Annotated in this window: 55 protein-coding genes and 1 pseudogene (1 of these 56 only partly in view); 14 read left to right on the plus strand and 42 right to left on the minus strand. The window is 70.5% G+C overall.

All coding sequences use genetic code 11. From position 1 onward, the window contains the following. Positions 1–114: 114 nt before the first annotated feature. Both ACWCRD_RS37060 and ACWCRD_RS37065 read right to left on the minus strand, forming a co-directional pair. On the minus strand, positions 115–1716 hold the full coding sequence (locus ACWCRD_RS37060; RefSeq protein ID WP_450970100.1) for a PucR family transcriptional regulator: 1602 nt from the start codon (positions 1714–1716) through the stop codon (positions 115–117). 129 nt (positions 1717–1845) lie between these two features. After that, the gene (locus ACWCRD_RS37065) at positions 1846–3969 is read right to left on the minus strand and encodes an ATP-binding protein (protein WP_450970101.1); all 2124 of its coding nucleotides are present in this window, start codon (positions 3967–3969) and stop codon (positions 1846–1848) included. A gap of 248 nt (positions 3970–4217) precedes the next feature. On the opposite strand from ACWCRD_RS37065, the gene gabT reads away from it, so the two are divergent. Further along, positions 4218–5552 carry a 4-aminobutyrate--2-oxoglutarate transaminase gene (gabT, locus tag ACWCRD_RS37070; RefSeq protein ID WP_365832027.1) on the plus strand — a complete coding sequence of 445 codons (1335 nt, stop codon included), beginning with the start codon at positions 4218–4220 and terminating at the stop codon, positions 5550–5552. A 221-nt stretch (positions 5553–5773) separates the two neighbouring features. Further along, the gene (locus ACWCRD_RS37075) at positions 5774–6625 is read left to right on the plus strand and encodes a phosphatase PAP2 family protein (protein WP_450970102.1); all 852 of its coding nucleotides are present in this window, start codon (positions 5774–5776) and stop codon (positions 6623–6625) included. Between the two features lie 110 nt (positions 6626–6735). Here the strand turns inward: ACWCRD_RS37075 and ACWCRD_RS37080 are convergent, their stop codons facing one another. From ACWCRD_RS37080 to ACWCRD_RS37110, 7 genes are all read right to left on the minus strand, one after another. Then, positions 6736–7188 carry a hypothetical protein gene (locus ACWCRD_RS37080; RefSeq protein WP_450970103.1) on the minus strand — a complete coding sequence of 151 codons (453 nt, stop codon included), beginning with the start codon at positions 7186–7188 and terminating at the stop codon, positions 6736–6738. A 130-nt stretch (positions 7189–7318) separates the two neighbouring features. Continuing rightward, a complete protein-coding gene (locus tag ACWCRD_RS37085) occupies positions 7319–8746 on the minus strand; it encodes an NAD(P)/FAD-dependent oxidoreductase (RefSeq protein ID WP_450970104.1) in 1428 nt (475 codons plus the stop codon). 29 nt (positions 8747–8775) lie between these two features. Further along, a complete protein-coding gene (locus ACWCRD_RS37090) occupies positions 8776–9576 on the minus strand; it encodes an ABC transporter permease (RefSeq protein ID WP_344404790.1) in 801 nt (266 codons plus the stop codon). Next, positions 9577–10500, minus strand: coding sequence for an ABC transporter permease (locus ACWCRD_RS37095; RefSeq protein WP_450970105.1), 924 nt, complete (start codon positions 10498–10500; stop codon positions 9577–9579). Next, on the minus strand, positions 10500–11651 hold the full coding sequence (locus ACWCRD_RS37100) for an ABC transporter ATP-binding protein (protein WP_450970106.1): 1152 nt from the start codon (positions 11649–11651) through the stop codon (positions 10500–10502). The genes ACWCRD_RS37095 and ACWCRD_RS37100 overlap by 1 nt, the downstream gene beginning before the upstream one ends. Positions 11652–11656: 5 nt before the next feature. Next, positions 11657–12904, minus strand: coding sequence for an ABC transporter substrate-binding protein (locus tag ACWCRD_RS37105; protein ID WP_450970107.1), 1248 nt, complete (start codon positions 12902–12904; stop codon positions 11657–11659). 52 nt (positions 12905–12956) lie between these two features. Next, positions 12957–14492: a gamma-aminobutyraldehyde dehydrogenase gene (locus tag ACWCRD_RS37110; RefSeq protein ID WP_450970108.1), complete on the minus strand. Its 1536-nt coding sequence runs from the start codon at positions 14490–14492 to the stop codon at positions 12957–12959. Positions 14493–14703: 211 nt separating this feature from the next. On the opposite strand from ACWCRD_RS37110, the gene ACWCRD_RS37115 reads away from it, so the two are divergent. Beyond that, a complete protein-coding gene (locus ACWCRD_RS37115) occupies positions 14704–15288 on the plus strand; it encodes an NADAR family protein (protein ID WP_450970109.1) in 585 nt (194 codons plus the stop codon). Positions 15289–15652: 364 nt separating this feature from the next. On the opposite strand, the gene ACWCRD_RS37120 is transcribed toward ACWCRD_RS37115, so the two are convergent. Next, positions 15653–16372, minus strand: coding sequence for a DUF4190 domain-containing protein (locus tag ACWCRD_RS37120; RefSeq protein ID WP_450970110.1), 720 nt, complete (start codon positions 16370–16372; stop codon positions 15653–15655). A gap of 70 nt (positions 16373–16442) precedes the next feature. On the opposite strand from ACWCRD_RS37120, the pseudogene ACWCRD_RS37125 reads away from it, so the two are divergent. Both ACWCRD_RS37125 and ACWCRD_RS37130 read left to right on the plus strand, forming a co-directional pair. Then, positions 16443–17638, plus strand: a pseudogene (locus ACWCRD_RS37125) (adenosine deaminase). A 34-nt stretch (positions 17639–17672) separates the two neighbouring features. Then, positions 17673–18359 carry a glycerophosphodiester phosphodiesterase gene (locus ACWCRD_RS37130; protein ID WP_450970111.1) on the plus strand — a complete coding sequence of 229 codons (687 nt, stop codon included), beginning with the start codon at positions 17673–17675 and terminating at the stop codon, positions 18357–18359. 4 nt (positions 18360–18363) lie between these two features. On the opposite strand, the gene ACWCRD_RS37135 is transcribed toward ACWCRD_RS37130, so the two are convergent. The 6 genes from ACWCRD_RS37135 to ACWCRD_RS37160 form a co-directional block, all read right to left on the minus strand. Beyond that, a complete protein-coding gene (locus ACWCRD_RS37135) occupies positions 18364–20049 on the minus strand; it encodes an RNA polymerase sigma factor (protein ID WP_450970112.1) in 1686 nt (561 codons plus the stop codon). Positions 20050–20308: 259 nt separating this feature from the next. Continuing rightward, positions 20309–20833 carry a hypothetical protein gene (locus ACWCRD_RS37140; protein WP_450970113.1) on the minus strand — a complete coding sequence of 175 codons (525 nt, stop codon included), beginning with the start codon at positions 20831–20833 and terminating at the stop codon, positions 20309–20311. A gap of 47 nt (positions 20834–20880) precedes the next feature. Next, a complete protein-coding gene (locus ACWCRD_RS37145) occupies positions 20881–21348 on the minus strand; it encodes a hypothetical protein (RefSeq protein WP_450970114.1) in 468 nt (155 codons plus the stop codon). Then, positions 21332–21823: an RNA polymerase sigma factor gene (locus ACWCRD_RS37150; protein WP_450970115.1), complete on the minus strand. Its 492-nt coding sequence runs from the start codon at positions 21821–21823 to the stop codon at positions 21332–21334. Before ACWCRD_RS37150 ends, ACWCRD_RS37145 begins: the two co-directional genes overlap by 17 nt. A gap of 99 nt (positions 21824–21922) precedes the next feature. Next, complete coding sequence (locus ACWCRD_RS37155; RefSeq protein ID WP_450970116.1) at positions 21923–22540, minus strand: class F sortase; 618 nt, start codon at positions 22538–22540, stop codon at positions 21923–21925. Then, entirely contained in the window at positions 22537–22914 is a 378-nt protein-coding gene (locus ACWCRD_RS37160) for an LPXTG cell wall anchor domain-containing protein (RefSeq protein WP_450970117.1), read from the minus strand. The genes ACWCRD_RS37155 and ACWCRD_RS37160 overlap by 4 nt, the downstream gene beginning before the upstream one ends. A gap of 219 nt (positions 22915–23133) precedes the next feature. On the opposite strand from ACWCRD_RS37160, the gene ACWCRD_RS37165 reads away from it, so the two are divergent. Next, the gene (locus tag ACWCRD_RS37165; protein ID WP_450970118.1) at positions 23134–23799 is read left to right on the plus strand and encodes a YceI family protein; all 666 of its coding nucleotides are present in this window, start codon (positions 23134–23136) and stop codon (positions 23797–23799) included. A gap of 31 nt (positions 23800–23830) precedes the next feature. Here the strand turns inward: ACWCRD_RS37165 and ACWCRD_RS37170 are convergent, their stop codons facing one another. Together ACWCRD_RS37170 and ACWCRD_RS37175 are read right to left on the minus strand one after the other, a co-directional pair. Continuing rightward, the gene (locus ACWCRD_RS37170) at positions 23831–25021 is read right to left on the minus strand and encodes a polyamine ABC transporter substrate-binding protein (RefSeq protein WP_450970119.1); all 1191 of its coding nucleotides are present in this window, start codon (positions 25019–25021) and stop codon (positions 23831–23833) included. Positions 25022–25161: 140 nt separating this feature from the next. Further along, on the minus strand, positions 25162–26601 hold the full coding sequence (locus ACWCRD_RS37175; RefSeq protein ID WP_450970120.1) for a gamma-aminobutyraldehyde dehydrogenase: 1440 nt from the start codon (positions 26599–26601) through the stop codon (positions 25162–25164). Positions 26602–26778: 177 nt separating this feature from the next. Here ACWCRD_RS37175 and ACWCRD_RS37180 point away from each other — a divergent pair, with 177 nt between their 5' ends. The 7 genes from ACWCRD_RS37180 (at position 26779) to ACWCRD_RS37210 (ending at position 33522) form a co-directional block, all read left to right on the plus strand. Next, a complete protein-coding gene (locus ACWCRD_RS37180) occupies positions 26779–27297 on the plus strand; it encodes an Lrp/AsnC family transcriptional regulator (protein WP_266961142.1) in 519 nt (172 codons plus the stop codon). A gap of 19 nt (positions 27298–27316) precedes the next feature. Continuing rightward, a complete protein-coding gene (locus ACWCRD_RS37185) occupies positions 27317–28681 on the plus strand; it encodes an aspartate aminotransferase family protein (RefSeq protein WP_450970121.1) in 1365 nt (454 codons plus the stop codon). A 198-nt stretch (positions 28682–28879) separates the two neighbouring features. Continuing rightward, positions 28880–29620, plus strand: coding sequence for an ABC transporter ATP-binding protein (locus ACWCRD_RS37190; protein WP_450970122.1), 741 nt, complete (start codon positions 28880–28882; stop codon positions 29618–29620). Beyond that, a complete protein-coding gene (locus ACWCRD_RS37195; RefSeq protein WP_450970123.1) occupies positions 29602–31005 on the plus strand; it encodes a hypothetical protein in 1404 nt (467 codons plus the stop codon). The genes ACWCRD_RS37190 and ACWCRD_RS37195 overlap by 19 nt, the downstream gene beginning before the upstream one ends. A gap of 97 nt (positions 31006–31102) precedes the next feature. After that, a complete protein-coding gene (locus ACWCRD_RS37200) occupies positions 31103–31510 on the plus strand; it encodes a VOC family protein (RefSeq protein WP_450970124.1) in 408 nt (135 codons plus the stop codon). A 38-nt stretch (positions 31511–31548) separates the two neighbouring features. Next, complete coding sequence (locus ACWCRD_RS37205; RefSeq protein ID WP_450970125.1) at positions 31549–32670, plus strand: LOG family protein; 1122 nt, start codon at positions 31549–31551, stop codon at positions 32668–32670. A gap of 162 nt (positions 32671–32832) precedes the next feature. After that, positions 32833–33522, plus strand: coding sequence for an LAETG motif-containing sortase-dependent surface protein (locus ACWCRD_RS37210; RefSeq protein WP_450970126.1), 690 nt, complete (start codon positions 32833–32835; stop codon positions 33520–33522). Between the two features lie 62 nt (positions 33523–33584). On the opposite strand, the gene ACWCRD_RS37215 is transcribed toward ACWCRD_RS37210, so the two are convergent. From ACWCRD_RS37215 to rpsB, 11 genes are all read right to left on the minus strand, one after another. After that, positions 33585–34373, minus strand: coding sequence for a maleylpyruvate isomerase family mycothiol-dependent enzyme (locus ACWCRD_RS37215; RefSeq protein ID WP_450970127.1), 789 nt, complete (start codon positions 34371–34373; stop codon positions 33585–33587). Positions 34374–34398: 25 nt separating this feature from the next. Continuing rightward, a complete protein-coding gene (locus ACWCRD_RS37220) occupies positions 34399–35418 on the minus strand; it encodes an ABC transporter ATP-binding protein (RefSeq protein ID WP_450970128.1) in 1020 nt (339 codons plus the stop codon). After that, positions 35419–37020: an ABC transporter permease gene (locus ACWCRD_RS37225; RefSeq protein WP_450970213.1), complete on the minus strand. Its 1602-nt coding sequence runs from the start codon at positions 37018–37020 to the stop codon at positions 35419–35421. Between the two features lie 44 nt (positions 37021–37064). Continuing rightward, entirely contained in the window at positions 37065–38141 is a 1077-nt protein-coding gene (locus tag ACWCRD_RS37230; RefSeq protein WP_450970129.1) for a thiamine ABC transporter substrate-binding protein, read from the minus strand. Between the two features lie 218 nt (positions 38142–38359). Next, complete coding sequence (gene rlmN / locus ACWCRD_RS37235) at positions 38360–39466, minus strand: 23S rRNA (adenine(2503)-C(2))-methyltransferase RlmN (RefSeq protein WP_450970130.1); 1107 nt, start codon at positions 39464–39466, stop codon at positions 38360–38362. An 87-nt stretch (positions 39467–39553) separates the two neighbouring features. Further along, positions 39554–40003 carry an SRPBCC family protein gene (locus tag ACWCRD_RS37240; protein ID WP_450970131.1) on the minus strand — a complete coding sequence of 150 codons (450 nt, stop codon included), beginning with the start codon at positions 40001–40003 and terminating at the stop codon, positions 39554–39556. Positions 40004–40138: 135 nt separating this feature from the next. Next, positions 40139–41275: a phosphatidate cytidylyltransferase gene (locus tag ACWCRD_RS37245; RefSeq protein ID WP_450970132.1), complete on the minus strand. Its 1137-nt coding sequence runs from the start codon at positions 41273–41275 to the stop codon at positions 40139–40141. Further along, positions 41275–41832 carry a ribosome recycling factor gene (gene frr, locus ACWCRD_RS37250; protein ID WP_030943211.1) on the minus strand — a complete coding sequence of 186 codons (558 nt, stop codon included), beginning with the start codon at positions 41830–41832 and terminating at the stop codon, positions 41275–41277. Before frr ends, ACWCRD_RS37245 begins: the two co-directional genes overlap by 1 nt. Before the next feature lie 147 nt (positions 41833–41979). Then, entirely contained in the window at positions 41980–42741 is a 762-nt protein-coding gene (pyrH, locus tag ACWCRD_RS37255) for a UMP kinase (RefSeq protein WP_030943206.1), read from the minus strand. Between the two features lie 185 nt (positions 42742–42926). Further along, on the minus strand, positions 42927–43763 hold the full coding sequence (gene tsf, locus ACWCRD_RS37260) for a translation elongation factor Ts (RefSeq protein WP_450970133.1): 837 nt from the start codon (positions 43761–43763) through the stop codon (positions 42927–42929). Between the two features lie 156 nt (positions 43764–43919). After that, positions 43920–44828, minus strand: coding sequence for a 30S ribosomal protein S2 (rpsB, locus tag ACWCRD_RS37265; protein WP_450970134.1), 909 nt, complete (start codon positions 44826–44828; stop codon positions 43920–43922). A gap of 273 nt (positions 44829–45101) precedes the next feature. Between rpsB and ACWCRD_RS37270 the strand changes: the two genes are divergently transcribed. After that, positions 45102–45668: a M23 family metallopeptidase gene (locus tag ACWCRD_RS37270; RefSeq protein WP_450970135.1), complete on the plus strand. Its 567-nt coding sequence runs from the start codon at positions 45102–45104 to the stop codon at positions 45666–45668. Positions 45669–45802: 134 nt separating this feature from the next. Here ACWCRD_RS37270 and ACWCRD_RS37275 read toward each other — a convergent pair whose 3' ends face one another. The 13 genes from ACWCRD_RS37275 to trmD all read right to left on the minus strand — a co-directional run. After that, positions 45803–46360 carry a TetR/AcrR family transcriptional regulator gene (locus ACWCRD_RS37275; RefSeq protein ID WP_450970214.1) on the minus strand — a complete coding sequence of 186 codons (558 nt, stop codon included), beginning with the start codon at positions 46358–46360 and terminating at the stop codon, positions 45803–45805. Positions 46361–46434: 74 nt separating this feature from the next. Further along, the gene (gene whiG, locus ACWCRD_RS37280; RefSeq protein WP_450970136.1) at positions 46435–47277 is read right to left on the minus strand and encodes an RNA polymerase sigma factor WhiG; all 843 of its coding nucleotides are present in this window, start codon (positions 47275–47277) and stop codon (positions 46435–46437) included. 271 nt (positions 47278–47548) lie between these two features. After that, a complete protein-coding gene (gene dprA / locus ACWCRD_RS37285; protein ID WP_450970137.1) occupies positions 47549–48709 on the minus strand; it encodes a DNA-processing protein DprA in 1161 nt (386 codons plus the stop codon). After that, complete coding sequence (locus ACWCRD_RS37290) at positions 48706–50331, minus strand: YifB family Mg chelatase-like AAA ATPase (protein WP_450970138.1); 1626 nt, start codon at positions 50329–50331, stop codon at positions 48706–48708. The genes dprA and ACWCRD_RS37290 overlap by 4 nt, the downstream gene beginning before the upstream one ends. Continuing rightward, positions 50331–50735: a YraN family protein gene (locus tag ACWCRD_RS37295; RefSeq protein ID WP_344404833.1), complete on the minus strand. Its 405-nt coding sequence runs from the start codon at positions 50733–50735 to the stop codon at positions 50331–50333. The genes ACWCRD_RS37290 and ACWCRD_RS37295 overlap by 1 nt, the downstream gene beginning before the upstream one ends. An 87-nt stretch (positions 50736–50822) precedes the next feature. Next, on the minus strand, positions 50823–51131 hold the full coding sequence (locus tag ACWCRD_RS37300) for a DUF2469 domain-containing protein (protein ID WP_003965949.1): 309 nt from the start codon (positions 51129–51131) through the stop codon (positions 50823–50825). A 56-nt stretch (positions 51132–51187) separates the two neighbouring features. Then, entirely contained in the window at positions 51188–51721 is a 534-nt protein-coding gene (locus ACWCRD_RS37305; RefSeq protein WP_450970139.1) for an NUDIX hydrolase, read from the minus strand. Beyond that, entirely contained in the window at positions 51711–52487 is a 777-nt protein-coding gene (lepB, locus tag ACWCRD_RS37310) for a signal peptidase I (protein ID WP_450970140.1), read from the minus strand. The genes ACWCRD_RS37305 and lepB (ACWCRD_RS37310) overlap by 11 nt, the downstream gene beginning before the upstream one ends. A gap of 91 nt (positions 52488–52578) precedes the next feature. Further along, a complete protein-coding gene (lepB, locus tag ACWCRD_RS37315; RefSeq protein WP_450970141.1) occupies positions 52579–53586 on the minus strand; it encodes a signal peptidase I in 1008 nt (335 codons plus the stop codon). Beyond that, positions 53474–54586: a signal peptidase I gene (lepB, locus tag ACWCRD_RS37320; protein WP_450970142.1), complete on the minus strand. Its 1113-nt coding sequence runs from the start codon at positions 54584–54586 to the stop codon at positions 53474–53476. Before lepB (ACWCRD_RS37320) ends, lepB (ACWCRD_RS37315) begins: the two co-directional genes overlap by 113 nt. After that, a complete protein-coding gene (gene lepB / locus ACWCRD_RS37325) occupies positions 54579–55307 on the minus strand; it encodes a signal peptidase I (RefSeq protein WP_450970143.1) in 729 nt (242 codons plus the stop codon). Before lepB (ACWCRD_RS37325) ends, lepB (ACWCRD_RS37320) begins: the two co-directional genes overlap by 8 nt. Positions 55308–55352: 45 nt before the next feature. Beyond that, on the minus strand, positions 55353–55703 hold the full coding sequence (rplS, locus tag ACWCRD_RS37330) for a 50S ribosomal protein L19 (RefSeq protein WP_030866123.1): 351 nt from the start codon (positions 55701–55703) through the stop codon (positions 55353–55355). A 133-nt stretch (positions 55704–55836) separates the two neighbouring features. Next, positions 55837–56028, minus strand: the 3' end of a protein-coding gene (gene trmD, locus ACWCRD_RS37335; RefSeq protein WP_450970144.1) for a tRNA (guanosine(37)-N1)-methyltransferase TrmD. It continues 642 nt past the right edge of the window; the window shows 192 of its 834 coding nt (coding positions 643–834); its start codon lies beyond the right edge, outside the window; it ends in the stop codon at positions 55837–55839.

Genomic DNA, 56028 nt, shown 5'->3' on the forward strand with positions numbered 1-56028 from the left:
CAGCCCGTCCGGCGTTTGAGGACGAGGCCGTTCAGGCCGAAAGCGGGGGCTGGGGGCGGCAGCCCCCAGGGTCGGGACGGGAAGGGGCGGCGGGGCGAGGAAACCCGGTGGTGGCTACTCCGCAGACGTCGTCTTCAGTGCCAGCCACAGCTCCATCCGTACATCCGGATCGTCCAGCGACCGCCCCAGAATCTCCTCCACCCGCCGCATCCGATACCGCAACGTATGCCGGTGAACCCCCAGATCCGCAGCCGCCGCATCCCACTGACCGTGCCGCGACAGCCACGCCCGGAGCGAGGCCACCAGATCCCCCCGCCCGGTCGCGTCATGCTCGTACAACGCCCGCAGCAACCCGTCCGCAAACGCCTTCACCGCGTCATCCGCCAGCAACGGCAGCACAGACCCCGCCGCCAGCTGCTCGTGCCCCACGAGCACCCGCCCCCGCCGCCGGGCCACCGACAACGCCTGCTCGGCCTGCTTGTACGCCGCCGCGGCCGCGATCGGCCCCACCGGCGCCGACACCCCGACCACCAGCTCGTCCTCCTCACCGCCGGCGCCGTCCCGCACACCCTCCGCCCCGCCCCGCTCAGCCTCGACCGCCGCCGCGTACTCCCCGCACGCCGTGACCGCCGCACCCCCGTCCGCGGCCAGCACGACCAGCCGGTCCCCCTCGGGCACGACCAGCACGGCCTCCCCCGCCCGCGCGGCCGCCGACTCCACGATCTCGGCGAGCCCGGCCAGCGGATCGCCGCCCGCGTCGGCGGCGGCCCGCGCGGCCGACTCGGCGATGATCAACCGGAAAAGGGCGTCCAGCAGACCCCCGTACAGATGGCCCGCGACTGCCCGAGCGTGGTCCGGCTCCCCCGCGAGCAGCATGCGCAGCACGGCCGCACCGATGCGCTGCTCCGCCGCATGCAGCGACCTCGACCGTTCCGTCGTCAGCGTGAGCAGCGCGATCGCCGAGTGGACGGCGTACCGCTCCGCCGTGCCGAGCGCAGCCGCCGTCCCCACCGCGAGCGCGGCCCGCGGTCGCCGCCCCGTCCCCAGGGAGTGCAGTTCGACGCGGTCCTCGTTGTCCGGGGGGCCCACCACCGAGGACGCCGGCGCGGGCCGCTCCCGCAGCCGCTCCACGTCCGCCGTGAGCCGCGCGGCCCGCCGCCCCGCCCACTCCGGTGCGGTCGCGACGACGGCGCCCGAGGCGTCGTACAGCGCGGCCCATCCGTCGACCTGCGAGGCGAGCGCGGACAGCACGCCCTCGGGTCCGCCGGTCAGCGCCTGCTTGGTCAGTTCCCGCTGGGCGGCGAAGCCCGCCGTCACCGCCCGGTACTGGTCGGCGGCGATCTCCGCGGACACGGCCTTGCTGATGGCGAGGAAGGGCGTCCGCCGCGGCACTTCCAGAAGGGGGAGGCCCTCGCCCTCCGCCGCGTCGACCAGTGCCTTCGGGATCTCCTCGTAGTTGACCCCGACGGCGAAGCCGAGTCCGACGACTCCCGCCTCCACCAGCCGCTTCACATACCGCCGCATCGCCTCCGGATCCTCCGCGTCCAGCTTCAGCGCGGTGATCAGGAGCAGCTCCCCGCCCTCCATGTAGGGCACGGGGTCGGCGAGCTCGCTGACGTGCGCCCAGCGGACCGGCACGTCGAGGCGGTCCTCACCCGCGCGCACGGTGAGTTTGAGCGCGGAATGGTGGACGAGCGAGGCGAGCGTCGGGGGCATGAGGCCTTCAGGTCTACGGAAGAGGCTGCGGGGATCAGGCGAACCTTGTGATCCTTTGGCCGCCACGTATGAACGGCCTGTGCCGATTCTGCCTCACCGTACGGTCACCCGGTCCTGTGAAGTCCAGACCTAACCCCTCAGATCCACCAGCAGGGGCGGCGCATGCTCTCCCTCGACGGTCGTCAGCGACAGCACCGCATGCCCGGGCGGCACCCCGTGCGCGAGTTCGGATGCCGACCACCGCTCGCGTTCGACCTGCCGGACGGTCACGGCCCGTGCGGTGGGCGCCTTGCCGGTGATGACGCGCCGGAGCATGTGGACGGCCTTGCCGGCCGGGGTCTCGGCGATGATCTGCCGGTCGGTGACGTCCCGTGCCTCGGTCCACTCCTTGCCCCAGACCTCGGCGAAGTCCTGCCCGTCCCACGGCGTGAGCCCGGACAGCGCCATACGGCATCCGGTGGAGCCGAGCAGCGGCCCGCGCAGCGGCCTCGGCACGTCGTCCAGGGTCCGCAGGGTCAGTACCACGCCGGCGTTCCCGGACCGCAGCCGCTGGATCCCGCGCACCGCCTCCGGGGTCACCACCCCGGTCGCGTCGTCCAGCACCAGGCAGGCGAACAGCGACCGGTCCTCGCGTACCGCCACGCTCGCGCTGAACTGCGCGAGCACCAGCCGCGCCAGCATCCGCGAAGCGTCCGCGTGTCCGCGCTCGGGCAGGTCGATGCGCACCCGCACCGGGTGGTCGAGCGCCTTGAGGGAGAACGGCTTGGACTGCCCCGAGGTGTCGAAGAACCCCGCGAAGGCGGGCCGGTCGAGCAGCGCCACCCGGTCCGCCAGCACCGCCGCCACATCCCCGGGGTGCCCCGACTGCCGCTGGCGAGCGTCCAGTTCCCGCAGCAGCGACTCCTGCCCGGAACCCTGCAGCGCGGTACGCAGTTCCTCCAGCGGCCCGGGCGATCCGTCCAGCAGCTGCCGCAGCTCCGGCACGGAGGGGAAGCGGCCGTGGACCGCCCGGAAGGGGCCGAGGAGCTGGGCGAGCACGGTCGTGGACCGGCGGCTGTCACTGCCCGGGTGCGGATCGGCGAGGTCCCCGACCAGCGCCTCGGCCAGCACGGCCGCGGCCTCGTCCGGGTCACTCGTCCCGCCGTACAGGTCCAGGTCGTACACCGATTCCGGATTCCCGATCCGTACGACGACGTCGTAGGCGTCGACCGGTCCGAGCCCCGCGCCCGCCGCGCCGACCACGACGACCGCGGCCCGTCCGGCGAGGGCGTGCAGACAGAGCGACTCGGCGAGCGGCCGCACCACGGTGCCGGTCTTGCCGGAGCCTGCCGGGCCCACGGCGAGCAGGGAGGTGCCGAGCAGCTCGGGGCCGAGACCGAGACCGGCGCCGCGGTAGGCGTAGGGGTTGCGGGGGTCGTCGGCGGTCGTGCCGAGCCGTACCTGACCGGTCAGCAGGTCGTGCCGGGCGAGCCGGGCCGGCAGGTCGCGTTCCCCGGAGGGGTGCAGACAGGCGGCGGCGCCGTCCTTGAGCACCGCCCCGGTGAACGCGGCGAGGCTGTGCCGGCCGGTGCGCACGCCCTGCCAGGCGCGCACGATCCGGGCGTGGTCGACGTCCCGCATCAGCCCGGCCCGGGCCTCGGCGGCCAGCCGCTCGGCGGCGTCGGCGGCTCCGGCGGCGCGTAGCTGGGGCCACTCGGCGGGATCCTGTTCGAGGGCGGGTACCACTTCCGGGCGCTCCGGGCGACGAAGAAGGGGGGCGATGAAGCGGCGCCACACCTCGCCCCAGCGACCGAGTTTGCCCACGACGATCATGATGATCAACGCGATGAGCACCTGATAGCCGTCGTAGAGGACGACGGTGCCCGCCGGGCCGAGGTCACCGTTGTCGCCGCGCCAGGAGTCAGGGGTGATCAGAAAGAGCGGGACCCACCACCAGCCGCCGAGGTAGCCGTTCTGGAGCAGCGACCAGACCAGCCAGCCCACCAGAAAGGCGATCAGGGCCCCGCTGATCAACTGCCGCGTCGGAATCTGCTCCGGCTCCTCCTGGGGCCGCGGCCGATGCCCGAACCGCCACACGCCGGGCGGTGTCTCGGGGCGCGGCGCCCGGAGCCACGTCAGGAACGCCGAGCCGTCCGGCCGCGGCGGCACGCCGGGTGCGGCCGTGGGCCGCGGCGGTACCTCCGGCGGACCTGCCGGACGCGGCACAGGATTCGCATGCGTACCCCGTGCGTCCTGCGTCCCGTCGCTGTCCATCGCCCTCGCTCCCTGACCAGCCGTTCCGTCCACCGTCAGCGGTCAATCTAACGCCCCGGCACGGGGAGTTCACCGCTTACGCGGCCGGGCCCCGCACCGGGCGCCATGTCCACCGCGGACAAACCCGACCCCCCGACAGCGCCCACATGGAGCATGCCCACCCCCCTCTCCCGGTCCTAACCTGCGAGAAAAGAAGGCAAGAGCCCGCAGAGCCTGTGTCCAAGGCCGCACACCCCCAGGAGCCCCTCATGAGTGCACTTCCGCAGGAGCGCCGGATCGTCACCGCCATCCCCGGCCCGAAGTCGCAGGAACTGCAGGCCCGCCGCACCGCCGCTGTCGCGCAGGGAGTGGGCTCCGTGCTGCCCGTGTTCACCGCGCGCGCGGGCGGCGGGATCATCGAGGACGTCGACGGCAACCGGCTCATCGACTTCGGCTCCGGCATCGCGGTGACGTCCGTCGGCGCCTCCGCCGAGGCCGTCGTACGCCGGGCGTCCGCGCAGCTCGCGGACTTCACCCACACCTGTTTCATGGTCACCCCGTACGAGGGCTATGTGGAGGTGGCCGAGGCCCTCGCCGAGCTCACCCCGGGTGACCACGCCAAGAAGTCCGCGCTGTTCAACAGCGGTGCCGAGGCCGTCGAGAACGCCGTCAAGATCGCCCGTGCGTACACCAAGCGCCAGGCCGTCGTCGTCTTCGACCACGGCTACCACGGCCGTACCAACCTGACGATGGCGCTGACCTCGAAGAACATGCCGTACAAGCACGGCTTCGGACCGTTCGCGCCCGAGGTGTACCGCGTGCCGGTCGCCTACGGCTACCGCTGGCCGACCGGCCCGGAGAACGCCGGTCCCGAGGCCGCCGCGCAGGCCATCGACCAGATCAGCAAGCAGGTCGGCCCGGACAACGTGGCCGCGATCATCATCGAGCCGGTGCTCGGCGAGGGCGGCTTCATCGAGCCCGCCAAGGGCTTCCTGCCCGCGATCCGGAAGTTCGCCGCCGACAACGGCATCGTCTTCGTCGCCGACGAGATCCAGTCCGGCTTCTGCCGCACCGGTCAGTGGTTCGCCTGCGAGGACGAGGGCATCGTCCCGGACCTCATCACCACCGCGAAGGGCATCGCGGGCGGCCTGCCGCTGGCCGCGGTCACCGGCCGCGCCGAGATCATGGACGCCGCCCACGCGGGCGGCCTGGGCGGCACCTACGGCGGCAACCCGGTCGCCTGCGCCGGTGCGCTCGGCTCGATCGAGACGATGAAGGAGCTGGACCTCAACGCCAGGGCGAAGAACATCGAGGCGGTCATGAAGGCCCGCCTCGGCGCCATGGCCGAGAAGTTCGACGTCATCGGTGACGTCCGCGGCCGCGGCGCGATGATCGCGATCGAGCTGGTCAAGGACCGTACGACCAAGGAGCCGAACCCGGAGGCGACCGCCGCGCTGGCCAAGGCCTGCCACGCCGAGGGCCTGCTGGTCCTGACCTGTGGCACCTACGGCAACGTCCTCCGCTTCCTGCCTCCGCTGGTCATCGGCGAGGACCTCCTGAACGAGGGTCTCGACATCATCGAGCAGGCCTTCGCACGGATCTGAGCCAAGAGGAATCCCCAGCTCACGCACAGGATGCGCGTCCCATGCGCACCACCCGCCCCAGCCCTGGCATCCCTCGCGATTCCGGGGCCGGGGCGGTCGGCGTCAGGCCATGTGAAGAACGTGTGCGAGGTGGATGGCGGGACGCGATTCCGTCTGTCTTCCGCCGATCCCCTGCCGTAGGTTCTACCCAGATGAGAGATACACCCCGCTCACAGGGGACTGTGGGCGATTTCAGGCCGTGGCCTCCCCAGCTACGACCTGGTCGTGCCCTCGCGCACACACACGGAGCTTCCGGCTCCGGATCTCCTCACCGATCGGACAGTCGCCCGCCCCAAACCCCCCGGGGTGGGCGTCGATCCGATCTGATCGGCCGCCTCGGAACCACCCCCCCTGTTCCGGGGCGGCCGACCTCCTTTCTTCTCCTTCTCGGGCTTCCCGCCCTCCTCTTCGTGCTGATCACCTGGCAGGTCGTCTCGGGCGGCCTGCTGCTGGGCGTGGACCGGCGGGTCAGCGGCGCCCTCGCGCACCCCGACCGCTTCTCGGAACTCCTCGCCGACCTGGGCAACATCGGGGTGGCAGTGCCTGTGCTCGCCGTCGTCCTGGGGTACGTGGCCTGGCGGGCCCGTGCGGCGGGGACGTACCGCTGGTGGCTGCCGCCGCTCGTGGCCGCGCTGCTGATGGCGCTGGTCCCGGCCCTGGTCGTACCCCTCAAGGAACTGATCGACCGCCCGGGCACCCCACTCGTACCGCCGGCGACCGGCTACTACCCGTCCGGCCACACCGCGACGGCCGCCGTCGCCTACGGCTCGGCGACCCTGCTCCTGCTCCCCCGGCTCCGCGCGGTGTACGCCCGCCGTGCGCTGCTCGTCGCCTGCGCCGTCGTCAATCTCGCCGTCGGGTTCGGGCTGGTGCGGCGCGGCTATCACTGGCCTCTGGACGTCGTGGCCAGCTGGTGTCTGTGCACGGTGCTGCTCGCGTCCCTGTGGATGTTCCTGGTCCGCGTCGGCCGCACGGGGGCCGACGCGAGTGCGGTGAGTGCGAGCAGACCCTCTTTGCATAAGCCGTCTTCGTAAGCCGTCTGTGCAAGCCGTAAGCCCCGTCCGCGCAAGCCGTAAGCCGTCCGCGCAAGCCGTAAGCCGTCTGCGCAAGCCATCTGTATAGGCCTGTGACCATCAGTGGTGCGTCAGTCGTCCTCCTCGCGCGCCAGGTCCGCCGCCGCCTCGTGCATCGCCAGTTCGAGGAGCGAGGGGTCCGTGAGGGTGCCCGAGCCGTCCGGCGGGACCAGCCAGCGGACGCCGCCGGTCGAGCGTCCCGGGTACGGCACCACGATCCAGGTGCCGGCCCCCGCCGTACGGATGCCGGTGCCCAGCCAGCGGGCCGCGGTGCCCGGCGGCACGAAGAAGCCCATGCGGGCGTCCCCGAAGTCCACGAGCACCGGGCCCGGCCGGTCGAGGAAACGGGTGAGGACGTCGAGCGTGGCATAGCCGAGCCCGGCCGGAAGGATGAGCACGTCCCAGGCCTTGCCCGCGGGCAGCAGCGCGATCCCCAGGGGATTGCGCTCCCACTCCCAGCGGCAGGCCTCGGGATCCGGAGCAACGGACGCCAGCCACTCGACCGCCGTGTTCGCCCCAGCCATGAGAAGACCTCCTGTCTCTCCTGGACGCCGGTCGCGTCACGGGAGAGAGGGAGGTCTGCCGGCAGGCATTACGCGGGTTTTCCCGACACGATTAAGTGATCTGGATCACAATTGCCGCGCATCGCGTACCTCAGCTGTCGAAACCGAGCCCGAGGCGGTCCATCGTCCGCAGCCAGAGGTTGCGGCGGCCGCCCTGTGCGTCCGCGCGGGCCAGCGACCACTTGGTGAGGGCGATGCCGGTCCAGGCGAAGGGCTCGGGCGGGAACGGCAGCGGCTTCTTGCGGACCATCTCCAGCGAGGTCCGCTCCGTGCTCTCCCCCGCCAGCAGGTCCAGCATCACCTCGGCACCGAAGCGGGTGGCGCCCACCCCGAGGCCCGTGTAGCCCGCCGCATAGGCGACGTTGCCCTGGTGCGCGGTGCCGAAGAACGCCGAGAAGCGCGAGCAGGTGTCGATCGCACCGCCCCACGCATGCGTGAAGCGGACGCCCTCCAGCTGCGGGAAGCAGGTGAAGAAGTGCCCGGCGAGCTTGGCGTAGGTCTCCGGGCGGTCGTCGTACTCGCGGCGCACCCGGCCGCCGTAGTGGTGGATCGCGTCGTAACCGCCCCACAGGATGCGGTTGTCGGCGGACAGCCGGAAGTAGTGGAACTGGTTGGCGCTGTCCCCGAGACCCTGGCGGTTCTTCCAGCCGATCGACGCCAGCTGCTCCTCGCTGAGCGGCTCGGTCATCAGCGCGTAGTCGTAGACCGGGACGGTGTAGGCCCGTACGCGCTTGATCAGGTTGGGGAAGATGTTGGTGCCGAGCGCGACCTTGCGGGCGCGGACGGAGCCGTAGGGGGTGCGTACGGCCATGCCGGCGCCGTACGGCTTCAGGGTGAGGGCGGGGGTGTGCTCGTAGATGCGGACGCCGAGGGCGAGGCAGGCGCGCTTGAGGCCCCAGGCCAGCTTCGCCGGGTGAAGCATGGCGACGCCACGGCGGTCCCAGAGGCCGGCCTGGAACGTCGGTGAGTCGACCTGTTCCCGTACCGCTTCCGCGTCCAGGAACTCGACGCCCTCGGCGAGGCCCTCGCGCTCCATCTCCTCGTACCAGTCGCGCAGTTCCCACGCCTGGTACGTCTCGGTCGCGACGTCGATCTCGCCGGTGCGTTCGAAGTCGCAGTCGAGGGAGTGGCGGGCGACCGCCTTCTCGATCTCATCCAGGTTGCGGGCGCCCAGATCCTGCAGCTTGTGGATCTCCTCGGGCCAGCGGGCCAGGCCATTGGGCAGGCCGTGGGTGAGGGAGGCGGCACAGAAGCCGCCGTTGCGGCCCGAGGCGGCCCAGCCCGCCTCGCGGCCTTCCAGCAGGACGACATCCCGTGCGGGGTCGCGCTCCTTGGCGATGAGCGCGGTCCACAGTCCGTTGTAGCCGCCGCCGACGACCAGCAGATCGCAGGTCTCGGCGCCGGTGAGCGCGGGCTCGGGGTGGGGCTTGCCGGGGTCTTCGAGCCAGTACGGGACCGGCTGTGCGTCGGAGAGGGACTTTGTCCAGCGGTTGCCACGGCTCATGGCGCTTGGGGCCATGATTTCAACTCCCTACAGGGTTTCTGCGATTACGCCTTTTGCTTGTTGCGGCGATTTCCGATGAGCATCGAAGAAAGGACCAACAATACGGCGACGAGGAACATCGTCGTACCGATGACATTGATCTGAACGGGCGTTCCGCGCTGTGCCGAGCCCCAGACGAACATGGGGAAGGTGACGGTCGAGCCCGCATTGAAATTGGTGATGATGAAATCGTCGAAGGAGAGCGCGAACGAAAGCAGCGCGCCCGCCGCGATTCCGGGGGCCGCGATGGGCAGGGTGACGCGCAGGAAGGTCTGCGCCGGACCGGCGTAGAGGTCCTGCGCGGCCTGCTCCAGGCGCGGGTCCATGGACATCACGCGCGCCTTGACGGCGACGACGACGAAGCTGAGGCAGAACATGATGTGGGCGATCAGGATCGTCCAGAAGCCGAGCTGAGCACCCAGGTTGAGGAACAGGGTGAGCAGCGAGGCCGCCATGACGACCTCGGGCATCGCCATCGGCAGGAAGATCAGCGAGTTCACCGTGCCCCGCGCGCGGAACCGGTACCGGACCAGCGCGAAGGCGATCATCGTACCGAGGACGGTGGCGCCGATCGTCGCCCAGAGGGCGATCTGGAGGCTGATCGACAGCGAGCCGCACATGTCGGCGACGCCGCACGGATCCTTCCACGCGTCCGTGGAGAACTGCTGCCACTGGTAGTTGAAGCGCCCCTTCGGCTTGTTGAAGGAGAACACCGTGACAATGACGTTCGGGAGCAGCAGATATCCGAGTGTCAGCAGTCCCGCGATGACGACGAGATGGCGCTTGAGCCAGTTGAGGACGGACATTTAAACCAGATCCTCCGTCCCGGACTTGCGAATGTAGAGGGTGACCATGAGGAGAATCGCGGCCATGAGGATGAAGGAGAGGGCCGCCGCCGTCGGATAGTCCAGGATCCGCAGGAACTGGGTCTGGATGACGTTTCCGATCATGCGGGTGTCGGTGGAGCCGAGCAGTTCGGCGTTGACGTAGTCGCCGGCCGCCGGGATGAAGGTCAGCAGCGTGCCGGAGACCACGCCGGGCATCGACAGCGGGAAGGTGACCTTGCGGAAGGTGGTCCAGGGTTTGGCGTACAGGTCGCCGGCGGCCTCGTGCAGCCGCCCGTCGATGCGCTCCAGCGAGGTGTACAGCGGCAGGATCATGAACGGCAGGAAGTTGTACGTCAGTCCGCAGACCACCGCGAGCGGGGTGGCCAGGACGCGGTCGCCGGAGGTCCAGCCGAGCCAGTTGGTGACGTCCAGGACGTGCAGCGTGTGGAGGGTGCTCACCACCGGGCCGCTGTCCGCGAGGATCGTCTTCCAGGCGAGGGTGCGGATCAGGAAGCTGGTGAAGAACGGCGCGATCACCAGCACCATGATCAGGTTCCGCCAGCGGCCGGCGCGGAAGGCGATCAGATACGCCAGCGGGTAGCCCAGCAGCAGGCACAGGACGGTCGCGGCGGCCGCGTACGCGACCGAGCGCAGGAACTGCGGCCAGTACTCGGACAGCGCGTCCCAGTAGGTGGCGAAGTGCCAGGTGACCTTGTAGCCCTCCTCCAGGGAGCCCGTCTGCACCGACGTGGAGGCCTGGTAGATCATCGGCAGCGCGAAGAAGACGATCAGCCACAGGATGCCGGGGAGCAGCAGCCAGTACGGCACCAGGCGGCCCCGTTTGCGCGGGGGCTTGGTCTGGGGGGCGGGCGCCAGGGGTGGCGCCTCGGTGACGGCGGCCATCAGGCGGCGTCCTCCTCGACCTCGGCGACACCCGCGTCGATGTCCTGGGCCGCGTCCAGGCCGAAGGTGTGCGCCGGGTTCCAGTGCAGGACGACCTCGGCGCCGGGCACCAGCCGGGCGTCGCGGTCGATGTTCTGCGCGTACACCTCGAACTCGGGGCAGACGGGGCTGTCGATGACGTACTGCGTGGAGACGCCGATGAAACTCGAGTCGGCGATCCTGCCCGTGATGCGGTTGCGGCCCTCGGCGATCTCGCCCGCGTCGTCGGCGTGGGTGAGGGAGATCTTCTCCGGGCGGACGCCGACCAGGACCTTGCCGCCGGTCGTCGTGGGCGCGGAACATCGTGCCTCGGGCAGCACCAGCTTGCCGCCGCCCGCCTTGAGGACGATGTCGTCGCCGTTCTTGGTGTCGACCTCGGCCTCGATCAGGTTCGAGGTGCCGAGGAAGTTGGCGACGAAGGTGGTGTTCGGGTTCTCGTAGAGGTCGGCGGGAGAGCCGAGCTGTTCGACACGGCCCGCGTTCATCACGGCGACGGTGTCGGCCATCGTCATGGCCTCCTCCTGGTCGTGCGTGACATGGATGAAGGTGATGCCTACCTCGGTCTGGATGCGCTTGAGCTCCAGCTGCATCTGGCGGCGCAGCTTGAGGTCGAGGGCGCCGAGGGGCTCGTCGAGGAGGAGCACCTTGGGGTGGTTGATCAGGGCGCGGGCCACGGCCACGCGCTGCTGCTGGCCGCCGGAGAGCTGGTGCGGCTTCTTGCGCGCCTGCTCGCCGAGCTGGACCAGCTCCAGCATGTCCTCGACCTGCTTCTTCACCGACTTGATGCCGCGGCGGCGCAGACCGAAGGCGACGTTCTCGAAGATGTCGAGGTGCGGGAAGAGGGCGTAGGACTGGAAGACCGTGTTCACCGGCCGCTTGTACGGCGGCAGATGCGTGACCTCCTGCTCACCGAGGTGGACGGTGCCACCGGAGGGCTCCTCCAGGCCGGCGATCATGCGCAGGGTGGTGGTCTTGCCGCAGCCGGAGGCGCCGAGCAGGGCGAAGAAGGAGCCCTGCGGCACGGTCAGGTCGAGCGGGTGTACGGCGGTGAAGGAGCCGTAGGTCTTGCTGATGCCCGAGAGGCGGACGTCGCCGCTGTTGTCTGTCGTCATCTTCGTCACGCCCCTGTGAGCTTCGCGAACTTCTGCTGGTAGGCCGTCTCTTCCTTCGAGCTCAGCGAGCGGAAGGCGTGGGACTTCGCCTGCATGGCCTGGTCGGGAAGGATCAGCGGGTTCTGCGCCGCCGACTTGTCGATCTTGGCAAGGTAGGGCTTCACACCCGCGACCGGGCTCACGTAGTTGATGTACGCGGCGAGTTCGGCGGCCGGCGCCGGCTCGTAGTAGTAGTCGATGAGCCGCTCGGCGTTCGTCTTGTGGCGTGCCTTGTTGGGGATCAGCATGTTGTCGGTCGACGTCATGTAGCCGCTGTCGGGGATGACGTAGCCGACGTCCGGGTTGTCCGACTGCAGCTGGACGATGTCGCCGCCCCAGGCGACACACGCGGCGAAGTCGCCCTTGGTGAGGTCGGACGTGTAGTCGTTGCCCGTGAAGCGGCGGATCTGGCCCTTGTCGACGGCCTTCTGCAGACGGGCGATCACCGCGTCGAAGTCGTCGTCGGTGAACTTCGCCGGGTCCTTGCCCATGTCGAGCATGGTCATGCCGATGCTGTCGCGCATCTCGGTCAGGAAGCCGACGCGGCCCTTGAGCCTGGGGTTGTCGAGCAGGTCGGAGACCGACTTCACCTCGACGCCGTCGAGCGCCTTCTTGTTGTAGGCGATGACGGTCGAGATTCCCTGCCAGGGGTACGAGTAGGCGCGCCCGGGGTCCCAGTCGGGGCTGCGGAACTGGTCCGACAGATTGGCGAAGGCGTGCGGCAGGTTGGACGCGTCCAGTTTCTGGACGTAGCCCAGGCGGATCATGCGGGCGGCCAGCCAGTCGGTGAGTACGAGGAGGTCACGGCCGGTGTCCTGGCCCGCGGCGAGCTGCGGCTGGATCTTGCCGAAGAACTCGTCGTTGTCGTTGATGTCCTCGGTGTACTTGACCGTGATGCCGGTCCGCTTGCTGAACGCGTCCAGCGTCGGGCGGTGCTTGCCGCTGTCGTCCACGTCGATGTACTCGGGCCAGTTGGAGAAGTTGATCACCTTCTCCTTCGCCGAGTGGTCGTCGGCGGACACACCGCCCTGTGACTTGCCCGCTGCGGGGATCCCGCAGCCGGTCAGCGCCGCGAGACCGCCGACGGTGAGCGCGCCGCCCGCGGAGGCGCGCATCAGGGACCGCCGGGTCATCGCCGCCCGGCCGTTGCTCAGGCTGCGCCGCATCGCGGCCGCCACGGCCGGCGTCGGGCGGTCGGGCTCGTACTGCTCCATGCGCGTGGTTGCCCTTTCGGGAGAGTGGCCGCCGGTCGTGCGGCCGGTTCGGCTAGCGGTCCCCGAAGACGGTGCGGTGCCAGTCCTTCCTGGCCGCCGCCGTGTTGTCGAACATGACGTGCTTGATCTGCGTGTACTCCTCGAACGAGTACGCGGACATGTCCTTGCCGAAGCCGGACGCCTTATAGCCGCCGTGCGGCATCTCGCTGATGATCGGGATGTGGTCGTTGATCCACACGCAGCCCGCCTTGATCTCGCGGGTGGCACGGTTCGCCCGGTAGACGTCACGGCTCCAGGCGGAGGCGGCGAGGCCGTACGGGGTGTCGTTGGCGAGCCTGATTCCCTCGTCGTCGCTGTCGAAGGGCAGGACCACCAGAACCGGTCCGAAGATCTCCGACTGGACGATCTCGCTGTCCTGGGCGGCGTCGGCGACCAGGGTGGGCCGGTAGTAGGCGCCGTTCTCGCACTCGCCCTTGGGGGCCTCGCCGCCGGTCACCACGCGCGCGTAGGAGCGCGCCCGGTCGACGAAACCGGCGACGCGGTCGCGCTGGACGTGCGAGATCAGCGGGCCGAGGTCGGTGCCGGCGGCGAAGGGGTCGCCGAGCCGGACGGTCTCCATCAGGGCTGCGGTCCGCTCGACGAACGCCTCGTAGAGCGGGCGCTGCACGTACGCGCGCGTGGCGGCCGTGCAGTCCTGCCCGGTGTTGATGAGCGAGCCCGCGACCGCGCCGTTGACGGCGGCCTCCAGGTCGGCGTCGTCGAAGACCACGAAGGGCGCCTTGCCGCCGAGTTCCAGGTGGAGGCGCTTGACGGTGGCGGTGGCGATCTCGGCCACGCGCTTGCCGACGGCGGTGGAGCCGGTGAAGGAGGTCATGGCCACGTCGGGATGGCCGACGAGACGCTCACCGGCCTCCTTTCCGGTACCGGTGACGATGTTGATGACACCGTCCGGAATGCCGGCGTCGGTGGCCGCCTGCGCGAACAGCAGCGAGGTGAGCGGGGTCAGCTCGGCGGGCTTCAGCACGATCGTGTTGCCCGCGGCGATCGCCGGGAGGATCTTCCAGGCGGCCATCTGGAGGGGGTAGTTCCAGGGCGCGATCGACCCGACGACACCGATGGGTTCCCGGCGTACGTACGAGGTGTGGTCCCCGGAGTACTCACCGGCGGACTGCCCCTGCAGATGCCGGGCGGCGCCCGCGAAGAAGGCGGTGTTGTCGATGGTGCCCGGGACGTCGAACTCGCGGGTCAGCTTCAGCGGCTTGCCGCACTGCAGGCTCTCCGCGCGGGCGAATTCCTCGGCGCGGTCGGCGAGTACGGCGGCGAAGCGGTGCAGCGCGTCGGAACGCTCGCCGGGGGTGGTGGCTGCCCAGCCGGGGAAGGCCTCGCGGGCGGCGGCGACGGCCGCGTCGACGTCGTCGGTGCCGGCCAGTTCGTACGTGTACACCTCCTCGCCCGTCGACGGGTCGACGACCGCGTGCGTACGGCCGGAGGTGCCCTTCGTCAGGCGGCCCGCGATGAACTGCGCGCCGTCCGCGAAGCGGTCCTGTGCGGGGAATCGTTCCGGGGTGGCGGTGCCCGGGTTCTGCATGTCGCTCTCCTCCGCCGTCGCCCCGTGGCTCCAGGGGGCGGGTGGCGTAGCTCCAGCTCGATTTGAGTGCCGATCCTGACAGAGCTATTGCACTCCTACAAGGGATTCCGTTGTTGCCTTTCGGTTACGCGACGGAATCTGTCGACCAGGTGTCGAGTGAGCTCGGAAAAGGGGGGACGGAGTGTCAGTGGTGGCTGCGAGACTCGCATGCATGGAAAAGATCACGGGGGAGTTCACCACGGGGAAGATCGAGTCCCGGGAGGCACTGGTCAGGGCAGTTCGCGCCGGAGTCCGGGTCAAGTACCTGCACTTCTGGGGTCACCGGGCGCGGGCGGACGGCCAGGCGGGGCCGAGCTGTCTGAGCCAGTGGTGGCCGTCGCCGTTCACGGTGGACGGGGTGGCCTACGCGACCGCCGAGCACTGGATGATGGCGGCCAAGGCGCGGCTGTTCGACGACGCGGAGGCGGAGCAGCGGGTGCTGGCCGCAGAGCATCCGTCCCAGGCCAAGAAGGCGGGGCGGCTGGTGCGCGGCTTCGACGAGGCGATATGGGAGCGCGAGCGCTTCGGGATCGTGGTCGAGGGCAGCGTCCACAAGTTCGCCGCACACGCGGATCTGCGGGAGTTCCTGGTGAACACCGGCGATCGGGTCCTGGTCGAGGCAAGCCCCGTGGACCGGGTGTGGGGCATAGGCCTCGCGGCGGACGACGAGGCGGCAACCGATCCGGACCGCTGGCGGGGCCCGAACCTGCTGGGCTTCGCATTGATGGAGGCACGGGAGCGATTGCGGGAGGAGTGAGCGGGCCCGCCCGTCCCGCCCGCGCCGGCAGGCGGAGCGAGCCAAGCCGGGCGAGGCGGGCGACAGGGCACGCCGGGCCAGGCCAGGCGAGGCAGGTGCGCGGCCGCGCGAGACGAGCCAACCAGGCGAGGCAGCGGCGCAGTCGGACCAGGCAGGCGGGACGAGATGGACCAGGCCGGCCGTCGGATGAGGCCGGTGGGACAAGCCAGGTCGGGCCGGACGAGACGAGCAAGCCAAGCCGAGCGAGGCAGGCGAGCGACCGGGCGACACGACCCGAACCAGGCCAGACAGGCGGGACGAGCCCCGGCCAGGGCCGGACGAGACTCGGAGCGGGACGAGACGAGGCGGGCCGGGTCGGGTGGTGTCAGGCGCCCGTCACCAGGGGGGCCGAAAGGCTGGGGGCGGAGTTGTAGGAGGGGCCCTCGTCCACTCTGTTCCTCTCGCCGTGCACGGCGGCGACGATCGCGATGATCATCAGGACCATCGTGGCGATGCCGACGACGATCCCGACGATGCCCGTGATGAAGCCCGCCTGGGCCTGACCGCGGTTGTTGGCCTCGCCGCGGTCCGCCCGCCGCTTCCCCTTGACGCCGAAGACGACCGCCAGGACACCGAGGACGACGGAGACGATGCCGTAGATGCAGAACAGGCAGCAGGACAGGATGCCCAGCACCATCGCCGCGGTACCCATGCCGTTCTGCGGGTACGGCTGCATACCGGGCCAGCCGTAGCCCTGCGGGTAGGCGGGGTAGCCGTATCCGCCGGGTGCCGCCGGGCCCTGCGGGCCGACGCCGGGGCCGGTCGGCGCTATCGGCGGGGGCGGTACGGCGGACTCGGACCAGCCGTCGGGGGCCGGGGGCGCATAGCCGGGGGCGCCGAACCCGGGCGGGGCGAAGCCGTCGCCCGGCAGGGACGTCACCGTGGCCTGGTCGTGCACCTGCTGCGGCGGCTGGTCCTGCGGGAGAGGCTGCTGCCCGGCCGCGGCCGGCTGCCCGCCCTTCTCCAGCGAGGTCTTGCGCTCGGGTGGCGCCCACGGGTCGTGGTCTGCTCCTGCGCCCCCGCGCGGCTGTATCTGGTCCGCCACGTCCCTGTCCCCCTCGGTCGACCGTCACGCCATCGTAAAGCCTCGTCGTGGCGGCTTTGGCGCCCGCCCCATCACCGGCTACTCCTCCGGCGGCACCCCCGTCCCGGACCCGGCCTACGATGATCCCGACCCACCGATCAGCCGATCACCCGCGTCCCGCTCGGGCCAGCCGCCCCGGGGCGCCGTTCCGGGGAGGAACCCTTGACCCAGCACCTGGGCGCTTTCGCCGCCGCGCCGCGCGACCTGCACGCCTTCATCGCCGGACTGCCCAAGGCCGAACTGCATGTGCACCACGTCGGCTCCGCCTCCCCCCGGATCGTCTCGGAGCTGGCCGCCCGGCACCCCGACTCCAAGGTGCCCACCGACCCCGAGGCCCTGGTCGACTACTTCACCTTCACGGACTTCGCCCACTTCATCGAGGTGTACCTGTCCGTCGTGGACCTCATCCGCACCCCGGAGGACGTACGGCTGCTGACGTACGAGGTGGCCCGGGACCTGGCCCGGCAACATGTGCGCTACGCCGAGCTGACCGTCACCCCGTGGTCCTCGACCCGCCGCAACATCGACGAGCGCGCCTTCATGGACGCCATCGAGGACGCACGCAAGGCGGCGGAGGCCGAGTTCGGGACGGTGCTGCGCTGGTGCTTCGACATCCCCGGCGAGGCAGGTCTCGAGGCCGCCGGGGAGACGACGCGGCTCGCCACCGACGACCGGCTGCGGCCGGAGGGCCTGGTGTCGTTCGGGCTCGGCGGGCCCGAGATCGGCGTGGAGCGGCCGCAGTTCAAGCCGTATTTCGACCGGGCGATCGCGGCGGGGCTGCGTTCCGTGCCGCACGCGGGCGAGACCACGGGACCGGAGACGGTGTGGGACGCGCTCACCCATCTGCGGGCCGAGCGCATCGGGCACGGCACGAACTCCTTCCAGGACCCGAAGCTCCTCGCGCACCTCGCCGAGCACCAGATCCCGCTGGAGGTCTGCCCGACCTCCAACATCGCCACGCGCGCCGTCCGCAGCCTCGACGAGCACCCGATCAAGGAGTTCGTGAAGGCCGGGATCGTCGTCACCGTCAACTCCGACGATCCGCCGATGTTCGGCACCGACCTCAACAACGAGTACGCCGTCGCCGCCCGGCTGTTGAACCTCGACGCGGAGGGCATCGCCGCGCTCGCCAAGAACGCCGTCGACGCCTCCTTCCTCGACGAGACCGGCAAGGCCGCGATCCGGGACGAGATCGACTCCTACACCTCGGCCTGGCTCGCCCCCTGACACCCGCTGGCGGGACGACCTCCACAATGGGGCCATGCAGAACGTGACCGCCGTGGCCCATCGCGGCGACCCCTACCGCGTCCGCGAGAACACGATCGACTCGCTGCGTTCCGCGCTCCGACAGGGCGCGGACGCGGTCGAGATCGACGTACGGCTCACCAAGGACGGCGTGCCCGTGCTGCTGCACGACGAGACGCTGAAACGGCTGTGGGAGCACGAGCGGCCGCTCCGCTCGCTGTCCGCAGCCGAGGTGCGCGGTCTCACGGACGGCGGGGTGCCGACGCTCGCTCAGGCGCTGGCCGCCACCGACGGCACCCGGCTGATGCTGGACCTGCCGGGACTGCGGGACGTGCGGGCGGCGCGCCGCATCGTGGACGCCGTACGGGAGGCGGGGGCGGCCGACCGCGTCTACTACACCGCCGACGCCACCGCGATGCTCGCCGTCCGCGCCGCCGACACATCCGCCGAGATCGCCCTGACCTGCACCAGCCTGGCGCCGCCGCGCCCCGCGCTGCTGGCGGCGGTGAAGCCGCGCTGGCTCAACTACCGGTTCTCGCTGGTGGACCGCGACCTGGCCGCCCGGGTCCACCACGACGGGTATCTGCTGTCCGTCTGGACCCCGGACACCCGCCGCTCCATGCGCCGCCTCATCGACCTCGGCGTCGACTCGATCACGACCAACCGCGTCGACGTCCTGTGCGGCCTGCGGGGCGGCGGCTGAGCGGCTACACCCGTGAGCGCTGGGGCACCGTCGCCGGATCGGACGGGGTCGCGCGGGTGACGTACTGCGGGACCGGGGTGTCGTCCTTGCCGGTGTCGCGGACCAGGCCGTAGCGGATCGCGCCCTGGGCGGGGCCGGTGGTGATGTCCTTCTCGACGGCGTCCCAGGTGGTCGGGAAGACGTTCAGGTTGTAGTCGGCGCCGCGCTCGTTCACGGTGAGGGTGACGCGGCCGTCGACGTAGAAGAACTCGTTCTGCCACATCTGCTGGGTGCCCGGCGGCAGGACGTCGAAGCCGGTGGCCTTGCTGCCCATGCCGGTGGCCGTGGGGTCGGTGGTGCTGACGCGGTCGTCCATACGGCGGCCGCCGCCCGAGGCCACATGGAAGAGCCTGCCCTTCAGTCCGGTCCAGGTCGGCGGGACCAGGCCGCCGGGCCGGTACTGCGGTTCGAGCTGCCAGCGGACCAGGACATAGCCCTGGCCGGTGAGCGTCACGCTGTCGCCGCGGTGGGTCATGGTGGCGTGCGCTCCGCCGGTGCTGGTGATGCCGGACGCGGGCCGGTGCGGGAGGGCGGCGGGCGGTCTGTCCGGGGCGGGCGCCTTGTCCACGGCGTCGACGACGCTGCCGTAGAGCTCGGTCTTCTCCTTCTTCGGCTTCTTCGTCACCGAGGGGGACGGGAAGGGCGTGGGCGGGGCGGACGAGGGCGGCGGGCGGTGGGTGCTCGACGTCGTGGGGCTGCTCACCGCGCGTGAGTGCGGGGTGTCCGGGGTCTGTGTGACGACGTAGGCGCCGCCCGCGACGATGGTCGCGCTCGCCGTGACGGCGACGGCGGGCTTGGTCAGGACGCCGAGCACCTTGGCGGACCAGCCGACCGAGCCGGTGGCCACGGTCGTCTTGCCGCCGAGGGCCAGGGAGAGCGTGAAGCCGACCGGGACCGGCACCAGCGCGATGCCGGCCAGGAGCCGCTCCGCCGGTACGACCGACTCGCGGGCGTCGCCGCAGTAGGCGCAGCCCCTGATGTGCCGGGCCAGTCGCTTGCGCCAGACCGAGTCGGGCCGCCCGTCCCAGCGGCCGGTCAGCTCCCGCAGCTGCGGACACGCCCCGTCCAGGGCGCGCACGATCCCGCGGGAGGTCTCCAGGCGCTCCTTCATCCGCTGGACGCGTACGGCGGCGTGCTGCCTGCTGATGCCGACGGCCGCGGCCAGTTCCCGCCGGGTCAGCTCGCCCGCGACCTCCAGCCACCACAGCGACAGCAGTTGCCGGTCCTCGTCGTCCAGCCAGCGCACCGCCTCCGCGACCTCGCGCCGCTGCCCCTCCAACTGCAGCCGCAGTACGGTTAGTTCGGCGAAGTCGGTGGCCTCCCGGGCGGCGCCCTCGTCCAGTTGCCGAGGGGACCTGCGGCGCGCCCGGTCCCGTATCTGCCGCATGGCGATCGCCATCAGCCAGGACCGGAAGCTGTCCGGGTCGCGGAGCGAGCCGAGGTTGTCGACGGCGCGCAGCATGGTGTCCTGGACGACGTCGTCGACGTCGGCATGACCGTTCAGAGCACGCCCGACGACGTTGTAGACCAGCGGCAGCCAGCCCGCGACGAGATCGTCCAGCGCCTGCCGGTCACCGGCCTGTGCGGCCGCGATGGTGGAGCGCCACTGATGCCCGGCCTTCTCGTCCACGTACGTCCTCTCCCGGGTCATATGCCGCTGGACCGCACCTTCTCAGCCGTACCGGGGGTGGTGGCTATGTCGGGGATCACAGTGGATGCCGGGCGCGGGCGGGGCATGTGGGGGCTCCCGGGTGTGAGGGGAATGGGGGACGCGAGAGGAGACGCGGTGGAGGCGGCCGGGATAACACTTTTTCACCGAGCCCGGCCAGCCGTCGGCCCCCGTCTCCGCCCGCGGCCCGTCCGGCCCGCCTCCACAGCCCTGCACGCCGCGACCGCCGGACCCGCGGCACTCAAACAGCGAGCGCCGGGGCGGTGTTCGGGCCGGTGAGGGCCTCCAGCCGCTTGATCTTCTTCCGTACGACGTACAGCGGGATCACCCCGAAGACCCCGAACGACATGTCGATCACCGACCACCAGAACGGGATTCCCCGGAGCGGTCCGCAGATCAGGGCGAGCGGGACGATCCCGGCGCAGGCGATCATCGCGAACTCGACGACCCAGATGTTGCGGACCGGGTCGCGGTAGGGGCCGTAGAAGGCGAGGGCGATGACGAGATGGGCGAAGGCGAGCCAGTCCGTGCCGTAGAGCAGGAAGGGGTAGTCGGCGTCGGCGGTGTCGAGTCCGTGCCGGACGCGCTCGATCCAGTCCATGAGGGCGGGGACGTGATCCGGAACGGACAGCGACCTCAGCAGGTCCTCGGTCCAGCGCAGTTCGTGGACCAGGGGGAAGGCCGTGGCGCCGCTGAGCACCAGGCAGACGACGAAGAAGACCAGCCAGGCGCGGATGCCCTTCAGCAGGGCGGCTCTGTCGCTCATGGCAGCAGCGTACGCCCATCGTTGAACGTGTTCAAAACTGCTGCCGGTCATCTGCTGGAGGGGACGGCACCTCCGATACGGGCCGACTGCGCGACCGTCGGCACGGAGCTTGCGGACGGCTGGGCGGTGCGGGGGGCCGGCGGGCGGCTGGGGAGCATGGAGGGGCTGGGGACCGTGGAGGGGCTGGCGCTGGGAGAGGGCGTGACCGGGGCGGGTGCCTTCGTCGACGGCGGCGGCGTCGAGGGGCTGCTCGCGGGCGGCGGGGCGAGAGGGACCACCGGGGACGCGGGGCCGCCGGAGGCGGTCAGATGCAGGGGCAGCGCTACGAGAGCGGCGACACCGCAGGTCAGGGCCGCTCCGGCGGCCGCGCGCAGAAGGCGGCGGCGGGATGCGCCGCGGCGGATCTCCTCGTAGCGGCCGGGGGGTGCGCCGAGGTACTCGGCGGGGGGCCGCAGGAGGACGGTGAGGGGGTCCTCGGGGTCGAAGTCCGGGCCCTCGTCAGAGTGTGTGATCAAGGCTTCTCCTCAGGTGGGCGCGGAGCAGTTCGCGGGCCGTGTGGAGGTCGGCCTTGACGGTTCCTTCCTTGCGTCCGGTCAGCACGGACACCTCCCGGATCGGCATGTCAGCGTAGTAGTGCAACAGGATCGGGACGCGCAGTCGTTCCGGGAGGGACTGCACGAGCAGCCGTACCGAGGGGTCCGCCTGTTCGAGGTGCGGGGCCACCGCGGCCTCCGTGGTGGCCCGGCGCACGGCTCTGCGTTCGCGCTCCAGCTTGCGCCAGTGGTCCCGGACGAGGTTGGCCGCGGTGACATAGAGGAAGCCGCGCGGCTCCGCCACCGACGTCCAGCGGGCCCAGAGCCGGGTGAACGCCTCCGAGGCGATCTCGTGGGCCGTCTCGTCGTCGTCGACCAGCCGGCGGCACCAGCCGGCGAGACGCGGATAGAGGGCGGCGAACAGCTCGGACGCGGCCTTCTCACGGGACCGTTTCAACGTTCTCCAGGGTCGTGGGGGCAGTCGTAGGGGCGCTTGTGGAGGAAGACCCCGGGCCGACGGCGTACGTTCCGCCGGCCCGGGTTCCGGGTGGCCGGGTCAGGGGCCTGCGGAGCTCAGCGTCGCGAAGACGATCACGTTGTCGAGATAGCCGTCACCGGTCCGCTTGCCGCCGCAGGTGATGAGCCGCAGCTCCGGCCGGTTCACGTCCCCGTAGACCTCGTCCGACGGGAAGCGGGACTTGGACACCGTGCGGACGGCGGTCACGGCGAACACCGCAGCCGTGCCGTTCTCCAGGCGCGTCACGATCTTCTCGCCCCGGTGCAGCTCCCCCAGGCGCCGGAAGACTCCGTCCCCGTAGGCGCCGACCGTGACATGACCGAGGATCACCGACGGTCCGGTCTGGCCCGGAGTCGGGGAGTGCTCGTACCAGCCCGCCCGGTCGTGCGCCGCGATCGGCGGCACCTGCACGCTGCCGTCCGCCGCCAGGCCCAGCCTCATCACAGGGGTGTCGACGCCGATGGCCGGTATCCGGAGCCCGACCGGGATGGATCGCCCCACCGCGGACACCGACTTGGCGGTCTTGGCCGGGGGCGGGGCGGCTGCGGACGGCGTGCTCGTGGGGCTCCCGGTGGTGGTGGCGCCGGGGCCGCCGCAGGCGACGAGCAGTGCGGCCAGCGCCATGGCGGCGAGGGCACGCCCGGAGCGCGGACTCATGCCCCGTTCGCCTGCCGGCGGCGTACGAGGAAGACGGCGCCGCCGCCGAGGACGACGGCCGCGGCGGCGCCACCGCCGACCAGCGCACCCGTGTTCGAGGAGTCCGAAGTCTTCGGCGGCACACCGGTGTTCGGCGCGCCGCTCGGCACGACGGAGACCTGGCCCGAGGACGGCGTCCGGGTCGGGGCCGCGCTAGGCACGGCACTCGGGGCGGTACTGGCGCTGGGACGCGCACTGGGGGCGGAGGTGGGCGCCTGGGAGGCGCTGGGGACGGGGCTCGGGCTCGTCTTCGCCCCGTCGGCGAACGCGGGCACCGCGCCCGCCAGCACGGCGGTGCACGCAAGTGCCATGGCACTGAGGCCGGTTCGGCGCATGAATCGCTCTCTTTCGTCGGTCCGCCCGGTGGTCGACCGGCGGACTGTGTGACTGATCGAGCGGAGAGACGAGACAGCACAGAGGCAGGTTGTAAAGAGATGGCAAAGCCGCTCGGACCGCGGGATCCGGCCCGTCGATCGGGGAATTGGTGACGACCGTGTGCGCGGGTCTTGAAGGTGGCTTGCGGCCGTCCTTGTCATGACGTAGGTACGTGAATCATGAACCTTTTCACCCGTGCTGCGTCTCTGCGCCGCCCGGCTCCCCCCACCGCCACCGCCCCGCAACGCACCCTCGAACGCCCGGCGTTCGCCCCCACAGCGAACCGTCCGGACCCCACTCTCGCGGCCCTGACCGGAGAGTGGGTGATCGACCCGGCGCACAGCCGTATCGGTTTCTCCGTCCGCCATGCCATGGTGACCACCGTGCGCGGGGCATTCACCGAGTACCAGAGCCGGCTCTACTTCGACGGCCGCGACCCCTCCCGCTCACGCGCCGAGATCGTCCTGTCCACGGCCTCCGTCGACACCGGCGTGGAACAGCGCGACGCACACCTGATCGGCCGTGACTTCCTGGACGCGGCGAACCATCCGCGGATGCGCTTCGTCAGTACGACGGTGCAGCTCGCGGAGCCCGACGTCTACCTCATGAACGGCGAGCTCACCATCAAGAACACCACCCGCCCCGTCGACCTGGAGCTCACCTACATCGGGCACGTCGTCGACGCGTTCGGGGACGAGCGGGTGGGCTTCGACGGCACGACCACCATCAACCGCTCCGAATGGGGCCTGACGTACAGTCAGAAGCTGGCGGAGGGCGGCGCCATGGTGAGCGAGAAGGTGCGCCTCCAGTTCGACATCGCCGCCATCCGGACGCTGCCCGCCTGAGCGGGGCGGTGCCGCTGCCCGCCCCCGCGCCTCACAACCCCACGATCTTGTTCCACCTCTTCGCGAACTCCACCCGCTCCGTCGACGTGATGTCCCGGGCGATCACGAGCCGTTTGCGCATCTCGGCGTCCGGGAAGATCAGCGGGTTCTCGGCGAGGGCCGCGGTGTCCTTGTCCTTGGCGGCCGCGAGGACGTCCTGGGCGGCGGGGACGGGGCAGACGTAGTTCACCCAGGCGGCGAGTTCGGCGGCGACCTCGGGTGCGTAGTAGTGGTCGACGAGCCGCTCGGCGTTCCTCTTGTGCGCCGCGCGGTCCGGGATCATCAGGGAGTCGGCCCACAGCTCCGCGCCCTCCTCGGGGACGACGAAGCGGATGTGCGGGTTGTCGGCCTGGAGCTGGATGACGTCGCCGGAGTACGCCTGGCAGGCCAGGACGTCGCCGCTGACCAGGTCCTTGGTGTAGTCGTTGCCGGTGAAGCGGCGGATGTGGCCCTGCGCGACGTACTTCTCGACCTGGTCGCAGACCTGGTGGAAGTCGGCCGCCGTCCACCTGGTGATGTCGACGCCGTTGCCCTGCATCAGCAGCGCGAACGCCTCGTCCAGGCCGGACAGCAGGGTCACCCGCCCCTTGAGGTCGCTCGCCCACAGGTCCGAGACATGGCGGATCTCGCGGCCGAGCCTGCGGCGGTCGTACGCGATGCCGGTGATGCCCGACTGCCACGGCACCGAGTATCTGCGGCCGCGGTCGAAGGCGGGCGAACGCAGCTGCGGGTCGAGGTACTCGGCCACGTTCGGCTGCCCTGCCCGGTCCATCTCCTGGACCCATCCCAGCCGCACGAACCGCGCGCACATCCAGTCGCTCATGACGATCAGATCGCGGCCCGTGGACTGATGGTTCATCAGGGCGGGGCTGATCTTGCCGAAGAACTCGTCGTTGTCGTTGATCTCCTCGGTGTACTCGACGGAGATCCCCGTGCGCTTCTCGAAGGCCTCCAGCGTGGGCCGCCGGTTGGGGTCGTGGTCGTCGGTGTCGATGTACAGCGGCCAGTTCGCCCAGGTCAGCCGCCTGTCACGGGCGGACAGATCGGCGGCGGCGCGCTCGCCCGGCCGTACATACGCGGCGGGCACCCCGCAGCCGGCCAGACCGCCGAGCACCGCACCACCGCCCAGCGCGCGCAGCAGGGACCGACGGGAGGGGGCGGAGGCCTTCGGCGTGAGGGGCATGGGCGCAGCATGCCGTCCCTGCCTGTACGCCGACAATCGACGCGTCGTCGAGTACGCCCGCACCGGCCGGACACCCTGTCGAACGGTGCGGCCCCGGACGGTGGTTGATCCGCCCGGGGCCGCGTGTCACGTCGTGGGGACTAGGCGTCCAGCGACGTCATCACGTGCTTGATCCGGGTGTAGTCCTCGAAGCCGTACCCCGACAGGTCCTTGCCGTAGCCGGACTTCTTGAACCCGCCGTGCGGCATCTCCGCGACCAGCGGGATGTGGGTGTTGATCCACACGCAGCCGAAGTCCAGCTTCTTCGACATCCGCATGGCACGGCCGTGGTCCTTGGTCCACACCGACGAGGCGAGCGCGTACTCGACGCCGTTGGCCCACTCCACGGCCTGGTCCTCGTCCGAGAAGGACTGGACGGTGATGACGGGACCGAAGACCTCCTTCTGGATGATCTCGTCGTCCTGCTTCAGCCCGGAGACCACGGTCGGCGCGTAGAAGTAGCCCTTCTCGCCGACCTGGTGGCCGCCGGCCTCGACCTTGGCGTGCGCGGGCAGCCGCTCGATGAAGCCGGCCACCTGCTTGAGCTGGTTGGGGTTGTTGAGCGGGCCGAACAGCACGTCCTCGTCGTCCGGCTGCCCGGTCTTCGTCTCGGCGGCCGCCTTGGCGAGTGCGGCCACGAACTCGTCGTGGATGCCCTCCTGCACGAGGACGCGGGTCGCCGCCGTACAGTCCTGGCCGGCGTTGAAGAAGCCCGCGACGGAGATGTCCTCCACGGCCTTGGCGATGTCGGTGTCCTCGAAGACGACGACCGGCGCCTTGCCGCCCAGCTCCAGGTGGACCCGCTTGAGGTCCTTGGACGCCGACTCGGCGACCGACATGCCCGCCCGCACCGAGCCGGTGATGGAGGCCATCGCCGGCGTCGGGTGCTCGACCATCAGCCGGCCCGTGTCCCGGTCGCCGGTGATGACGTTGAAGACGCCCTTGGGCAGGATCGACCCGATGATGTCGGCCATCAGGACGGTGGACGCCGGGGTGGTGTCCGACGGCTTCAGCACGACCGTGTTGCCCGCCGCGATCGCCGGGGCGAACTTCCAGACGGCCATCATCATCGGGTAGTTCCACGGCGCGACCTGCGCACAGACGCCGACCGGCTCACGGCGGATGATGGACGTCATCCCGTCCATGTACTCACCGGCCGAGCGGCCCTCCAGCATCCGGGCCGCACCCGCGAAGAAGCGGATCTGGTCGACCATCGGCGGGATCTCCTCGGACCGCGTCAGCCCGATCGGCTTGCCGGTGTTCTCCACCTCGGCCGCGATGAGCTCCTCGGCCCGCTCCTCGAACGCGTCCGCGATCTTCAGCAGGGCCTTCTGGCGCTCGGCGGGGGTGGTGTCGCGCCAGGCAGGGAAGGCCGCGGCGGCGGCCGCCATCGCGGCGTCCACATCCGCCTGGCCGGACAGCGGCGCGGTCGCGTACGCCTCGCCCGTCGCGGGGTTGACCACCTCGGTGGTCCGTCCGTCGACGGCGTCCCGGAACTCACCGTTGATGTAGTTGCGCAGACGACGCAGCTCGGTGCTCACTGCCGGCCCTCCAAGTTCGAGTGGATCCAATGTGTCCATTGAATGAGACACCCCACAGTAATCAGATCGCCCACGTTTTCAACACCCCTGATCGCGCCAAGGCTGCGAAATCCGCAGGTCTCAGTCACGTAAACAACGAATTTCATCGGTCCGCCCTTGCGGAACCGTCGAGACGTCGTGCACAGTGAGGTCGTGGCCAGTCGAAGCGCAGAGCAAAGGGACTCGTCCCGCGAGTCCAGGAACGGCACTCCACATCTGGATGCCGTCTCCCTCGCCATCATCGAGCAGCTCCAGGAGGACGGCCGCCGGCCGTACGCCGCGATCGGCAAGGCCGTGGGCCTGTCCGAGGCGGCCGTGCGCCAGCGCGTCCAGAAGCTGCTCGACCAGGGCGTGATGCAGATCGTCGCCGTCACGGACCCGCTCACCGTGGGCTTCCGCCGGCAGGCGATGGTCGGCGTCAACGTCGAGGGCGACGTGGAGAAGATCGCCGAAGCGCTGACTGACATGTCGGAAGTCGAGTACGTGGTGATGACCGCGGGCTCGTTCGACATCCTCGCCGAGATCGTCTGCGAGGACGACGACCACCTGCTGGACGTCATCAACAAACGCATCCGGGCCCTGCCCGGCGTGCGCTCCACCGAAAGCTTCGTCTATCTGAAGCTGAAGAAGCAGACCTACATGTGGGGAACCCGATAACCGTGAGGACCCGATAACCGTGAGCTCCAAGGACCTCAGCAAGACCGCGTACGACCACCTGTGGATGCACTTCACCCGCATGTCCTCGTACGAGAACTCCCCCGTGCCGACGATCGTGCGCGGCGAGGGCACCTACATCTACGACGACAAGGGCAAGCGCTACCTCGACGGTCTCGCGGGCCTGTTCGTGGTCCAGGCCGGTCACGGCCGCACGGAACTCGCCGAGACCGCCTTCAAGCAGGCGCAGGAGCTGGCGTTCTTCCCGGTGTGGTCCTACGCCCACCCGAAGGCCGTGGAGCTGGCCGAGCGCCTCGCCGACGAGGCCCCGGGCGACCTGAACAAGGTCTTCTTCACCACCGGCGGCGGCGAGGCGGTCGAGACCGCCTGGAAGCTCGCCAAGCAGTACTTCAAGCTGGTCGGCAAGCCCACCAAGTACAAGGTCATCTCCCGCGCGGTCGCCTACCACGGCACCCCGCAGGGCGCCCTGTCGATCACCGGCCTGCCGGGCCTGAAGGCTCCCTTCGAGCCGCTGGTCCCGGGCGCGCACAAGGTCCCGAACACCAACATCTACCGCGCGCCGCTCTTCGGCGACGACCCGGAGGCCTTCGGCCGCTGGGCCGCCGACCAGATCGAGCAGCAGATCCTCTTCGAGGGCCCGGACACGGTCGCCGCGGTCTTCCTGGAGCCGGTGCAGAACGCCGGCGGCTGCTTCCCGCCGCCGCCCGGCTACTTCCAGCGGGTGCGGGAGATCTGCGACCAGTACGACGTGCTGCTGGTCTCCGACGAGGTCATCTGCGCCTTCGGCCGCCTGGGCACCACCTTCGCCTGCGACAAGTTCGGCTACGTCCCGGACATGATCACCTGCGCCAAGGGCATGACCTCGGGCTACTCCCCCATCGGCGCGTGCATCGTCTCGGACCGCCTGGCCGAGCCGTTCTACAAGGAGGACAACGTCTTCCTGCACGGCTACACCTTCGGCGGCCACCCGGTCTCCGCCGCGGTCGGCCTCGCCAACCTCGACCTGTTCGAGCGCGAGGGCCTCAACCAGCACGTGCTCGACAACGAGGGCGCCTTCCTCTCCACCCTGCAGAAGCTGCACGACCTGCCGATCGTCGGCGACGTCCGCGGCAACGGCTTCTTCTACGGCATCGAGCTGGTGAAGGACAAGCACACCAAGGAGTCCTTCAACGACGAGGAGACCGAGCGCGTCCTGTACGGCTTCCTCTCCAAGGCCCTGTTCGACAACGGCCTGTACTGCCGTGCCGACGACCGCGGCGACCCGGTGATCCAGCTCGCCCCGCCGCTGATCTCCAACCAGGAGACCTTCGACGAGATCGAGCAGATCCTGCGCGCCACGCTGGCGGAGGCCTGGACGAAGCTCTGACCTCCCGGCGGTTCAGCCGTTTATACGGCCCGGGGTGCACCCGTTCGAGTGAGAAGGGTGCACCCCGGGCCGCGTGCTGTCCGGCGCCGGCGCCCCCGCTCCTTAGCGTGCCTGGTAACCGATCGGCCCTGTCCTCGTTCCCCCGCACGGGGGAACAAAGATCACGGGAACCACAGATCCGAACCGAGGTGTACGCCCATGGAGGCCCCGCCGGACAATGACGTGCTCTGGGCACGCTCACTGCATTTCCAGCACAGTGACGGCTCGCCCGCGCTCAGCGGCGTCTCGTTCGGCGTCCGGGAGGGCGAGATCCTCGCCGTCAGCGGCCCCCGGGGCAGCGGGAAGACGACCCTGCTGCGCTGTCTGTCCGGCCTGCTGACGGCCCAGCGGGGCGAGGTCTGGTTCAACAGCGTGCCGGTCCACACCATGGCCCAGCCTGCCCGGGAGCGGCTGCGCCGCGACCGCTTCGGCTGGATCGACCCGGCCCCCGTGCTCGTACCCGAACTGAACGCCTGGGAGAACGCCGCCCTCCCGCTGATGCTCCGCGGCACCAGCCGCGAGCGCGCTCGTACGGCCGCCCTGGAGTGGCTCGAACGCCTTGACGTCGGCGACCTGTCCCGTCGGCGCCCGCACGAGATGAAGCAGGCCGAGCGGCAGCGCGTGTCGATCGCCCGGGCCCTCGCCCAGGGCCCCACCGTCCTCTTCGCCGACGAGCCGACGGCCCCCCTGCACCGCGCCGACCGCGCCCATGTGCTGCGCACGCTCACCACGGCGGCCCGTTCGCACGGCATCACGGTCGTCGTGGCCACCCACGACCAGGAGACCGCGGCCATCGCCGACCGCACGCTGTCGCTGCTGGACGGCCGCTGCGTGAACACGGTCCACCTGCCGCCGGTGGCCGAGACGGAAGGCCGGGCCCCGTGCTCGCTCTCCGTCTGACCCGCGGCGCCCACCCGGCCGTACAGCTGCGTCGCCTCCTGGTGGCGGTGGCCTCGGCCGGCACGGGCTTCCTCCTGCTGTGCGCCCTCGGTTACGCGATGAGCCATCCGGACAACCCCGGCGGCTCGGCCCTCCGTCTCGCCTGGTGCCTGACCCCGCTGGCCGCCACCGTGCACTTCGCGGTGGCGGTGGCCCGCACCGACCCGGGCACGAAACCCCGCAGCGGCCTCTCGGCCATCGGCCTGGGCCCGTTCCGTCTGATGGCGGTGTCGGCCACGACGACGGCCCTGTCCTGCACGCTGGGCTCGCTGCTGGCCCTCCTCGTCTTCCTCGACCTCCGCGGCGACCTCACGGGCGCCCCCTTCGACGGCGCGGCCTCGGTGTTCCTGGCCGCCGACCAGCCACTGCCCGTCCCCGCGGCCCTCACCCTGCTGGCGCTGATCCCGGCAACCGCGTCGGCGACGGTGGCGCTCGTCCTCCTCCCCCGGGACGCGCGGCCGGCCGCGGCACGGGCGGTGGCACGGCACTACGGCCGCTTCGGGGCATACGGCCGGACGGTGGCACGGGAGACCTTCGGGACGTACGGCCGCTTCGGCGCCCGCTCCCGCACCCGGCCCACCGGCAGTCGCACCGCCGGCGCGGCTCCGGATCCGAAGACGGGCGGCACTCCGCCGCCGCGGGCGAGCGACCCCGCCCCCACGGCACCACCCCCGGGCGACGACGCGACCGGTGTCCAGCCGGACCCCGGCCACTTGCCGCCCCTGCCTCCCGCGCCCGGCAGCGCCCCCGCGGGCCTCCCCTGGGGCGTCTCGGTCCTCACCGCGGGCCTGGCCGTGCAGGCCTACGCCACCCGCGCGTCGACCACCCCCGCACCCCGCCTCCCCGGCGGCCTTGCCACCGGCGCCCCTGCGGTCCTCCTCGGCTGGGTGCTCACCGCCCTCGGACTCGCCGTCGCCGGCCCGGGCCTCGCCCATCTGTGCGGCCGCCTCCTCCAGGCGGGACGCCCCGGCGCCCTCCGGCTGCTGTCCGGACGCGTCCTCATGGAGGAGGCCACCCGCATCGGCCGCCCCCTCGGCATCGTCTGCGCGGTCGCCTCCGGCACCTACGCCATGGCCGCCCTGTACGACACGAGCACCCCCGTCTTCGGGCCGCTCACCACCCTCGGCACGCTTCTCGTCTCCGGCTGCACCGTCGCCACGCTGCTCACCGCGGCCGTGGAGGCCAAGCACGCCCGGGCCGACACCACGGCAGCCCTGCTGCGCCTCGGCGCCCCCGCCACGATGCTGCGCAGCGCCGCCGCCCTTCGGGTGGGCGCACTGCTGGCCCTGTTCGTCCCGCTGACCCTGATCGTGGCGGAGCTGGCGGCCCTGCCACTGGCGCGCTGAGAACTCGTACGAAAAAAATTCCCGGGAACCGATGAGTTCCGGGCGGGCCCCCCGTCTAACACTGCGAACACCACGCATCCGATGGGAGAGACCTCACATGTACCAGCAGATGATCTTCGTGAACCTGGCCACCGGCGACGTCGAGGCGTCGAAGAAGTTCTTCACGGAGCTCGGCTACACGATCAACCCGCAGTTCAGCGGCGACGACTGCGCCTGTGTCGTGATCAGCGACACCATCATCACGATGCTGCTCAGCAAGCAGCGGTACGCGGACTTCACGAAGAAGGAGATCGCGGACTCGACGAAGACCAGCGAGGTGCTGATCTGTCTGAGCGCCGAGAGCCGCGAGAAGGTCGACGAGCTGGTGAACAAGGCGGTCGCGGCCGGCGGCACCGCCAACGACGACGTCCAGGACCACGGCTACATGTACGGCCGTTCCTTCGACGACCTCGACGGCCACAGCTGGGAGGTCGTGTGGATGGATCCGGCGGCGGTCCAGGGCTGACCGAAAGCTTGGGCGAACGGCGTGCCTAGCATGGGCCCGTGCAGACGAGCCCGGCCCATGCGGCCCACCACGACGAGCGTGAGATCGAGACGCTCGAGGACTTCGACGCGACGGTGTCGGCCCGCGGCACCCTCGCCGGCCACCGCGTACAGGCCGTCGATCTGACGGACCGTACAAGGGAGTTGCTCACCACCGACACCGCCGAGGCGGTCTTCCTCGGCTGTCCGATGCGGGAGGAGGCGGCGACGAAGGTCCGCGCCGACGGGGCGCTGGTCTTCCCGCCGGTCCCGCATCTGCCCTTCGACCCGTACCGCGGGCACCTGTACCGGCCGGACGAGCTGTTCGCCTCGCTGGAGAAGGGGTACGAGCAGACGCCGGACGCCCTCGCCTACGCCTGGTTCCAGCGCACCAAGGCCGACGGCGACATATTCGCCTCGATGCTGCGTGCCGTGCACGACGACTCCATCTCCGACGCCCTCGACGAACTGCTGCGCGGGGCACGGGTGGTGGGCGTGATGGGCGGCCATGCGATGGCGCGCGGGACGGACGCGTACGCCGGGGCGGCGCGTCTCGGCCGGGAGCTGAGCCGCGCCGGGTTCACCGTGGCGACCGGCGGTGGTCCGGGAGCGATGGAGGCGGCGAACCTGGGTGCGTACGCGGCGCCGTACGAGGACGGCATGCTGGAGGAGGCCTGCCAACTCCTCGCGAAGTCACCGTCGTTCATGCCCTCGATCACCGAGTGGGCCCGCGCCGCCTTCGAGATACGGACCCGCTGGCCGAAGGGCAACCACTCCATCGGCATCCCCACCTGGTTCTACGGCCATGAGCCGCCGAACCCCTTCGCCTCGCACATCGCCAAGTACTTCGCCAACGCCACCCGCGAGGACGGACTGCTGGCCCGCTCGAACGCGGGTGTGGTCTTCCTGCCGGGCGCCGCCGGGACCGTACAGGAGATCTTCGACAACGCGACGCCCAACTACTACGAGTCGCGCGGCGAACCGACGCCCATGGTGCTCGTCGACCGCAGGCACTGGACGGAGCACCTGCCGGCCTGGCCCCTCTTGCAGTCACTCGCCCGGGAACGCTCGATGGAGTCCCGTATCGCCCTCGTTGACCGTATCGAGGAGGCTCCGGCGGCGCTGAAACGTCTCGGCGGTTAATGAAAGTGCAAAGCCAACGACCCAGGCAGGCCTGTACATTGACACTACTTATCGAACGCTTATAAACCTTTGAGTCTCCTGGGGAGTGTGAGGCTTCACCTCCACTGTCGCTTCACGTCCCTCGTCACCCCCCCGCAGTTGCACCTCCCGTGAAGGGCAAACGTGTCCATATCTCGCCGTACCGCACGTCGTTCCGTGCAGATCCTGGGCGTCGCCGCCGCGTCCTCCGCGCTCGCACTGAGCGCCGCGGGCTCCGCGCTCGCCTGCAGCATCACTGAGTTCTCCGCCGAAGCCAAGTGCGAAGGCGGCAAGGGCAGCATCGTCGTCACCGACAAGGACGGCTCCGGCACCCCCGCCACGGTCACCGTGTTCCTGGAGAACAACGGTGCCGACGTGAAGACGGTCGGCTCGAAGGACGTCACCGGTTCCCGCGAGGGTGTCACCATCACCTTCGACGAGAACTGGTCGCCGAACGCCGAGTACCGCATCCGCGTGCAGGCCGGGCGCGACAAGGACCACCTGATCGTCGACAAGGACATCACGCCGAACCTGACGACTCCGTCCGAGGGCTGCTCGAAGGGCGCGACCACGCCGCCGGCATCGCCGACGCCGACCCCGTCCGCCTCCACCCCGGCCTCGGAGTCCCCGACCCCGTCCGCCTCGGAGAGCACGCCTCCGGCAAGCACCTCGTCCAACGCCCCCTCCCCGGCGGCCGGTGACTCGAACCTCGCCGAGACCGGTGCGAACTCCAACACCGGCCTGATCGCCGGTATCGCGGGCGCGCTGGTCGTGGTCGGCGGCGGCGCCGTCTTCTTCGGCATGCGCCGTCGTGGGGCGAACAGCGGCCGCTGACGCCTCCCGCAGAACAACACCGTGGCCCGTCCCCGTATCCCCGGGGGACGGGCCACGGTCGTTCACCCGAAGCTCGCCCGCTCCAGCCAGAACTCCAGCAGCTTCCGCTCGCCGAGGACCTCCAGCTGCGGGCTGTCCAGAGGAATTCGACGGTAGAAGGCGAGGAGCAGGGAGGTGAGCGGTCCGCGCAGGGCGACGTCCGCCTTCTCATGGCCGCGGCGCCAGCCGAAGCCCGCCTCGGTGCCCTCGATCAGCCACTCGGCATTCGACTCCGGTGCGGTGTCGGTGGCGTGGAGGTGAATACTTTCTCCGGCGCCGACCGGCGCTTCCTTCCCCTCCCGCTCCCGCACCCATCCCACGATCTGCAGCCACTCGTCGATCGCGTCCGCAGCAATGTCGGGGGCCACCTCGTACGGCAGCCCCGCGGCCAGCGTGGCGTCGGCGCGGTGCACGGTGATCTCGTGGGCCATGCGGCGGGCCCAGAAGCCGGCGGTCTGGGGTCCCGCCCAGCCCCACACCTTCGCGTCGGGCCCGGCCTCGCGCAGTGCGCCCACCACCAGCTCGCCGGCCTCCGCCAGCCAGGCGTCGAGGGCGGCGGCGTCACCCGCGGTCTCGGGGCCGTCGCCGCGCGGTACGTCTTCGTCGGGGATGTTCTCCTGCGCCCGGGTGCGCACCAGCGTCCCGGACCAGCGCAGGGCTCCGCCCATGTGCAGGACGAGCATCTCCAGGGTCCAGTCCGGGCAGGTCGGGACGGTCGCGTTCAGATCGGCGCCGCTCGTCACCACCGCCCTCAACTGTTCCACCTGGTGGGCGATTTCATCGCAGTAGCGATCATGCGTAAGAAGTGTCATCCCGCGCACCCTATGCGGGATGCGGTCAGCCGAGCACCACGATTTCTGCCGCGTCGAACTCCACCCCGACCGCGTCCCCGACCTCCGGTGCCTCACGAAGTGCCACCGCCGCCTCCAGCCGTGGCGCCTCCTCCGGCTGCACCTGTACGGCGACATGGGTGCCCTTGAAGGTGCGTGCGGCAACCGTGCAGCGCAGGCCCTCGTCGGCGGGGACGAGCCGTACACCGGCGGGCCGCACGAGCAGCGTGCGCGTTCCCTGCGGGGCGTCCTGGGCCACCGGCAGCTTGCCCCAGGGGGTGTCCGCGGCCTCCCCGCTCACCATGCCCTCGACCACGTTGTCGAAGCCGAGGAACCGGGCCACGAACTCGTCCGCGGGCCGCTGCCAGACCTCCAGTGGCGTACCGGACTGGGCGATGCGTCCGTCCCGCATCACCACGACCCGGTCGGCGAGCGCGAAGGCCTCGCCCTGGTCGTGGGTCACGGCGAGCACCGTGGTCCCCAACTGCCCGAAGAGTTCCCGGAGTTCGACGACGAGGCGCTCCCGCAGCGAGCGGTCGAGCTGGCCGAGCGGCTCGTCCAGCATCAGCAGCCGCGGGCGAGGCGCGAGTGCGCGGGCCAGCGCGACGCGCTGCTGCTCACCGCCGGAGAGCGAGGCGACGGCCCGGCGCGCGGCGCCCGGCAGCCCGACGAGGTCCAGCAACTCCCGTACGCACTCGTCCTGTTGGGGGCGCGTGGCGCCGTGCATGCGCAGCCCGAAGGCGACGTTGCCGCCCACGTCCCGCTGCGGGAAGAGCTGATGGTCCTGGAACATCAGGCCCACCTCCCGCTTGTGCGCGGGCACCCCCGACTGGTCCCGTCCGTCGAGCAGCACCCGCCCCGAGGACAGCGGCTGGAGCCCGGCAACCGCCCTCAAGAGAGTCGACTTGCCGCTGCCGCTGGGCCCGAGCACGCACACGATCTCGTGTTCGGCGGCATCGAGGCCGACGGCGTCGAGCACGGCCCGCCCGCCGAACCGCACGGTCGCGTCCTCAAGGCTCAGCAGCATCTAGAACTCCCCGCTCCGGTCGGTGCGCAGCCGCTCCAGGATCAGCAGCGCCACCGCGCACACCACCATCAGAATCGTCGAAAGGGCCATCGCCTGCCCGTAGTTGAGATCACCCGGCCGGCCGAGCAGCCGGGCCACGGCGACCGGCAGCGTCGGGTTGTCCGGCCGCGCGATGAACACGGTCGCCCCGAACTCCCCCAGGGACACCGCGAAGGCGAACCCGGCCGCGACCAGCAGCGCCCGCCGCACCATCGGCAGGTCGACCTCCCGCCACACCCGCCAGGGCGATGCCCCGAGCACGGCCGCCGCCTCCCTGAGCCGCGCGTCCACGGCCCGCAGGACCGGCAGCATGGTCCGTACGACGAAGGGGGCGCCCACCAGCGCCTGCGCGAGCGGCACCAGGATCCATGAACTGCGCAGATCCAGCGGCGGCTTGTCCAGCGCGATCAGGAACCCGAAGCCGACCGTCACCGCGGAGACGCCCAGGGGCAGCATCAGCAGCGCGTCGAAGCCACGGACCAGCCGGCCCGCGTCCCGGCGCGCGAGCGCCGCGGCGGCCAGGCCGCCGACCGCCACGGCGATGGCGGTCGCGGCGAGGGCGTACTGGAGCGAGTTGCCGACAGCCTGGATCGGGGGTACGAGGAAGGTGCCGCCGTCGTCGTGAGTCAGCGCCCGGTAGTAGCCGAAGCCGGAGGCGCCGAGGGACCGCTGCACCAGCACGGCCAGCGGCAGCACGAGCAGCACGAGAATGGTGGCGAGGACCCCGGCCAGCAGCGCCCACTGCCCGGTCCCGCGCGGCCGTCGCGCCGTGACGTTCGCGTCCACCAGCCGCAGGGCGCTCTCCCGCCGCCGTACGGTCCAGGCGTGCACGGCGAGGATCGCGCCGACGGCGACGAACTGGATGATCGTGAGCACGGCGGCGGTGGACAGGTCGAAGATCTCCGAGGTCTGGCGGTAGATCTCCACTTCGAGGGTGGAGAAGGTCGGGCCGCCGAGGATCTGCACCACGCCGAAGGAGGTGAAGGTGAACAGGAAGACCATCAGCGCGGCGGCGGCGACGGCGGGCGCGAGCGCCGGCAGGGTCACCTTCCGCCAGGCTCTGAACGGAGAGGCGCCCAGCATCCGCGCCGCCTCCCCCTGCCGCGGGTCGAGTTGCCCCCACAGGCCGCCGACGGTCCGTACGACCACGGCGTAGTTGAAGAAGACATGCGCCAGCAGGATGGCCCAGACGGTGGTGTCCAGCCGGACGCCCCACAGCTCGTCGAGCAGTCCACCGCGCCCGACCAGCGCCAGGAACGCCGTACCGACGACGACCGTCGGCAGCACGAACGGAACGGTGACGACGGCCCGCAGAACCTGCTTGCCGGGAAAGTCGAGGCGCGCGAAGACATACGCGCCGGGGAGCGCGACCAGCAGCGTGAGCGCGGTGGACGCGAGCGCCTGCCAGGTGGTGAACCACAGGACGTGCCGGATGTCGGCCTGTGTGACGACGTCCGCGATCCGCCCGAACCGCCACGACCCGTCGACCTTGAGCCCGCGCGCCACGATCGCGGCGACCGGCCAGGCGAAGAAGGCGGCGAAGAACGCGACGGGCACGGCCATCAGGCCGAGCCGCACCGCGCTCCCCGTCCACCTTCTGCGGACGGCTACTTCAGTACGAGTGACGTCCACGACTTGACCCACTGGTCACGGTTGGCGGCGATCTTGCTCGGGGTCATGGTCTCGGGGTCCTTGGCCGGCTGCCCGTACTTCACGAACTCCGGCGGCACCTTGGCACCCTCGATCACCGGGTAGACGAACATGTTGAGCGGCATGTCCTCCTGGAACTCCTTGCCGACCAGGAAGTCGATGAACGCCTTCCCGCCCTTGGTGTTCCGGGCGTTGCTGAGCAGCCCGGCGTACTCGATCTGCCGGAAGCAGGTGCCGTACGACGTTCCGATCGGCGCGGTCTTCGGCTTCGGGTTGCCGTAGATGACCTCGGCGGGCGGCGAGGAGGCGTAGGAGACGACGAGCGGCCGGTCCGCCTTGGCCTTCTTGCCACCGGCCGACCCGGAGAACTCCTCGTTGTAGGCCTGCTCCCAGCCGTCGACGACCTTCACGCCGTTCGCCTTGAGCTTCTTCCAGTAGCCCTGCCAGCCGGTGTCGCCGTACTTGGCGGCGGTGCCGAGCACGAACCCGAGGCCGGGCGAGGAGGTGGAGGCGTTCTCGGTGACGAGGAGGTTCTTGTACGCGGGCTTGACGAGGTCGTCGAACGACTGGGGCGGTGCCAGCTTGTGCTTGCTGAAGTACGCCTTGTCGTAGTTGACGCAGATGTCACCGGAGTCGATCGGTGTGACCCGGTGCCCCGCCTGGTCGACCCGGTACTGCGCCTGGATCCGGTCTGCGCCCTTCGCCGCGTACGACTGGAACAGCCCGTTGTCGAGCGCCCGCGAGAGCAGGGTGTTGTCGACGCCGAAGAAGACGTCGCCCTGCGGGTTGTCCTTGGTGAGGATGGCCTTGTTGACGGCCTGCCCGGCGTCGCCGCTCTTGAGGACCCTGACCTTGTATCCGGACTGCTTCTCGAAGTCCGCGAGGACGTTCTTCGAGACGGCCCACGAGTCGTGGCTGACGAGGGTCACGGTCTTGGAGTCCGTGGAGCCCCCGCTGCCGGACGAGGACCCGCACGCGGACAGCGTGATCAGGCCGAGGCCGACCGCGGCGGCCACGAACGTCTTGGTGTGCACTGAATTCCTCCTGGCTGACCAGGAAGAGACGCGGCCCTGCCCGGGAGCGCCGGGGCATTCCACCGGCTCCCGGGCAGGGCGCAACAGCTCGAGTGAAGACCGAACTTCCTACCCAGAATGACCTGGGCAAGGTTCAGAGGGTCTGCGGCCCGGTTGCCGCACTCTCAGCGCTGTGGCGCTCCCCTGTCGGAATATGAAGATGTACGTACGGGCTCAGGTTACCGCTCGGTGGCCGCGAGCTGACCGCAGGCCCCGTCGATCTCCTGCCCACGGGTGTCCCGGACGGTCACCGGCACACCATGCGCGGCGATGGCTTCGACGAAGGCCTTCTCGTCCTCGGGCCGGGAGGCGGTCCACTTCGAGCCGGGTGTCGGGTTCAGCGGGATGAGGTTGACGTGCACGGGCTTGCCGCGGAGCAGCCGCCCGAGCCGGTCACCGCGCCACGCCTGATCATTGATGTCACGAATGAGGGCGTACTCGATGCTGAGCCGCCGCCCGCTCTTCTCGACGTACTCGAACCCGGCGTCGAGGACCTCGCGCACCTTCCACCGCGTGTTGACGGGGACGAGGGTGTCGCGCAGTTCGTCGTCCGGCGCGTGCAGCGAGATGGCGAGCCGGCACTTGAAGCCCTCGTCGGCGAACCGGTGGATGGCGGGCACCAGCCCGACGGTCGACACGGTGATGCCGCGCTGTGACAGCCCGAGCCCGTCGGGAGCGGGATCGGTGAGCGCCCGGACGGCCCCGACCACACGCTTGTAGTTGGCGAGCGGCTCGCCCATCCCCATGAAGACGATGTTGGACAGCCGCGCCGGCCCGCCGGGCACCTCGCCGTCCCGCAGCGCCCGCATCCCGTCGACGATCTGGTGCACGATCTCCGCGGTGGACAGGTTCCGGTCGAGCCCGGCCTGCCCGGTGGCACAGAACGGGCAGTTCATCCCGCACCCGGCCTGCGAGCTGATGCACATGGTCACCCGGTCCGGGTAGCGCATCAGCACCGACTCGACGAGCGTCCCGTCGAACAGCCGCCACAAGGTCTTGCGCGTCGTCCCCTGGTCGGTCGACAGATGCCGTACGACCGTCATCAGCTCGGGAAGCAGCGCCTCCTGCAGCTTGCCGCGCGAACCGGCCGGGATGTCGGTCCACTCCGCCGGGTCGTGCGCATACCGCGCGAAGTAGTGCTGCGACAGCTGCTTGGCACGAAACGGCTTCTCGCCGATCTCGGCCACCGCTTCCTTGCGCTCGGCGGGCGAGAGATCGGCAAGATGCCGCGGCGGCTTCTTGGCTCCGCGGGGGGCGACGAAAGTGAGTTCTCCGGGCTTAGGCATGGCTGTACCAGTGTCGCAGATCCCGCGGAGTGGCCCGCTCCACCATGCATGCGGGGGAAAGCGAGCCCTCCAGGAGGCCTGCAACAGCTACAGGGTCGTGTGCTCCAGCTTGTCCTTGAGCAGTTGCTCGTTGCGGGGCATCTCCTTGCGGACCTGCGGGCGGACGACCAGCGGGAGCAGGACCTTGCCGATGCCGTGTCCCTCGAAGTCCAGGTCCATGGTGACGTGGGTACGGCGGCCGTCGTCGAGGGGCGTGATCTCGCCGCGGAAGTTGCCCCTGATAGGGCCGTCGATCCCGCGCACGGTCCAGGAGCGCTGTGGTTCGTACTGGGTGCACTCCATGGTCATCGGGATGTCGCGGCGGCCGATGTGCCGGGTGACCCGGACCCGGGACCCAAGGCCGAAGGGGCGGTCGTCGAGCTGTTCGGTGGCGACCGCGCTCAGCTGCCACTCCGGCATGTGGGAGGGGTCGATGATGTACGCCCAGGCGTCCTCAGGACGGCAGTCCACGTCGAACTCTTCATGGATGGCGGACATGGTGCCTCCTCTTCGGGAGATCCCCTTTGAGGGCTTACACCGGAATCGTCCCACTCGGCCGACCGGTGCGCCATCGTCCGAAAAGCGTGGAGCCCCCGCCCTCGAAAGGGCGGGGGCTCCACGCGTCACGGTCGGTCAGCCGGACCCCACGAACAGCACCATCAACAGCCACACCACGGGCGCCGTCGGCAGCAACGAGTCCAGCCGGTCCATGATGCCGCCGTGCCCCGGCAGCAGCGTGCCCATGTCCTTGATGCCCAGGTCCCGTTTGATCATCGACTCGCCGAGGTCGCCCAGAGTGGCGCTGGCCGCGACCGCGAGGCCGAGGATCAGGCCCTGCCACCAGGCGCCGTCGTCGATCAGGAACTGCATGCACAGCGCGCCCGCCACCATCGCGAACGTGACCGCGCCGAGCAGGCCCTCGCGGGTCTTGCCGGGGCTGATGCGCGGGGCGAGCTTGTGGCTCCCGAAGCGCCAGCCGACGGCGTACGCGCCCGTGTCGCTGACCACCGTCAGCAGCAGGAAGGTCAGCACACGCCACGGGCCGTCCTCGGCCGTCAGCATCAGGGCCACGAACGTCGCCAGGAAGGGTACGTAGAAGGCCGCGAAGACGCCCGCCGTGACGTCCTTGAGGTAGCCCTCCGGGGGCTCCGTCATGCGCCATACGAGGACGGCGAGCGCCGTGAGCGCCATGGCGACCCACGCGCCCTCGGCGCCCCGCACATAGCCGGCGACGACCATCGCTCCGCCGCCGAGTGCCAGCGGGACCAGGGGCGCCTTGATGCCCTTGCGCTCCTGGAGGCGGCTGGTCAGCTCCCACAGGCCGACCACGACGGCGACCGCGACCACACCGACGAACACGGCCTTGACGATGAACAACGACGCGATGATCACCACACCGAGCGCGACACCGACCCCTATGGCCGCGCCCAGGTCGCGGCCCGCGCTCTTCTTCTGCGGGCGGGGCGCCGGCTGCGGGGCGTCGGGCATGGGCTCCGGATTCTGCTGCGCCGCCGGGTAGGGCGGCGACTGAGGGGGTTCGTCGCGGAACAAGGGGCCGCTCAGCCGAGCGGCCCCCCGGTCGTCATCCTGGTCACCGCCGTACGCGGGTACCTCGGGCACGATGGGCATGGGGCGAGTCTGCTGCGCCTTGGGCGCATCGTACGCGGGACCCGCCGGGGCAGCCCCCTGGACAGGTCCCTGGTCGGACGGCCCCCAGTACCCCGCCTGCGACCCGGTGTGGGGCGGCGTTCCCCAGGAAGAGTCGTTCATCAGACCTCGAGCAGCTCCGCTTCCTTGTGCTTCAGGAGCTCGTCCACCTGAGCCACGTACTTGTGGGTGGAGTCGTCGAGTTCCTTCTCCGCACGGCGGCCCTCGTCCTCGCCGACCTCGCCGTCCTTGATCAGCTTGTCGATGGCGTCCTTGGCCTTGCGGCGCACGGAGCGGATGGACACGCGTGCGTCCTCGGCCTTGCCCTTGGCGACCTTGATGTAGTCGCGACGGCGCTCCTCGGTGAGCTCCGGGAACACCACCCGGATGATGTTGCCGTCGTTGCTCGGGTTGACGCCCAGGTCGGAGTCGCGGATGGCCTGCTCGATGTTGCGCAGCGCCGTCTTGTCGAACGGGGTCACTACCGCCATGCGCGGCTCCGGCACGGAGAACGAAGCCAGCTGGTTGATCGGCGTCGGCGCGCCGTAGTAGTCGGCCACGATCTTGTTGAACATCGCCGGGTGCGCACGACCGGTGCGGATCGCGGCGAAGTCCTCCTTGGCGACCACGACGGCCTTCTCCATCTTCTCCTCGGCCTCGAGGAGGGTCTCTTCGATCACCACTTGCTCCTGCGTGTCTTGAGTAGGCCCGGCTGCTGTTCCATAAGCGTGGGGGCGGCGGCCGGCTGCGTCGCGTCTTCTTCCTGCACGGTTCCCGACCTGCGGGACATTGTCCATCCCCCGGTCAGGGTCCGTGGGTGTTGCTGGTCAGTCCCGGCTGCCGTGGTCACCCACAAGCGTGCCGATCTTCTCACCCTTGACGGCGCGGGCGATATTGCCCTCCGCGAGGAGCTCGAAGACGAGGATCGGGAGCTTGTTGTCGCGGCACAGCGTGATTGCGGTGGCGTCGGCGACCTTGAGGTCGCGGGTGATGACCTCGCCGTAGCCGAGGGAGTCGAACTTGACGGCGTCCGGGTTGCGCTTGGGGTCGGAGTCGTAGACCCCGTCCACGCCGTTCTTGCCCATCAGCAGCGCCTCGGCGTCGATCTCCAGGGCGCGCTGGGCGGCGGTGGTGTCGGTGGAGAAGTACGGCATGCCCATACCGGCGCCGAAGATGACGACCCGGCCCTTCTCCAGGTGCCGCACCGCGCGCAGCGGGATGTACGGCTCGGCGACCTGGCCCATGGTGATGGCGGTCTGCACCCGGCTGTCGATGCCCTCCTTCTCCAGGAAGTCCTGGAGGGCGAGGCAGTTCATCACGGTGCCGAGCATGCCCATGTAGTCGGAGCGGGCCCGGTCCATGCCGCGCTGCTGCAGTTCGGCGCCGCGGAAGAAGTTGCCGCCGCCGATGACGACCGCGACCTGAGCCCCGTCCCGTACGACGGCCGCGATCTCGCGGGCGATCTTGTGCACCACGTCGGGGTCCACTCCCAGGCCCCCGCCACCGGAGAAGGCCTCACCGGACAGCTTCAGCAGAAACCGGCCGCGTACTTTGCCGTCGTCGCTCTTCTGGGGCTTGGTGGTGGTCATGGAGATCCCGCCTCTTTCACGTGTTGCACATACGAAGAAGGCCATTGCCGCTGGGGTGTTGGCATCCCATGCTCGGCAATGGCCTCCTCGTCAGATCTGCTGTCGTCCGTCACGCGCGTGCGTGCCGGACGGCCGGACGGCTGCCCTCGACCCTATCGGGCCGAGACGCCGATCGCGGCACGGACTCAGATGCCGACCTTGATACGCGTGAAGCGCTTCAGGGTGACACCGGCCTCGTCCAGGACCTTCTGGACGGACTTCTTGTTGTCGAGCGCGTACGGCTGACCGAGCAGCGTGGCGTCCTTGAAGAAGCCGTTGAGGCGACCCTCGACGATCTTCGGCAGGGCGGCCTCGGGCTTGCCCTCGGCGCGGGTGGTCTCCTCGGCGACGCGACGCTCGGACTCGACGACCTCGGCCGGCACGTCCTCCTTGGAGAGGTACTTCGGCGCGAAGGCGGCGATGTGCTGGGCGATACCCTTGGCCAGGTCCGCGTCGGCCTTGTCCAGCTCGACCAGGACACCGATCTGCGGGGGCAGGTCGGGCATGGTGCGGTGCATGTAGGAGAAGACGAAACCGTCGGCGAACTGCGCGAAGCGGTCCAGGACGATCTTCTCGCCGAGGTTGGCGTTGGCCTCGTCCACGAACGCCTGGACGGTCTTGCCGGCCTCGATCTCGGAGGCGAGCAGCGCCTCGAGGTCGGCCGGGGAGGTCTTGGCGACGTGCTCGGCGATCGCGTTGGCGACGGCCTGGAACTTCTCGCCCTTGGCGACGAAGTCCGTCTCGCACTTCAGCTCGACCAGGACACCGGAGGTGTTGTCGTCGGCGATGAGGGAGACCACGGCGCCGTTCTCGGCGGAGCGGCCCTCGCGCTTGGCGACGCCCTTCTGGCCCTTGATGCGGAGCGCCTCGACGGCCTTGTCGACGTTGCCCTCGGCCTCGTCCAGCGCCTTCTTGCAGTCCATCATGCCGGCGCCGGTGAGCTCACGAAGCTTCTTGACGTCGGCGGCGGTGTAGTTCGCCATGAGTCTGTGAATCTTTCTCGAAGTCTGGAAGATCGAAGATCTACGGGGTCTACGGCCCCCATGTAGCCGGGGGCCGCTGACTCGCCGCTGACCTACGGGTGAACGGCGGGGGCGGACTTCACGCCGCCCCCGCCGTCAACCTCTGACGCTGACGGGTCAGGCCTGCTCGGCTTCCGCGGCCGGAGCCTCGGCGGCCGGAGCCTCAGCCGCGGGGGCCTCAGCGGCCTCGGCGGCGGGGGCCTCAGCAGCGGCCTCGGCCGGCTTCTCGGCGGCTTCCTCGGAGTCGGCCTTCTTCTCGCCCTCGAGCAGGTCGCGCTCCCACTCGGCCAGCGGCTCGCCGGCGGCCTTCTCGCCCTTGTCACCGGTGGCGACGCGCGAGCGGCTGATGAGGCCCTCGGCGACGGCGTCGGCGATCACGCGGGTGAGCAGGGTGACGGAGCGGATCGCGTCGTCGTTGCCCGGGATCTTGTAGTCGACCTCGTCCGGGTCGCAGTTGGTGTCGAGGATCGCGACGACCGGGATGTTGAGCTTCCGGGCCTCACCGACCGCGATGTGCTCCTTCTTGGTGTCCACGATCCAGACGGCGCTGGGCACCTTCTGCATCTCGCGGATACCACCGAGGGTCTTCTCCAGCTTGGCCTTCTCGCGCGAGAGCACGAGAAGCTCCTTCTTGGTCAGACCCGAAGCGGCGACGTCCTCGAAGTCGATCTGCTCGAGCTCCTTGAGGCGCTGCAGACGCTTGTAGACGGTGGAGAAGTTGGTGAGCATGCCGCCCAGCCAGCGCTGGTTGACGTAGGGCATGCCGACGCGGGTGGCCTGCTCGGCGATGGCCTCCTGCGCCTGCTTCTTCGTACCGACGAACATGACCGTGCCGCCGTGGGCGACGGTCTCCTTGACGAACTCGTAGGCGCGGTCGATGTACGACAGCGACTGGAGCAGGTCGATGATGTAGATGCCGTTGCGCTCGGTGAAGATGAACCGCTTCATCTTCGGGTTCCAGCGACGGGTCTGGTGACCGAAGTGGACGCCGCTCTCCAGCAGCTCCCGCATCGTGACGACGGCCATGGCCGTATCTCCTTGAGTTTCTCGGTTGTGCCGCGGGGACCGGACGGCTCCCGCGCCTGACGCCCGCGGTGCGCCTTGCCACGAGGGACCGAGAGGCGCTGACACCGACCGCATGGCGGCTTGATGTCGGGGCGTGCGAAGTCGACCCGGTGACCCGGATCGCCAGAAGAAGTGTACGGGACCCGCGAGGCACCGGGTGACGCCGCTGTCCACAACCGGGGAGTAGTCCACAGCTCGCGGCCATGATCGGAGGCGGCGCGGGAGTCTTCTCGCATGCGAGCGAGGCGATACGTGCAGATGACGTGGGCGGCACTGCTGGGACTGGCGTTGACCGTCCTGTCCCCCTGGGCCTGGGCGGACGACCCGCCACCGGCCCCGGACCCACCGGTCCCTGCCGTCGGCCGCGCCTGGCCGGTGGGCACCCACCCCGCTGTCCTCCGAGGCTGGGAGCCCCCGGCGACGGTCCACGGCCGCGGCCACCGGGGCGTGGACCTGGCAGCCCCGGCCGGAACCCCGGTGAGAGCGGTGGCAGCCGGCCGCGTCTCCTTCGCGGGCCGCGTGGCAGGCCGCGGCGTGATCTCCGTACAGCTGACGGCCACGAACCTGCGGACGACGTACGAGCCGGTGCGGGCGTCGGTGAAGAAGGGTGACGAGGTGGAGGCAGGCGAGGTGGTGGGCACGGTGGAACCAGCGGGCGGACATTGCACGGTCACGTGCGTGCACTGGGGCCTGCTCAGGGACGAGACCTACCTGGACCCACTGTCACTGCTACCGCCATGGCTGCTGCACAGGGGCCCGTCGAGGCTGCTGCCGGTCCTGGGCGTACCACTGCCTTCGTGACCCGGCCCAGCCTGCGGGCAGTCACGCAGCCGCCATAGCCTGCGGGCAGTCGTGCCGCCTGGGGCGGCACGGGTGGGCGCAGGCGGCGCCCCGCAGGCGCGGGCCGGCGACACCGCCCCGGCAGCGACCCGCCCTCAGCCCCGAACCCCCCGCAGCGCCATGGCCACCGCAGCCTCGGTGATCACCGAGGGTTCCTCCGCCGCCCCCAGCTCGATCCGCCGCACAGCCGCGTCCACAACCCCCTGCACCAGCATCGCAGCCAGCCGCGGCGAAGAATGCCCCATCTCCCCGAGCGCCTCGACGATCATCGCGACCAGCCCCCCATGCGCGGCCCGGATCTTCTCCCGGGCCCCCGCATCCAGCTCGCTCGCGGAGATCGCCACCACAGCCCGATGCCGCCGGTCCCCGACCAGCACCAGCTGCTGCCGCACATACGCCTCGACCTTGCCCTCGGCCGACGCCGCCCGCTCCATCGCCGCCGAGACCTCCGAGGCCCACACCGGGAAGTCGACCGCGCACAGTTCCTCGACGACGGCCGCCCGGGAGCGGAAGTACTCGTACACGGACGACCGTGCGAGCCCCGTCCGCTCGGCGAGAGCCGGGAACGTCAGCGCCTCCGTCCCACCCTCGGACAGCAGAGACCGGGCCGCGTCCAGCAGGGCGGCTCGCTGCATCGACCGGTGTTCGGCCACGGAGGCCGCTCGAATCCTTGGCACGTCAACCACTTTACGGACGGACCACCCCCGACGGGAGTGAGTCGGGCCGCTCAGCGTCCGAAGCTCGCCAGCTTCGCCCGCAGCTGCAGCACCGACTTGGTGTGGATCTGACTCACCCGGCTCTCGGTCACGCCGAGCACGTTCCCGATCTCGGCTAGCGTGAGGCCCTCGTAGTAGTACAGCGTGACGACGGTCTTCTCCCGCTCGGGCAGGGTGTTGATCGCCCGGGCCAGGAACCGTCTGAGCTCCCGGTCCTCGGCCACCTCGACCGGGTTGTCCGCGGCGGTGTCCTCCAGCGTGTCCATCACGCTGAGCCCGTCCCCGCCCTCGCCCCCCACGTGCAGCAGCTCTTCCAGGGCCACCACGTTGGCCAGCGACAACTGGCTGAACACGGCGTGGAGTTCATCGACAGGGATGCCCATCTCGACGGCCACCTCGCTCTCCGACGGTGTCCGTCTCAGACGCGCCTCCAGGGTCGCGTACGCCCGCTCCACGTTCCGCGCCTTCTGCCGCACCGATCGCGGGATCCAGTCCAGGGCCCTGAGCTCGTCGATCATCGCCCCCCGGATCCGGGTGATCGCGTACGTCTCGAACTTGATCTCCCGGTCGATGTCGAACTTCTCGATCGCGTCGATGAGCCCGAAGACCCCCGAGGAGACGAAGTCGGCCTGCTCCACGTTCGGCGGCAGACCGACGCTCACCCGTCCCGCCACGTACTTCACCAGCGGCGAGTAGTGCAGGATCAGCTGCTCCCGCAGCCGCTCGTCGCCCGTGTCCTTGTACGACCGCCACAGCTCGTCGAGCGTCGAGGGAGCGGGCGGCCGCACGCTGCCACCGTCACGGGCGGCTGGGGGGATCGCCGCCCGGTCGGACCCGGAGGTGTGCTGGGGCATTCGTCGCCTTGTGCCGTTCTGCCGTGAAGTGGGGGTGCCTGGGGGAGCTGTCGGTCTGGTGTCGAGATGCCGGTCTGTGCCGGAATCCTCGTGAGCGTAGCGTGACTGAAGTGTCGCGGTGCGCGAAGACCGGCGCGGATCGGGTGCGCAGATACGTTCCGCAGGACGCCCCACAGAGTCATGATGATCGCTGTGCGTGACCGCCGGGGGACACCAACTCCGCGCATTTGCACAGGTGTCAGGCTTCCCCCGGACGGCCGAACACGCTCGGTCAACACGGACTGCGACCCCCTCGGACGGAGATCATCGCCTGGCGTGTCAACTTCCAGCCGTCGCCGTGTCGTTCGACGTAACCGAGTGATCGGAGTTCGTACAGTCTCGCGACCGCGTCGTCCTGCGTGGTCTGCGCACCCCGCGCGATGTCGCCGGGCGGCGCCGCCCCGCGGCCGGGGAGTGCGGCCAGGACGCGGCGGGCGCCGGGCTCCAGCAGATCGCGGGGCAGCACGGGTCCGCGCCGGTCCGGGGCCAGCTCGCCCATGTCGCCGACCAGCTCGACGACTTCCGCTGCGTCGGTGACGAGCACGGCGTCGCCCCGCAGAAGCTCGTGCACTCCGGCGGACAGACCGCTGGTGGCCGGCCCGGGCACACCCATCGTGTGGCGCCCCAGCCGCTGCGCGGCCCGCGCCGTGACCAGCGAGCCGCTGCGGTGCGCGGCCTCGATGACCACGGTGCCCCTGGTCAGGGCGGCGATCACCCGGTTGCGGACGATGAATCTGCTCGGTGTCGGGTGGTCGCCGGGCGGCAACTCCCCGATCACCAGTCCCTGTTCCGCGATCCTGGCGAGCAACTGGGCGTGTCCGCTCGGGTAGGCCCGGTCGGCCCCGCAGGCCAGCACCGCGACGGTGGCGCCGCCGGCGCCGAGGGCGCCCCTGTGGGCGGCGCCGTCGACCCCGTAGGCCCCGCCGGACACCACCACCCACCCGTGCTCGGCGAGCCCGGCGCCGAGCGTGGCCGCCATGTGCGCCCCGTACTCGGTGCAGGCCCGTGCCCCGACGACGGCGACGGATCTGAGCGCCCACATCCGCAGACTGGGCCGCCCCCGCACCCACAGCCCCACCGGCCGGGCGTCCCCCAGGTCGTCGAGCTGACAGGGCCATTCGCCGTCCCCGGGCGCCACGAACCGCATGTCGGCCTGCTGGGCGGCGGCGAGGTCCCGCTCGGGCTCGGCCTGGGCGGCCCGGTCCAGCAGCCCGGCCCACCGCCTGTCGGTGATCCCGATCAGCTGGGGCCCGCCCTCGCGCAGCCGTCGCGCCACTTCCACCGCGCCGAGCTCCCGCAGCCACCGCCCGCCGACCTCGTCCCCCGGTTCGAGAACACGGCTGAGAAGGACACGGGCGAGCAGCTCGCCGGCCGGATCGTCATCGGGGCTCATGTCAGCGCCCGGATGGCCATGGGCACCCCGCGCGGCACGCCTGTGCGCAGTTGCAGCGCCAGGGCGACGTCGGTCGCGTCGGGCCGGTCGTGGCCCACGAGGTCCGCGACGGTCCAGGCGACACGCAGCACGCGGTCGAGTCCCCGGGCGGTCAGCACGCCCCGCTCCAGATTCCGTTCCGCCTCGTCCATCGCGCCGGCCGCGGCGTGCCAGCGGCTGCGCAGCTCCCGCCCGGGGACCTCGCTGTTGGTCCGCCACGGCGTGCCGACGAGCCGGGCCGCCGCACGCTCCCTGGCCGCCCTCACCCGGTCGGCGACGGTCGTGGTGGACTCGCCGCCGGCGCCCCGCTGGGTCAGCTGGGCGCGGGTGACCCGGTCGACCTCGACCCGCAGGTCGACCCGGTCGAGCAGCGGGCCGGACAGCCGCGCCTGGTAGCGGCGGATCGCCGAGGGCGGGCACTCGCAGAAGTCGTCCGTCTGGGAGAAGCGGCCGCAGGGGCAGGGGTTCGCTGCGAGCACCATCAGGAATTTCGCCGGGAACCGCACGACACCCGCGCTGCGTGCGATCACCACGTGCCCCGCCTCCAGGGGCTGCCGCAGCGCGTCGAGTGCATGGCTGCTGAACTCGGGCGTCTCGTCGAGGAAGAGCACGCCCCGATGGGAGAGCGAGACCGCGCCGGGCCGCGCGACGCCCGGGCCGCCGCCCACGAGCGCCTGCATGGTGGCCGAATGGTGCGGGGCGCAGTACGGAGCGACGTCGATCAGGGGTTTGCCCGGGGGCAGCAGACCTGCCACCGAGTGCACCGCCGTGACCTCCAGCGACTCCTGCCTGCCGAGCAGCGGGAGGATCGCGGGGAGCCGCTCCGCGAGCATGGTCTTCCCGGCGCCGGGCGGTCCCTCCAGGAACAGGTGGTGGCCACCCGCCGCGGCAACCTCCACCGCCGTCCGCGCCGAGATCTGGCCCACCACGTCGGCGAGGTCATGACCCCGGTCGTGCTGGGCGGCGCCCAGGCTGTGCATCCCCGTGGCCGCGCCCGTGCCGGGCATCCGCAGACCCGCCAGCAGCGGATCGGGACGGCCCTGCTCGTCCGGTTCCTCCTCGGGTACCGGCTCGTCCGCCAGGACGGCGATCAGCTGGCGCAGGCTGCGCACCCCCAGGACGGAGACACCGGGCACCAAAGACGCCTCGGCGGCCGCGCACTCGGGCACGACCACCTGCTCGTAGCCCGCGTCCGCCGCGGCCAGCACCGCCGGCAGGATGCCCCGCACGGGCCGGACGCGGCCGTCCAGCCCCAGCTCCCCGATCATCACGATGTCGGCGAGCACCCGCGGGTCGATCCGCTCGCAGGCGCCGAGCACGGCGCAGGCGACGGCCAGGTCGAAGCCACTCCCGCCCTTCGGCACGGATGCCGGGCTCAGCCCCACCGTCAGCTTCTTCTGCGGCCATTCGCCGCCCGAGTTGACGACGGCCGCCCGCACCCGGTCCCGGCTCTCGCTCAGGCTCTTGTCCGGCAGCCCCACCAACGTGAACGCCGCCACCCCCGGCTCCAGATCCGCCTGGACCTCGACCACCACGCCCTCGACACCGGCGAGCGCCACCGAGCACGTACGCGCGAACCCCATCAGGCCACCCCCCGCGCGTGTTCGACCACGGGTGCGCCGCGGTCGGGGAGCACGACGCCCACCAGGTCGATACGGACGCCGCCCGGCGGGGCCCCGCCGTGTTCCTGCGCCCAGCGTTCCGCCAGGCCGCGCAGGCGCTGCGCCTTGGTCGGCGTGACCGCGGCCATCGGGTGCTGGAAGATGCCCGCCCTGCGGGTCTTCACCTCGCAGACCACCAGGACGTCCCCGTCCCGGGCCACGATGTCGATCTCACCCGTCCTGCCCGAGCGCCAGTTGCGCTCCAGGACCGTCATGCCGGCGTCCGCCAGCCGCCGCGCGGCCAGATCCTCGCCGTACCTGCCCATGGCACTGCGTTGTGCGTTGCGTGTCCTCATGTCGGCACCACCTCCGGCGCCAACCGTCACGCATCCGCTCCCACCAAGTGGATCTTGGTGGACTACTCGGCGGTTGTGGACAAACTCGTCACCCGCACGAGCGACCTACCGTGACCGTCAGCCGCCCGGCAGCTCGAGATCGCTCTTGTTCAGCTCCTCGATGTTCACGTCCTTGAACGTGAGTACCCGCACCTGCTTCACGAACCGAGCCGGCCGGTACATGTCCCAGACCCAGGCGTCCGCCATCGACACCTCGAAGAACACCTCGCCCTGGACCGAATGCACCTGCATCTCGTAGTCGTTGGTCAGGTAGAAGCGCCGCTCGGTCTCGATCACGTATTTGAACAGACCGACGACATCGCGGTACTCCCGGTAGAGCTTCAGCTCCATCTCGGTCTCGTACTTCTCGAGGTCCTCGGCGCTCATGGCAGCTTCCCCTTCAGCCGTGCGATCCCACCATTGTGCGCCAGTCCCGTGAGCCCCTAGACGATTTCGGGGTCAAGGGTCACGGGCCCGGCCGGGGGACCTTCGTCGAGCAGCCTGCACAGCAGCTCGGCGAGTCTGGTCGGGTACACGGTCTCATGCGCCCGGGCAAGTTCCCGACACGTCCACCAGCGTGCTCCGGCGACGCTGCGCCGCTCCAGTTCCGTGAGGCCCGTGGCCCCGGGCACCACCCTGGACGTGTCCGTCGTACGGGCCAGGTAGTACCACTCGTCCTGGTCCCAGCGGCGGCCCGCGAACGGGAAGGAGCACATCCGCCGCCACAGCACCGGGCCGAGTTCGACATCGGTGATGCCGGTCTCCTCGGCGAGTTCCCTGAGAGCGGCCTCCTCACGACTCTCGTCGCCCTCCAGTCCGCCGCCGGGCGTGAACCACCAGTCGTCGGCCGGATCGTCCGGCTCATGGCCGTGCAGGAGCAGGATGCGGTCCTCGGGGTCGAGCAGAACCACCCGGGCCACCTTGCGCAGCCCGCCCCGGTACGAGTCCTCGTACCCGCCCGCGGCCTCAGCGGGCACCCACGGGCTCCGTCCGCGCACGGGCGCGGCGCCCGCCCATCCGCTTGGCGACCGGGCCGTACGCGCCGCCGCCGAGGACCAGCACGGCGCCGGCCACGATCAGGGTGACGATGATCCGCAGCGGGCCCGGCTGGGAGAGCACGCCGAGGGTCTCGAAGCCGCTGGGGCGTTCCAGCATGCCCTTCATGGGCCAGACGACGGCATCCACGCGAGCGGTCACGGCGGAGCGCGCGACGGTGCCCTGGGCGGCGTCACTGAGGTGGGCGGAGGAGTCCAGTGACCCCTGGCGCTCGTCGCCGAGCAGGAACAGGCGGCCCTGGGGGACCTTCACGGTCGGGATGTTCTTGTCCTCGACGACGCTGCCCTTGAGATAGCCCTCGTCGATCTGCTTGCCGTTGACGGTCAGCTTGCCGTTCGTGCAGCAGGAGACCGTGTCGCCGCCGACCGCGACCACGCGCTTGACCACGGAGGCGCCCGTCACCCAGGACTTGTCGTTGAAGACGACGACGTCGCCCCGGCGGATCTCACTGCCGTCGACGCGCTGGGCCAGGACCCGGTCGCCGGCGTCGATCGTCGGCGTCATCGAGGTGGTCGGCACGGTGTACGGCCGGTAGACCACCGCTCCCCAGCCGAATCCGCCGAGGAACAGCACAATGCCCAGCGCGACCGCCAGTCCGGACAGTCGCTGTCCGGCCTTGCTGCCCACCGGGCCCGTGCTCCTGCCACCGCTGCGCGGGGCCGTACGCGTAGTGCTCTCGCCACCCATGGGTCCGCACCCTACCCGGCAGTACCTGACCCGGTCAGCCCCTCACGGCCGACCGAGGTCACAGCTGCACCAGGGCTTCACCAAGGCACGGTCAGGCGGAGTGCTCCGAGTCCGCTTTGCGGGTCTCGACCGCCGCGATCTTCCTGCGACGCCACAGGGCCACCGGCACCACCCCGGTCAGGGCGAGCGCGTTCGGGGCGACCGTCAGGGCGGCGGACGCCGAGGACTGCTCGTTCAGTCCCGGCTGGTCGAAGGTGTCCGGGATCGGGAGGGTGTCCCAGCGGGTGATGGGCCAGGCGATGACGATGGCCCGTCCGACGACCTTGCTCACCGGAACCATGCCGTTGTGCTTGTCGCTCTGGTTGTAGCGCGAGTCCCGCGAGTTCTGACGGTGGTCGCCCATGACCCAGATGTAGCCCTTGGGGACCTTCACCGTGAACTGGCCGCCCTGGTCGTCGACGCTGCACGGGGTGTTGCCCGCGTACACGAACGACGCGTCGTTGAGCGCCTTGCCGTTGACCCTGAGCGGGCCGGAGCCCTTGCAGGAGACGGTGTCGCCGCCGACGCCGATGACGCGCTTGATGAGGTCCTTCTCCTCGGCGGACGGCATCAGGCCGATCCAGCTGAGGGCCTTCTGCAGCGGGTTCGGGTTGGCCGTGGGCTCGCCCGCCAGCCAGTTGTCCGGGTCGTGGAAGACGACGACCTCGCCGCGCTCCGGCTTCGAACCGAACCAGGGGGTGAGTTTGTCGACCAGGACCCGGTCGCCCTGCTGCAGGGTGTTCTGCATCGAGTCCGAAGGGATCGAGAACGCCTGCACCAGGAACGTCTTGATCAGCAGCGCCAGCACGAGCGCGATGCCGATCAGGATGGGCAGCTCCTTCCAGAAGGAGCGTTGCTTCTTGGACTTGGGGGGTGTCCCGTCCGACCCCTGTTCCTCGGTCCGGTTCCGCTCGCCCGGCGTCCTGCCGTCGTCGGTCGCCCCGGAGTCACTCCCGGAGGTCACGGCGCTGTTCGCGGCCGGGACGGCTGCGGAAACCCCTTGGACGGGCTGTCCGCGGTGCTCCTCGCCGTCGTTTCCGGGCCGTGCGCCAACCGCCACATCCCCCACGCCAACTCCTTACTCTGTGCCGCTGCCTGCCCCAGACGCGGTGCAGGCCCACCACTCCCATAACGAGCGGGAGTTCCGCAGGGCTCGGGAGTTGGACCGTTCCGTTGAAATAGTCAGGGGCAACCCTATGCGACAGCTGCGGGGACGCGGTCGTCCCCGACACGGAGTTGGAGACCGAGGAGAAAGTTTTAGGTTCTTTCAAGGAGGTCCAGTGGCCGAAGGGCCAGGCGATGACCATCGCCCGTCCCACCACCGAGTCCTCGGAGACCGTGCCGCCGTAGGGCGTGTTCTGATGCGCGCGGGAGTCCGCGGAGTTGCCCCGGTGATCGCCCATCACCCACAGCCGCCCCTTGGGGACGGTGATGTCGAACGGCTGTGTGGAGGGGGCGTTTCCGGGATACAGATAGTCGCCCTCGGTCAGGGGAACGCCGTTGACGGTCACCCGCCCCTGCGTGTCACAGCACTTGACGTGGTCGCCGCCGACGCCGATGACCCGCTTGATGAGGTCCTTCTCGTTGTCGGACGGCAGCAGGCCGATGAAGGTGAGTCCCTCCTTGACCTGCTTGACGACGACGGGGTCGCTCTTCTTGGTGGTGGTCTGCTCGCCCGCGAGCCAGCCGCCCGGGTCCTTGAACACGACGACGTCCCCGCGCTTGGGCTTCGAGCCGAACCACGGGGTGAACTTGTCGACGAGGACACGGTCGCCGATCCGGATCGTCTGCTCCATGGAGCCGGACGGGATCACGAACGCCTGGACGAGGAACGTCTTGAGGACCAGGGCTATGAGGACCGCGACGCCGACGAGGAGGGGTATCTCCTTGACCGCGCTGCGCCTGCGCTTTCGTTTGACCTTGCGCTGCAGCTTGCGCCGCTCGGCGCGGGTGCGGCCGCCGCCCCCGGCCACCGGGCCGGAGGCGCGGCGGGAGCCGGTGGGCAGCAGCCCGTCGGCCGGGCCGCTCGCGGCACCGCGCGGTTTGCCACGGTTACCCATGCGCACCGTCCGCCGCGGGCACGCGCGCGTAGGCGCCGGGACGCTGCAGGCGGGTCCAGTGGGCGCTGGGCCAGACGATCCAGTCGGCGCGTCCGATGACGTCCGAGACGGGGATCATGCCGCCGCCGGGCGAGCCCAGGTGGTCGCGGGAGTCGCTGGAGTCGCTGCGGTGGTCGCCGAGGACGAAGAGGGTGCCGTCGGGCACGACGACGGTGAAGGGCACCGTGGAGGGGCTGTCACCGGGGTGGAGGAACGTCGACTCGTCGACCGACCGGCCGTTCACCTCGATTCTCCCCTCCTTGTCGCAGCAGACCACGTGGTCTCCCCCTACGCCCACGACGCGTTTGATGTAGTCGGCGTTCCCGAAGTACCCGGTGCCGTCGAACACGACGACATCGCCGCGCCGCGGCTCGGCACCGAAACGGTACGCCAACTTATTTACGAGAACGCGGTCGCCGATCCTCAATCCGTTTTCCATGGATCCGCTGGGAATCTGGAATGGTTGGACCACGAAAGTGTTGAGGAGCAGCAAAAACACCAGGCAGACGAGGAGCGTCAGACTGATCCGCCCACCGGGCAGCCAGTCGGCGACCCGCGACAGCAACGCGAAACGCGACCGTCCCTCCGGCCCCTCTGTGTCCGAAATCTCCCGAGAGACGTCCTCGGATTCGGAAGGGCGGGAGGAGCGGTCGCGCTCCGTGTGCTGTGCTTCGGTGTCCATCGGGGCCAGATGCTATCCGGCCCCGGTATGAACGCCTGCGCGAGCTCAGCTGTCGCGCTTCTCCTTGATCTTCGCGGCCTTGCCGCGCAGCTCGCGCAGGTAGTACAGCTTGGCGCGACGCACGTCACCGCGGGTGACGAGCTCGATCTTCTCGACGATCGGGGTGTGCACCGGGAACGTGCGCTCGACGCCGACGGAGAAGGAGACCTTGCGGACCGTGAAGGTCTCGCGGACACCGGCGCCCTGGCGGCGGATCACAACGCCCTTGAACTGCTGTACACGGGAGCGGTTGCCCTCGATGACGCGGACGTGGACGTTGACGGTGTCACCCGGGCGGAAGGCCGGGACGTCGCTGCGCAGCGACGCGCTGTCGACGGAGTCGAGCAGGTGAGACATTTCGTCTGCTTTCTTCGCCCATGCCACAGGTCATAGGCGGGAACTAGGTTTCCAGGAGGATGCTGTCCGTGCCGGGGCGGGCGTCGTGTCCCCCTGTGGCAGGGGCGCACGCCGGACGACGCACAACAGCGGTCTATTCTTCCACGCCCTCGGTCCTGCGCCAAAATCGGCCGTACGGCTCCCCCGCCGGGTCCGGGGCCCAGCCCAGGATGGAGAGCATCTCGCGGTCCTTCTTGTCGAAGGCCTTGGGGTCGCAGCGCTCGATCAGGTCGGGCCGGTTGGCCGTCGTGCGCCGCAGGGCCTCGTCGCGGCGCCAGCGGGCGAT

This window comes from Streptomyces sp. NPDC002092, from assembly GCF_053593775.1.

Coding starts and splice junctions, on each gene's coding strand:
- ACWCRD_RS37060 (WP_450970100.1), bottom strand. CDS start 1,716: ATGCCCCCGACGCTCGCCTCGCTCGTCCACCATTCCGCGCTCAAACTC.
- ACWCRD_RS37065 (WP_450970101.1), bottom strand. CDS start 3,969: ATGGACAGCGACGGGACGCAGGACGCACGGGGTACGCATGCGAATCCT.
- gabT (WP_365832027.1), top strand. CDS start 4,218: ATGAGTGCACTTCCGCAGGAGCGCCGGATCGTCACCGCCATCCCCGGC.
- ACWCRD_RS37080 (WP_450970103.1), bottom strand. CDS start 7,188: ATGGCTGGGGCGAACACGGCGGTCGAGTGGCTGGCGTCCGTTGCTCCG.
- ACWCRD_RS37085 (WP_450970104.1), bottom strand. CDS start 8,746: ATGGCCCCAAGCGCCATGAGCCGTGGCAACCGCTGGACAAAGTCCCTC.
- ACWCRD_RS37090 (WP_344404790.1), bottom strand. CDS start 9,576: ATGTCCGTCCTCAACTGGCTCAAGCGCCATCTCGTCGTCATCGCGGGA.
- ACWCRD_RS37095 (WP_450970105.1), bottom strand. CDS start 10,500: ATGGCCGCCGTCACCGAGGCGCCACCCCTGGCGCCCGCCCCCCAGACC.
- ACWCRD_RS37100 (WP_450970106.1), bottom strand. CDS start 11,651: ATGACGACAGACAACAGCGGCGACGTCCGCCTCTCGGGCATCAGCAAG.
- ACWCRD_RS37105 (WP_450970107.1), bottom strand. CDS start 12,904: ATGGAGCAGTACGAGCCCGACCGCCCGACGCCGGCCGTGGCGGCCGCG.
- ACWCRD_RS37110 (WP_450970108.1), bottom strand. CDS start 14,492: ATGCAGAACCCGGGCACCGCCACCCCGGAACGATTCCCCGCACAGGAC.
- ACWCRD_RS37115 (WP_450970109.1), top strand. CDS start 14,704: ATGGAAAAGATCACGGGGGAGTTCACCACGGGGAAGATCGAGTCCCGG.
- ACWCRD_RS37130 (WP_450970111.1), top strand. CDS start 17,673: ATGCAGAACGTGACCGCCGTGGCCCATCGCGGCGACCCCTACCGCGTC.
- ACWCRD_RS37135 (WP_450970112.1), bottom strand. CDS start 20,049: ATGACCCGGGAGAGGACGTACGTGGACGAGAAGGCCGGGCATCAGTGG.
- ACWCRD_RS37140 (WP_450970113.1), bottom strand. CDS start 20,833: ATGAGCGACAGAGCCGCCCTGCTGAAGGGCATCCGCGCCTGGCTGGTC.
- ACWCRD_RS37155 (WP_450970116.1), bottom strand. CDS start 22,540: ATGAGTCCGCGCTCCGGGCGTGCCCTCGCCGCCATGGCGCTGGCCGCA.
- ACWCRD_RS37160 (WP_450970117.1), bottom strand. CDS start 22,914: ATGCGCCGAACCGGCCTCAGTGCCATGGCACTTGCGTGCACCGCCGTG.
- ACWCRD_RS37165 (WP_450970118.1), top strand. CDS start 23,134: ATGAACCTTTTCACCCGTGCTGCGTCTCTGCGCCGCCCGGCTCCCCCC.
- ACWCRD_RS37170 (WP_450970119.1), bottom strand. CDS start 25,021: ATGCCCCTCACGCCGAAGGCCTCCGCCCCCTCCCGTCGGTCCCTGCTG.
- ACWCRD_RS37190 (WP_450970122.1), top strand. CDS start 28,880: ATGGAGGCCCCGCCGGACAATGACGTGCTCTGGGCACGCTCACTGCAT.
- ACWCRD_RS37200 (WP_450970124.1), top strand. CDS start 31,103: ATGTACCAGCAGATGATCTTCGTGAACCTGGCCACCGGCGACGTCGAG.
- ACWCRD_RS37215 (WP_450970127.1), bottom strand. CDS start 34,373: ATGACACTTCTTACGCATGATCGCTACTGCGATGAAATCGCCCACCAG.
- ACWCRD_RS37220 (WP_450970128.1), bottom strand. CDS start 35,418: ATGCTGCTGAGCCTTGAGGACGCGACCGTGCGGTTCGGCGGGCGGGCC.
- ACWCRD_RS37225 (WP_450970213.1), bottom strand. CDS start 37,020: ATGGCCGTGCCCGTCGCGTTCTTCGCCGCCTTCTTCGCCTGGCCGGTC.
- rlmN (WP_450970130.1), bottom strand. CDS start 39,466: ATGCCTAAGCCCGGAGAACTCACTTTCGTCGCCCCCCGCGGAGCCAAG.
- ACWCRD_RS37240 (WP_450970131.1), bottom strand. CDS start 40,003: ATGTCCGCCATCCATGAAGAGTTCGACGTGGACTGCCGTCCTGAGGAC.
- ACWCRD_RS37245 (WP_450970132.1), bottom strand. CDS start 41,275: ATGAACGACTCTTCCTGGGGAACGCCGCCCCACACCGGGTCGCAGGCG.
- pyrH (WP_030943206.1), bottom strand. CDS start 42,741: ATGACCACCACCAAGCCCCAGAAGAGCGACGACGGCAAAGTACGCGGC.
- tsf (WP_450970133.1), bottom strand. CDS start 43,763: ATGGCGAACTACACCGCCGCCGACGTCAAGAAGCTTCGTGAGCTCACC.
- rpsB (WP_450970134.1), bottom strand. CDS start 44,828: ATGGCCGTCGTCACGATGCGGGAGCTGCTGGAGAGCGGCGTCCACTTC.
- ACWCRD_RS37270 (WP_450970135.1), top strand. CDS start 45,102: ATGCGAGCGAGGCGATACGTGCAGATGACGTGGGCGGCACTGCTGGGA.
- whiG (WP_450970136.1), bottom strand. CDS start 47,277: ATGCCCCAGCACACCTCCGGGTCCGACCGGGCGGCGATCCCCCCAGCC.
- dprA (WP_450970137.1), bottom strand. CDS start 48,709: ATGAGCCCCGATGACGATCCGGCCGGCGAGCTGCTCGCCCGTGTCCTT.
- ACWCRD_RS37290 (WP_450970138.1), bottom strand. CDS start 50,331: ATGGGGTTCGCGCGTACGTGCTCGGTGGCGCTCGCCGGTGTCGAGGGC.
- ACWCRD_RS37300 (WP_003965949.1), bottom strand. CDS start 51,131: ATGAGCGCCGAGGACCTCGAGAAGTACGAGACCGAGATGGAGCTGAAG.
- lepB (WP_450970140.1), bottom strand. CDS start 52,487: ATGGGTGGCGAGAGCACTACGCGTACGGCCCCGCGCAGCGGTGGCAGG.
- lepB (WP_450970142.1), bottom strand. CDS start 54,586: ATGGGTAACCGTGGCAAACCGCGCGGTGCCGCGAGCGGCCCGGCCGAC.
- lepB (WP_450970143.1), bottom strand. CDS start 55,307: ATGGACACCGAAGCACAGCACACGGAGCGCGACCGCTCCTCCCGCCCT.
- rplS (WP_030866123.1), bottom strand. CDS start 55,703: ATGTCTCACCTGCTCGACTCCGTCGACAGCGCGTCGCTGCGCAGCGAC.